General features: G+C 72.6%; 52 protein-coding genes (1 of these 52 cut by a window edge). 16 read left to right on the forward strand and 36 right to left on the reverse strand.

The genetic code is table 11. The features are described 5' to 3' along the window. Positions 1 to 118: 118 nt before the first annotated feature. On the reverse strand, positions 119 to 841 hold the full coding sequence (locus tag ABD347_RS04970; protein WP_344356814.1) for a M23 family metallopeptidase: 723 nt from the start codon (positions 839 to 841) through the stop codon (positions 119 to 121). Between the two features lie 472 nt (positions 842 to 1,313). Between ABD347_RS04970 and ABD347_RS04975 the strand changes: the two genes are divergently transcribed. Further along, on the forward strand, positions 1,314 to 4,358 hold the full coding sequence (locus tag ABD347_RS04975; RefSeq protein WP_344356816.1) for an NACHT domain-containing protein: 3,045 nt from the start codon (positions 1,314 to 1,316) through the stop codon (positions 4,356 to 4,358). A gap of 83 nt (positions 4,359 to 4,441) precedes the next feature. On the opposite strand, the gene ABD347_RS04980 is transcribed toward ABD347_RS04975, so the two are convergent. Then, on the reverse strand, positions 4,442 to 6,967 hold the full coding sequence (locus tag ABD347_RS04980) for an ATP-dependent Clp protease ATP-binding subunit (protein WP_064067384.1): 2,526 nt from the start codon (positions 6,965 to 6,967) through the stop codon (positions 4,442 to 4,444). Between the two features lie 429 nt (positions 6,968 to 7,396). Here ABD347_RS04980 and ABD347_RS04985 point away from each other — a divergent pair, with 429 nt between their 5' ends. Continuing rightward, the gene (locus ABD347_RS04985) at positions 7,397 to 7,975 is read left to right on the forward strand and encodes an SCO3374 family protein (protein ID WP_344357003.1); all 579 of its coding nucleotides are present in this window, start codon (positions 7,397 to 7,399) and stop codon (positions 7,973 to 7,975) included. On the opposite strand, the gene ABD347_RS04990 is transcribed toward ABD347_RS04985, so the two are convergent. From ABD347_RS04990 to ABD347_RS05040, 11 genes are all read right to left on the reverse strand, one after another. Then, the gene (locus tag ABD347_RS04990; RefSeq protein WP_344356820.1) at positions 7,954 to 8,289 is read right to left on the reverse strand and encodes a histone-like nucleoid-structuring protein Lsr2; all 336 of its coding nucleotides are present in this window, start codon (positions 8,287 to 8,289) and stop codon (positions 7,954 to 7,956) included. The two genes, ABD347_RS04985 and ABD347_RS04990, sit on opposite strands and share 22 nt — an antisense overlap. Before the next feature lie 178 nt (positions 8,290 to 8,467). Next, positions 8,468 to 9,022 (reverse strand): amino-acid N-acetyltransferase, encoded by a 555-nt coding sequence (locus tag ABD347_RS04995; RefSeq protein ID WP_344356822.1) that lies wholly within the window; start codon positions 9,020 to 9,022, stop codon positions 8,468 to 8,470. 9 nt (positions 9,023 to 9,031) lie between these two features. Then, complete coding sequence (locus ABD347_RS05000) at positions 9,032 to 9,475, reverse strand: BlaI/MecI/CopY family transcriptional regulator (protein WP_344356824.1); 444 nt, start codon at positions 9,473 to 9,475, stop codon at positions 9,032 to 9,034. Positions 9,476 to 9,578: 103 nt separating this feature from the next. Continuing rightward, the gene (locus tag ABD347_RS05005; protein ID WP_344356827.1) at positions 9,579 to 9,767 is read right to left on the reverse strand and encodes a hypothetical protein; all 189 of its coding nucleotides are present in this window, start codon (positions 9,765 to 9,767) and stop codon (positions 9,579 to 9,581) included. Between the two features lie 13 nt (positions 9,768 to 9,780). After that, entirely contained in the window at positions 9,781 to 10,365 is a 585-nt protein-coding gene (locus ABD347_RS05010; RefSeq protein ID WP_344357005.1) for a hypothetical protein, read from the reverse strand. A gap of 336 nt (positions 10,366 to 10,701) precedes the next feature. Further along, positions 10,702 to 11,508 (reverse strand): type III pantothenate kinase, encoded by an 807-nt coding sequence (locus tag ABD347_RS05015; protein WP_344356830.1) that lies wholly within the window; start codon positions 11,506 to 11,508, stop codon positions 10,702 to 10,704. Further along, a complete protein-coding gene (gene nadC, locus ABD347_RS05020; RefSeq protein ID WP_344356833.1) occupies positions 11,508 to 12,539 on the reverse strand; it encodes a carboxylating nicotinate-nucleotide diphosphorylase in 1,032 nt (343 codons plus the stop codon). Before nadC ends, ABD347_RS05015 begins: the two co-directional genes overlap by 1 nt. 2 nt (positions 12,540 to 12,541) lie before the next feature. Further along, complete coding sequence (locus ABD347_RS05025; RefSeq protein WP_344356836.1) at positions 12,542 to 14,236, reverse strand: L-aspartate oxidase; 1,695 nt, start codon at positions 14,234 to 14,236, stop codon at positions 12,542 to 12,544. Further along, the gene (gene panC, locus ABD347_RS05030; protein ID WP_344356838.1) at positions 14,233 to 15,246 is read right to left on the reverse strand and encodes a pantoate--beta-alanine ligase; all 1,014 of its coding nucleotides are present in this window, start codon (positions 15,244 to 15,246) and stop codon (positions 14,233 to 14,235) included. Before panC ends, ABD347_RS05025 begins: the two co-directional genes overlap by 4 nt. Continuing rightward, positions 15,243 to 16,199: a Rossmann-like and DUF2520 domain-containing protein gene (locus ABD347_RS05035; RefSeq protein ID WP_344356841.1), complete on the reverse strand. Its 957-nt coding sequence runs from the start codon at positions 16,197 to 16,199 to the stop codon at positions 15,243 to 15,245. The genes panC and ABD347_RS05035 overlap by 4 nt, the downstream gene beginning before the upstream one ends. Before the next feature lie 67 nt (positions 16,200 to 16,266). Then, a complete protein-coding gene (locus ABD347_RS05040; RefSeq protein WP_344356843.1) occupies positions 16,267 to 16,455 on the reverse strand; it encodes a hypothetical protein in 189 nt (62 codons plus the stop codon). Positions 16,456 to 16,560: 105 nt separating this feature from the next. On the opposite strand from ABD347_RS05040, the gene ABD347_RS05045 reads away from it, so the two are divergent. Next, positions 16,561 to 17,667 carry a DUF5937 family protein gene (locus tag ABD347_RS05045; RefSeq protein WP_344357008.1) on the forward strand — a complete coding sequence of 369 codons (1,107 nt, stop codon included), beginning with the start codon at positions 16,561 to 16,563 and terminating at the stop codon, positions 17,665 to 17,667. Between the two features lie 55 nt (positions 17,668 to 17,722). Here ABD347_RS05045 and ABD347_RS05050 read toward each other — a convergent pair whose 3' ends face one another. After that, positions 17,723 to 18,397 (reverse strand): response regulator, encoded by a 675-nt coding sequence (locus ABD347_RS05050; protein WP_344356845.1) that lies wholly within the window; start codon positions 18,395 to 18,397, stop codon positions 17,723 to 17,725. An 18-nt stretch (positions 18,398 to 18,415) separates the two neighbouring features. Continuing rightward, a complete protein-coding gene (locus ABD347_RS05055; RefSeq protein WP_344356847.1) occupies positions 18,416 to 19,618 on the reverse strand; it encodes a sensor histidine kinase in 1,203 nt (400 codons plus the stop codon). A 90-nt stretch (positions 19,619 to 19,708) separates the two neighbouring features. Here ABD347_RS05055 and ABD347_RS05060 point away from each other — a divergent pair, with 90 nt between their 5' ends. After that, entirely contained in the window at positions 19,709 to 21,025 is a 1,317-nt protein-coding gene (locus ABD347_RS05060) for an SAM-dependent methyltransferase (RefSeq protein WP_425575578.1), read from the forward strand. Then, positions 21,022 to 22,164, forward strand: coding sequence for an NADH-quinone oxidoreductase subunit D (locus ABD347_RS05065; RefSeq protein ID WP_344356849.1), 1,143 nt, complete (start codon positions 21,022 to 21,024; stop codon positions 22,162 to 22,164). Before ABD347_RS05060 ends, ABD347_RS05065 begins: the two co-directional genes overlap by 4 nt. 12 nt (positions 22,165 to 22,176) lie before the next feature. On the opposite strand, the gene ABD347_RS05070 is transcribed toward ABD347_RS05065, so the two are convergent. The 4 genes from ABD347_RS05070 to ABD347_RS05085 all read right to left on the reverse strand — a co-directional run bounded on the left by ABD347_RS05070 (position 22,177) and on the right by ABD347_RS05085 (position 25,823). Then, on the reverse strand, positions 22,177 to 23,190 hold the full coding sequence (locus ABD347_RS05070; RefSeq protein ID WP_344356852.1) for a coiled-coil domain-containing protein: 1,014 nt from the start codon (positions 23,188 to 23,190) through the stop codon (positions 22,177 to 22,179). A gap of 224 nt (positions 23,191 to 23,414) precedes the next feature. Continuing rightward, the gene (locus ABD347_RS05075; protein WP_344356856.1) at positions 23,415 to 24,395 is read right to left on the reverse strand and encodes an ABC transporter substrate-binding protein; all 981 of its coding nucleotides are present in this window, start codon (positions 24,393 to 24,395) and stop codon (positions 23,415 to 23,417) included. Positions 24,396 to 24,434: 39 nt separating this feature from the next. Then, entirely contained in the window at positions 24,435 to 25,112 is a 678-nt protein-coding gene (locus ABD347_RS05080; protein WP_344356859.1) for an ABC transporter permease, read from the reverse strand. 3 nt (positions 25,113 to 25,115) lie between these two features. Then, positions 25,116 to 25,823 carry an ABC transporter permease gene (locus ABD347_RS05085; protein ID WP_344357014.1) on the reverse strand — a complete coding sequence of 236 codons (708 nt, stop codon included), beginning with the start codon at positions 25,821 to 25,823 and terminating at the stop codon, positions 25,116 to 25,118. A gap of 214 nt (positions 25,824 to 26,037) precedes the next feature. Between ABD347_RS05085 and ABD347_RS05090 the strand changes: the two genes are divergently transcribed. Further along, the gene (locus ABD347_RS05090; RefSeq protein ID WP_344356860.1) at positions 26,038 to 27,180 is read left to right on the forward strand and encodes an ABC transporter ATP-binding protein; all 1,143 of its coding nucleotides are present in this window, start codon (positions 26,038 to 26,040) and stop codon (positions 27,178 to 27,180) included. Here ABD347_RS05090 and ABD347_RS05095 read toward each other — a convergent pair whose 3' ends face one another. Continuing rightward, positions 27,181 to 28,302 (reverse strand): alpha/beta hydrolase, encoded by a 1,122-nt coding sequence (locus ABD347_RS05095; protein ID WP_344356862.1) that lies wholly within the window; start codon positions 28,300 to 28,302, stop codon positions 27,181 to 27,183. A 148-nt stretch (positions 28,303 to 28,450) separates the two neighbouring features. Between ABD347_RS05095 and ABD347_RS05100 the strand changes: the two genes are divergently transcribed. From ABD347_RS05100 to ABD347_RS05125, 6 genes are all read left to right on the forward strand, one after another. Further along, the gene (locus tag ABD347_RS05100) at positions 28,451 to 30,292 is read left to right on the forward strand and encodes a phosphatidylglycerol lysyltransferase domain-containing protein (RefSeq protein ID WP_344356864.1); all 1,842 of its coding nucleotides are present in this window, start codon (positions 28,451 to 28,453) and stop codon (positions 30,290 to 30,292) included. Positions 30,293 to 30,497: 205 nt separating this feature from the next. Next, positions 30,498 to 31,358: a dihydropteroate synthase gene (folP, locus tag ABD347_RS05105; protein ID WP_344356866.1), complete on the forward strand. Its 861-nt coding sequence runs from the start codon at positions 30,498 to 30,500 to the stop codon at positions 31,356 to 31,358. Beyond that, on the forward strand, positions 31,355 to 31,819 hold the full coding sequence (locus tag ABD347_RS05110; RefSeq protein WP_344356870.1) for a nuclear transport factor 2 family protein: 465 nt from the start codon (positions 31,355 to 31,357) through the stop codon (positions 31,817 to 31,819). The genes folP and ABD347_RS05110 overlap by 4 nt, the downstream gene beginning before the upstream one ends. Positions 31,820 to 31,951: 132 nt before the next feature. Next, positions 31,952 to 32,311 (forward strand): dihydroneopterin aldolase, encoded by a 360-nt coding sequence (folB, locus tag ABD347_RS05115; protein WP_425575579.1) that lies wholly within the window; start codon positions 31,952 to 31,954, stop codon positions 32,309 to 32,311. Beyond that, on the forward strand, positions 32,308 to 32,907 hold the full coding sequence (gene folK / locus ABD347_RS05120) for a 2-amino-4-hydroxy-6-hydroxymethyldihydropteridine diphosphokinase (protein WP_344356875.1): 600 nt from the start codon (positions 32,308 to 32,310) through the stop codon (positions 32,905 to 32,907). The genes folB and folK overlap by 4 nt, the downstream gene beginning before the upstream one ends. Before the next feature lie 49 nt (positions 32,908 to 32,956). Then, positions 32,957 to 33,442 carry a DUF3180 domain-containing protein gene (locus ABD347_RS05125; RefSeq protein WP_344356878.1) on the forward strand — a complete coding sequence of 162 codons (486 nt, stop codon included), beginning with the start codon at positions 32,957 to 32,959 and terminating at the stop codon, positions 33,440 to 33,442. Between the two features lie 254 nt (positions 33,443 to 33,696). On the opposite strand, the gene folE is transcribed toward ABD347_RS05125, so the two are convergent. From folE to dacB, 6 genes are all read right to left on the reverse strand, one after another. Then, a complete protein-coding gene (gene folE, locus ABD347_RS05130; protein WP_344356881.1) occupies positions 33,697 to 34,302 on the reverse strand; it encodes a GTP cyclohydrolase I FolE in 606 nt (201 codons plus the stop codon). Positions 34,303 to 34,438: 136 nt separating this feature from the next. Further along, positions 34,439 to 36,478 (reverse strand): ATP-dependent zinc metalloprotease FtsH, encoded by a 2,040-nt coding sequence (gene ftsH, locus ABD347_RS05135; protein ID WP_344356884.1) that lies wholly within the window; start codon positions 36,476 to 36,478, stop codon positions 34,439 to 34,441. A gap of 171 nt (positions 36,479 to 36,649) precedes the next feature. Then, positions 36,650 to 37,189, reverse strand: coding sequence for a hypoxanthine phosphoribosyltransferase (gene hpt / locus ABD347_RS05140; protein WP_064067358.1), 540 nt, complete (start codon positions 37,187 to 37,189; stop codon positions 36,650 to 36,652). Between the two features lie 41 nt (positions 37,190 to 37,230). Continuing rightward, positions 37,231 to 38,280: a tRNA lysidine(34) synthetase TilS gene (tilS, locus tag ABD347_RS05145; RefSeq protein WP_344356886.1), complete on the reverse strand. Its 1,050-nt coding sequence runs from the start codon at positions 38,278 to 38,280 to the stop codon at positions 37,231 to 37,233. Between the two features lie 200 nt (positions 38,281 to 38,480). Then, positions 38,481 to 39,608, reverse strand: coding sequence for a zinc-dependent metalloprotease (locus ABD347_RS05150; RefSeq protein WP_344356889.1), 1,128 nt, complete (start codon positions 39,606 to 39,608; stop codon positions 38,481 to 38,483). Between the two features lie 55 nt (positions 39,609 to 39,663). Then, entirely contained in the window at positions 39,664 to 41,079 is a 1,416-nt protein-coding gene (gene dacB / locus ABD347_RS05155; protein ID WP_344356891.1) for a D-alanyl-D-alanine carboxypeptidase/D-alanyl-D-alanine endopeptidase, read from the reverse strand. 156 nt (positions 41,080 to 41,235) lie between these two features. Here dacB and ABD347_RS05160 point away from each other — a divergent pair, with 156 nt between their 5' ends. Together ABD347_RS05160 and ABD347_RS05165 are read left to right on the forward strand one after the other, a co-directional pair. Continuing rightward, complete coding sequence (locus ABD347_RS05160) at positions 41,236 to 41,730, forward strand: inorganic diphosphatase (RefSeq protein ID WP_073756976.1); 495 nt, start codon at positions 41,236 to 41,238, stop codon at positions 41,728 to 41,730. A gap of 108 nt (positions 41,731 to 41,838) precedes the next feature. Then, positions 41,839 to 43,509, forward strand: coding sequence for a threonine/serine exporter family protein (locus tag ABD347_RS05165; protein WP_344356896.1), 1,671 nt, complete (start codon positions 41,839 to 41,841; stop codon positions 43,507 to 43,509). A gap of 754 nt (positions 43,510 to 44,263) precedes the next feature. On the opposite strand, the gene ABD347_RS05170 is transcribed toward ABD347_RS05165, so the two are convergent. Continuing rightward, a complete protein-coding gene (locus ABD347_RS05170; protein ID WP_344356899.1) occupies positions 44,264 to 44,557 on the reverse strand; it encodes a hypothetical protein in 294 nt (97 codons plus the stop codon). A 104-nt stretch (positions 44,558 to 44,661) separates the two neighbouring features. On the opposite strand from ABD347_RS05170, the gene ABD347_RS05175 reads away from it, so the two are divergent. After that, the gene (locus ABD347_RS05175) at positions 44,662 to 49,149 is read left to right on the forward strand and encodes an HAD-IC family P-type ATPase (protein ID WP_344356900.1); all 4,488 of its coding nucleotides are present in this window, start codon (positions 44,662 to 44,664) and stop codon (positions 49,147 to 49,149) included. Between the two features lie 3 nt (positions 49,150 to 49,152). Here the strand turns inward: ABD347_RS05175 and ABD347_RS05180 are convergent, their stop codons facing one another. From ABD347_RS05180 to ABD347_RS05205, 6 genes are all read right to left on the reverse strand, one after another. Further along, positions 49,153 to 49,836, reverse strand: a complete 684-nt coding sequence (locus ABD347_RS05180) for a DedA family protein (protein WP_344356903.1) — start codon at positions 49,834 to 49,836, stop codon at positions 49,153 to 49,155. Between the two features lie 591 nt (positions 49,837 to 50,427). Then, positions 50,428 to 51,186, reverse strand: coding sequence for a MerR family transcriptional regulator (locus tag ABD347_RS05185; RefSeq protein ID WP_344356906.1), 759 nt, complete (start codon positions 51,184 to 51,186; stop codon positions 50,428 to 50,430). A 133-nt stretch (positions 51,187 to 51,319) separates the two neighbouring features. Beyond that, a complete protein-coding gene (locus tag ABD347_RS05190; protein ID WP_344357018.1) occupies positions 51,320 to 51,961 on the reverse strand; it encodes a PadR family transcriptional regulator in 642 nt (213 codons plus the stop codon). Between the two features lie 101 nt (positions 51,962 to 52,062). Beyond that, entirely contained in the window at positions 52,063 to 52,599 is a 537-nt protein-coding gene (locus ABD347_RS05195; RefSeq protein ID WP_344356909.1) for a DinB family protein, read from the reverse strand. A 93-nt stretch (positions 52,600 to 52,692) separates the two neighbouring features. Continuing rightward, positions 52,693 to 54,150 (reverse strand): aldehyde dehydrogenase family protein, encoded by a 1,458-nt coding sequence (locus ABD347_RS05200; RefSeq protein ID WP_344356912.1) that lies wholly within the window; start codon positions 54,148 to 54,150, stop codon positions 52,693 to 52,695. Positions 54,151 to 54,231: 81 nt separating this feature from the next. Beyond that, the gene (locus ABD347_RS05205) at positions 54,232 to 55,095 is read right to left on the reverse strand and encodes a helix-turn-helix domain-containing protein (RefSeq protein ID WP_425575580.1); all 864 of its coding nucleotides are present in this window, start codon (positions 55,093 to 55,095) and stop codon (positions 54,232 to 54,234) included. 328 nt (positions 55,096 to 55,423) lie between these two features. On the opposite strand from ABD347_RS05205, the gene ABD347_RS05210 reads away from it, so the two are divergent. Next, a complete protein-coding gene (locus tag ABD347_RS05210; RefSeq protein WP_344356918.1) occupies positions 55,424 to 55,942 on the forward strand; it encodes an ATP-binding protein in 519 nt (172 codons plus the stop codon). Between the two features lie 49 nt (positions 55,943 to 55,991). Here the strand turns inward: ABD347_RS05210 and ABD347_RS05215 are convergent, their stop codons facing one another. From ABD347_RS05215 to ABD347_RS05225, 3 genes are all read right to left on the reverse strand, one after another. Then, a complete protein-coding gene (locus ABD347_RS05215; RefSeq protein WP_344356921.1) occupies positions 55,992 to 56,231 on the reverse strand; it encodes a DUF397 domain-containing protein in 240 nt (79 codons plus the stop codon). A 246-nt stretch (positions 56,232 to 56,477) separates the two neighbouring features. Further along, the gene (gene rpsR, locus ABD347_RS05220) at positions 56,478 to 56,723 is read right to left on the reverse strand and encodes a 30S ribosomal protein S18 (RefSeq protein ID WP_344356924.1); all 246 of its coding nucleotides are present in this window, start codon (positions 56,721 to 56,723) and stop codon (positions 56,478 to 56,480) included. 3 nt (positions 56,724 to 56,726) lie between these two features. Then, positions 56,727 to 56,776: the final stretch of a CobW family GTP-binding protein gene (locus ABD347_RS05225; RefSeq protein WP_344356927.1), read on the reverse strand. Its footprint extends 1,078 nt past the window's final position; only the last 50 of its 1,128 coding nucleotides appear in the window; the start codon falls outside the window, past its right edge; its stop codon occupies positions 56,727 to 56,729.

Genomic DNA, 56,776 nt, shown 5'->3' on the forward strand with positions numbered 1-56,776 from the left:
CCGGCGGACCGTGGTCCGCGAGCCGGGTCCCGTGTGGTCCTCGTTCACGGGGAGGCTCGGATGTTCTTGGGTCGATCCGGTGATCCGGGCCCGCCGGTGGCCGGCGCGGGGGTGGGTGTCAGAGGATGACGCCCTCGGCGCGCAGGAACTTCGCCGGGTTGAGCGCGGAGCCGTAGTTCGGGGTCGTACGGATCTCGAAGTGCAGGTGGGGGCCGGAGGAGTTGCCGGTGTTGCCGGAGCGGGCGATGGTCTGGCCGGTCTTCACGGTCTGGCCGACATGCACGTTGATCTTCGACAGGTGCGCGTACTGGGTGTAGCGGCCGTTGGCGTGCTTCACCACGACGGCGTTGCCGTACGCGGGACCGTCGCCGCCACCGTTCGGGCCGGCCTTCACGACGACACCGGTGTGGGCGGCCTTGACGACAGTGCCGACCGGCACGGCGAAGTCCTGGCCGGAGTGCTTGTGGGACCACATGGCGCCGCCCTGGTTGTAGCTGGCGGTCAGGGTGTACCGGGCGACCGGCTTGACCCAGGACGTGGCCTTCTTGGCGGCGGCCTTCTTGGCGAGGGCGGCCTTCTTGGCGGCGTTGGCCGCCGCGGCCTTCTTGGCGGCCGCCTTCTTCGCGGCGGCGGCCTTGGCGGCCTTCACCTGGGCGGCCTTGGCCTGGGCCGCCTGCGTGTGGGCCTGGGCCGCGACGGCGGCGGCGGGACCCGCCGCGGGAACCGTCTTGCTGTCGGCGGCGACGGCGGCACCGCCTCCGAACACCATCGACGCTCCCATGCCGGCGGCGGCGAGGGCGACGACGGCGTTACGGGCGGGGTGCTTGACGCGCTTCGACATACGGGGAAGTCCTCCGGACAAGAGCGGACCCGACGCGAAGAGCGCGCCGGGTGGTTGGGCTCATCCTTGGTAACCCGCCCACCCATCCCACCTCAAACCGCCCATCTACGACATCTGGTCGTAGACGCCGGGGTGTGACGTGGACTCTTGACGAGACGCGCCACCCCAGGAAAGGCGCCCGATATGTCCTTGGAAAGTAAGGTTTATCCCCTTGACGGGCTCTGCCACCTGCCGCTTTCCGCCCTGCTCACCGCCCCCTCCTCCCACCCCGCCCTCGCGGCGCCTTCCGCCGGGCCGGGAAGCGGCGCCTCATACCCGGCGCGACGCACTATTCCACCTAGTACCGCTCAAAACGCCTGTGCGCCTTGTCACGGCCACCGGCCCCGAAGCACTCCCGTTCCGGGGCCCGGGACACCCCGACCCGGCTAGTCTCGACGCGTAGACGATCACGCCGTGGCTCCGGGGGACGCACGTGGATCCAGCACTCATCGGCACCCGCCTCGCATCGAGCGCGATCGCGCCGCTGATCAGAAAGCTCTTCGTCCAGGACGGCCCCGGCGCCGGGCTGACCGGTCAGCGTGTCCGCCTCTCCCGGCTGGTCTCCTTCCGGGGCGAGAAGCGGACGCTGACCGAACGGGACGTCCACCGGCTCGCCGCACGGCTCGTCGCCGACGCGTCGGCCGTTCCGGGCGAGTCGCCCTTCCCGCGCGACGAGGCCGAAGCCGTCACGCACGCCCTGGCCCGTACGCTGCTCGCCCTCGGCGACCTCGGCATGGACGACGTCCAGGCCGTCCGGCTCGGCCACCGCGAACTGGCGACCCGCCTGCGCGGTGCCGCGCCGGCCCCGGACGGCCTGTCGGCCGACGCGGCTCTCTTCCTGGAATCGGTCACCGCGTGGGCCTGCCTGCACATCCTGGACTTCTTCACCCAGCGCTCGACCTTCGTCGCCCGCACCCTGGTGGAGCAGAGCCGTACCCAGACGGAACTGATCGCCAAGATCGACGCGCTCATCGCGAGGACGCCCCGTCCCTTCGCGGCCGACGCCGCCTTCGAGCGCCGCTACCACGCGTACATCGCCAAGAGGCACGGCAGCCTGACGATCTACGGCGTCGACCTGCACAACTCGCCGGACGCCTGGCCGCTGGACGTGGCGTACCTGTCACTGGAGGCGAGCGCGCCGGAGGCCGCCGAACCCACCGCGGACACGCCCATCGGCCTCGCCCGCGAAGCGGTCGGCGCCGTCCTCGACCGCCGCGCCCCCCACGGCCCCCGACCCGCCGACCAGGCCCTGGCCCAGCAGGACCGGGTCCTGCTGCGCGGGGTCGCCGGCTCGGGCAAGACCACCCTGGTGCAATGGCTGGCCGTGGCCGCCACACGCGGCGCCCCCGACGACCGCATGGCCTACCTCGGCGACCGCGTCCCCTTCGTCCTCCCGCTGCGCACCCTCACCCGGCACGGGGAGCGGCTCCCCACCCCCGACCGCTTCCTGACGGCCGTCGGATGCCCGCTCTCCCCGCCCGACGGCTGGGCCGACCGCGTGCTGACCTCCGGGCGCGGCCTGGTCCTGGTCGACGGGGTCGACGAGATCCCCGAACCGGAGCGCGACCGCACCCGCCGCTGGCTCCGCGACCTGCTCGCCGCCTACGACAGCGGCAACCGCTGGCTCGTCACCGCCCGCCCCTCCGCCGTACGCGACGACTGGCTCGGTCCGGAGGGCTTCAGCGAGCTGACGCTGTCCCCGATGAGCCGCACGGAGGTGACCGCCTTCGTACGCCGCTGGCACGCCGCCGCGGGCCCGGACGCCGCCTCGTACGAGCAACCGCTCCTCGATGCCCTCCGCACCAAGCAGGACCTCGCCCGCCTGGCCACCAACCCCCTGATGTGCGGCCTGATCTGCGCCCTGCACCGCGATCGGCGCGGCTTCCTCCCGCGCGGCCGCAAAGGGCTGTACGACGCCGCCCTGGACATGCTGCTGGCCCGCCGCGACCGGGAACGTGACATGGGCGACCCCACGGGCGTCGACCTGGGCGAGGCCCCGCAGATCCGGCTGGTCCAACGGCTCGCGTACTGGCTGACGATCAACGGCCGTACGGAGATGGACCGGACCCGCGCCGAGACGATCGTGCTCGGCGCGATCCCGGCCGTCCCGGACGCCGCCGCGATCGGGAAGCCGGAAGCCGTTTTCCAGCACCTGCTCCAGCGCAGCGGCCTGCTCCGCGAGCCGGGACCGGACGCCGTGCACTTCGTCCACCGGACCTTCCAGGACTATCTCGCCGCCAAGGCCATCGTCGACGACTGGCACATAGGCGTCCTGACCGACCACGCCGGCGACGACCAGTGGGAGGACGTCATCCGCATGGCTGTCGCCCACGCCCGGCCGCGCGAATGCGCCGAGATCTTCACGGAACTGCTGAAGGCCGCCGACCGCGCGACCGACCGCCGCACCCGGCTGCGCATCGTCTTCGTCGCGACGGCCGCCCTCGAACACGCCACGGAACTCGCCCCGGACATCCGGCGCGAGCTGCTGGACCGCACGGCCCGGCTCATCCCGCCCCGCACCGCCGAAGAGGCCCGCGAACTGGCCACGGTCGGCCCCCTGGTGCTGGACCTGCTGCCCGGCCCTGCGGACCTGGACGACGAGCAGGCCCGGATGGCGGTCATCACAGCCACGCACGTCCCCTCCGACGCGGCCCTGCCCTACCTGGCGCGTTTCACCGCGCACTCCCACCTGGCGGTGCGGTCCCAGCTGGTCTGGGCCTGGTCCCGGTTCGATCCCACCGACTACGCCGAGGAGATCATCGCCCGGCTGTCCCGGGAGGGCCTCGACTTCACGGTCAGCACGGACCGGCAGGCCGAGGAGCTGCTCCGCCTCGGGTTGCGACCGGAGCGGCTGGACATCCGGGCGACGGTCTCCGAAGGACCGGTGCGGGAACTGCTCGTCCAGTGCGACCCGACCCGACTGGTGCTGGAGCGCCCCGGCCCGGTCCCGGACCTGAGCGCCCTGTCCTCACTCGGGAGGCTCGAGGAGCTGTCCGTCCAGTTCCACCGGAAAGCCCGGTGGAGCCTCTCCGACCTTCCCCGGAACGCGCCCCTGCGGCAGATCGGGATGGCGCCGGTCCCCGGCGCGGGACTCGGCGAGCTGCGTCGCTACCCGGCCCTCGACTGGGTCAGTCTGCTGAACGTCGGTGCCCTGCCCGCGGAACACTGGCACGTGCTCTCCACGCTGCCCGGCCTCCGGGTGTTCTACTGCGAGCCCCCCACGCTGGCCTCGTGCCCCGCGTCCGAGCAGCTGCGCCAGGTCAGGCACCTGTCCCTGGTGCTCCGCCACGGTGAGCCGCCGCTGGCCCACGTCACCGCCGTCTTCCCCGAGCTGGAGTACCTCTACCTGGTCGCCCTTGGTGGTAGCTCCGCGGACCTCACACCGCTGGCCGCGCTGCCGCGGCTGCGGGTCGTGGACGCCCAGGGCATGGTGCTCACCGGCGCGGGACACCTGCCGGAGGCGCGGGTCATCACCTGACCGCCGCCCCGCCCCGAAAAAAGGACCGCCCCGGCCCGTACGTCTCCGTACGGCCGGGGCAGCCCTTCAGCGGCGGTTACCGCTTACGCGTCCTTCGAGAGGTTGGGGCCGGCGCCGCCGGCGGCCTGCTCGATCGGGGGGACGTCCGGCAGAGCGGACTTCTCCTCGCCGCGGAAGGTGAACTTCTTCTCCGCACCCTCGCCCTCGGTGTCGACGACCACGATGTGACCGGGGCGCAGCTCGCCGAAGAGGATCTTCTCCGACAGGATGTCCTCGATCTCGCGCTGGATCGTCCGGCGCAGCGGACGGGCGCCCATCACCGGGTCGTAGCCGTGCTTGGCCAGGAGCTCCTTGGCGGAACCGCTGAGCTCGATGCCCATGTCGCGGTCCTTCAGGCGCTCGTCCACCTTGGCGATCATCAGGTCGACGATCTGGATGATGTCTTCCTGGCTGAGCTGGTGGAAGACGACCGTGTCGTCGACTCGGTTGAGGAACTCGGGCCGGAAGTGCTGCTTCAGCTCTTCGTTGACCTTCGCCTTCATCCGGTCGTAACCGGTCTTGACGTCGCCCTGTGCCGCGAAGCCCAGGTTGAAGCCCTTGGAGATGTCCCGGGTCCCGAGGTTGGTCGTCATGATGATGACCGTGTTCTTGAAGTCCACGACCCGGCCCTGGGAGTCGGTCAGGCGACCGTCCTCCAGGATCTGGAGAAGGGAATTGAAGATATCGGGGTGGGCCTTCTCGACCTCGTCGAAGAGGACGACGGAGAACGGCTTCCGGCGCACCTTCTCGGTGAGCTGGCCGCCCTCTTCGTAACCCACGTATCCGGGCGGGGAGCCGAAGAGGCGGGAAACCGTGTGCTTCTCGCTGAACTCCGACATGTCGAGGGAGATCATCGCGTCCTCGTCGCCGAAGAGGAATTCGGCGAGCGTCTTTGACAGCTCGGTCTTACCGACACCGGACGGGCCGGCGAAGATGAACGAGCCACCGGGGCGCTTCGGGTCCTTCAGGCCGGCACGCGTACGGCGAATCGCCTGCGAGAGGGCCTTGATGGCGTCCTTCTGCCCGATGACGCGCTTGTGGAGCTCGTCCTCCATGCGCAGGAGGCGGGAGGACTCCTCCTCCGTGAGCTTGAAGACCGGAATGCCGGTGGCGGTCGCCAGGACCTCGGCGATCAGCTCGCCGTCGACCTCGGCGACGACGTCCATGTCGCCGGCCTTCCACTCCTTCTCCCGCTTGGCCTTCGCCGCCAGCAGCTGCTTCTCCTTGTCGCGGAGAGACGCCGCCTTCTCGAAGTCCTGGGAGTCGATCGCCGACTCCTTGTCCCGGCGGACACCGGCGATCTTCTCGTCGAACTCGCGGAGGTCCGGCGGCGCGGTCATCCGGCGGATACGCATCCGGGAACCGGCCTCGTCGATCAGGTCGATCGCCTTGTCCGGCAGGAAGCGGTCCGAGATGTACCGGTCGGCCAGGGTGGCGGCCTGGACCAGCGCCTCGTCCGTGATGGAGACCCGGTGGTGCGCCTCGTAGCGGTCGCGCAGACCCTTGAGGATCTCGATGGTGTGCGGCAGCGACGGCTCCGCGACCTGGATGGGCTGGAAGCGGCGCTCCAGGGCCGCGTCCTTCTCCAGGTACTTGCGGTACTCGTCCAGCGTCGTGGCACCGATGGTCTGCAGCTCACCACGGGCGAGCATCGGCTTGAGGATGCTGGCCGCGTCGATCGCGCCCTCGGCGGCACCCGCACCCACCAGGGTGTGGAGCTCGTCGATGAACAGGATGATGTCGCCCCGGGTGCGGATCTCCTTGAGCACCTTCTTCAGGCGCTCCTCGAAGTCACCGCGGTAGCGGGAGCCGGCGACCAGCGCGCCCAGGTCCAGGGTGTAGAGGTGCTTGTCCTTGAGGGTCTCGGGCACCTCGCCCTTGACGATGGCCTGCGCCAGGCCCTCGACGACCGCCGTCTTGCCGACGCCGGGCTCGCCGATGAGGACCGGGTTGTTCTTGGTCCGGCGGGACAGCACCTGCATGACCCGCTCGATCTCCTTCTCGCGCCCGATGACCGGGTCGAGCTTGGACTCACGAGCGGCCTGGGTGAGGTTCCGGCCGAACTGGTCGAGGACCAGGGACGTGGAGGGGGTGCCCTCGGCAGGGCCACCGGCGGTGGCGGCTTCCTTGCCCTGGTAACCGGAGAGCAGCTGGATGACCTGCTGCCGCACCCGGTTGAGATCGGCGCCCAGCTTCACGAGGACCTGGGCGGCGACGCCCTCGCCCTCGCGGATCAGGCCGAGCAGGATGTGCTCGGTGCCGATGTAGTTGTGGCCGAGCTGAAGGGCCTCGCGGAGCGACAGCTCCAGGACCTTCTTGGCACGGGGCGTGAAGGGGATGTGCCCGGACGGGGCCTGCTGGCCCTGACCGATGATCTCCTCCACCTGCTGGCGGACCGCCTCGAGCGAAATCCCGAGGCTCTCCAGGGCCTTAGCGGCGACACCCTCACCCTCGTGGATAAGGCCCAGGAGGATGTGCTCGGTGCCGATGTAGTTGTGGTTGAGCATCCGGGCTTCTTCCTGAGCCAGGACGACAACCCGCCGCGCGCGGTCGGTGAACCTCTCGAACATCGTTAATCGCTCCTCAGAGCGGTCAGGCAGTAAGGGGTCGGTCCCCTCCCTGTCCTTCCGCAGCTTAGTCCCGCAAGCGGGGACCGCTCATTCCAACTGCCGACACCCGTCTCTGGCCTCCTGACCCGAACGCCGACAAATGCTCCAACCCAATGGTCCGAGACGATGTTCCCGCAGGCCAGGTACTTACCCTCACCGGCACTACGCCGATGGCGAACGCGAGACGTCCGATCCTGCGTGTCGCCCCTCCTCACTAGGAATGTCATACCCGTAACCACGGACACTCCATGCGGCGGACCCCGGTTCCCTCAGCTACGGGCGAACACCCTTGCGTGCCGGCCCGCCGCCGCACGGACGCGAAACGGACACGGAGGGTATTCGCCTCTGCACCATCCGTAACCCCGGGCCGTGGTGGCGAGTTCCCCGGGCATGGCCTTCACGCTCCCCATCCCGTCGCCCCGCTCACCGTCCGGCGGTGAGGACGTCGCGCGGTGGTACGAGGACGAGCTCGGCTGGGCCACCGCGGAGAAGGGTGCCGGCGGTCCGGTGGAGCTGCTCACCGGCCTGCGCTTCGACGCCCTGGAGCTCCCGGCCGCGGCCGGCTTCACCGTTCTGAGGCGGCTCGGGGGCCAGTGGCCGGTCGCCCTCGCGGGGCCCCGGATGCGGCTGCTGGTGGCCGCGGGGACCGCGGACGAGCTGCCGGGGCTGCTCGACTGGCTGGACTGGGGCGGAATCGCCCTGGACCTGGTCGCCCTGGGCGCCGGTGACCGGATGACCGCCCCTGTTCCCCCAGGATGGAGCGGATCCGGCTCGCCCGACGCCGTCTCGTGGCTGCGCCCCCCGGAACCCGGGCGCGAAGTGGAGCCGACGCTTCCGGCCCTGTCGGCCGTGGCGGCCGGCACCGGCGCCGCCCCCTGCCTCGTGCGGCTCGTGGACGCGGCGGCATCGGAATGTCACCGGGTCCGGCTGCTGGGCGCGTACCGCGCTCAGCGGTTGGCGTCCTCGTAAGCCTGCTTGATGTCGGCGGGCACACGACCGCGGTCGTTCACGTTGTAACCGTTCTCCTTGGCCCACGCGCGGATCTTCGCGGTGTCGGGGCTGCCACCCGCGGCGGCCCGGCCCTTGCCACGCCCGGTCGCGGAACGGCCACCGGTACGACGGCCGCTCTTGGTGTACGGCTCGAGCAGGCCGCGCAGCTTGTCCGCATTGGCGGTGGTGAGGTCGATCTCGTAGGTCTTGCCATCCAGAGCGAACGTCACCGTCTCGTCCGCCTCGCCGCCGTCGAGGTCGTCGACAAGAAGGACCTGAACCTTCTGTGCCACCGGATTTCCTTTCATCGAAAATGCAGTACGCGGAAAGGAAACCGCTTTTCTCTGCAAAACACAAACCCTTGGGAGAGGTTCAGATCCCCGAGAGAGCGGGAAACATGCGCGATTCGGACATAGGGGCCGGGATCGGGGATCGCGATGGTGGATCGGGATCGGGATGGGGATCGGCAGATCACAGGTGCAGAAGCATCCGGCTGTTGCCCAGGGTGTTCGGCTTCACTCGTTCGAGACCGAGGAACTCGGCGACGCCCTCGTCATAGGAACGGAGCAGCTCGGCGTAGACATCTCCGTCGATCGGGGTCTCACCGATCTCGACGAAGCCGTGCTTCGCGAAGAAGTGGACTTCGAAGGTCAGGCAGAAAACCCTGCGGACGCCGAGCCAGCGGGCGGTGTGCAACAACTTGTCGAGCACGTGATGACCGATGCCGGCGCCCGTGAAGTCGGGATCGACGGCGAGAGTACGCACCTCGGCGAGGTCTTCCCACATCACGTGCAGTGCGCCGCAACCCACGACGGTGCCGTCGTCGTCGCGTTCCGCGACCCAGAACTCCTGGATGTCCTCGTAAAGCGTCACGGGCGCTTTGTCGAGCAGGATGCCTTCGGTGACGTACGGGTCGACGAGCCGGCGGATCGCCTGCACATCACTGGTCCGCGCCCGGCGCACGGTGACGGCTTTCGCCGGTCCGGGGGACGGAAGCCCGGACGACGGGGAGGAGGAGGACGACATGGCTGGACGCTATCGCCCCGCCCCCGCTTCCCCCTCGGCGGCCCGGCCCTCTCCGGATTCTTCCCGCGCTTCTTCGCCGCCGTGTTCGGGAGTGTCCCGTTGCACGACGCGGACCGCGTCGCTGAGCGCCTCCCGTTGCTCCGCCGACATCATGCCGAAGAAGGCCACCAGTGCGGCGGCGGGGTTGTCGCTCTTCGACCAGGCCTCGTTCATCAGTGCGGCCGAGTAGGCGGCGCGGGTGGAGACCGCCGTATATCGATAGGCGCGGCCGGACACTTCCCGGCGCACCCAGCCCTTCTGATGGAGATTGTCCATTACGGTCATGACCGTGGTGTAGGCGATGGACCGTTCCTGCTGGAGATCCTCCAGGACTTCCCGGACGGTGACGGGCCGGTTCCATTGCCAGACGCGTGTCATGACGGCGTCTTCGAGCTCTCCCAATTGGCGGGGCACATCTTCACCATAGTGCGAGATGTCCGAATAACTGGCTATTGACAGAGCAAGAAGGGCGTACGACGGGTGGGTCGTACGCCCTCGGCGCGGGTTCGGGTGCCGGTCAGACCCGGCCGGGTCCGGCGCTTCCGTCCGCCTGGCGGGTGGCCTCGGCGCGGGCGAGCGCCGCGTCCACGACCGCGTCCTCCTTGGCCTTGTTGGGGCCGCCCTGGCTCTTGACGATCGTCACCACGAGGGCGATGAAGAAGGCGGCCATCACCACGGGGGGCAGGAGCGCGGATACGTATTCCATGGCTCCAGGGTAGCTAGCCGGCGGCGCGCTCCTCGGGTGGGGGCGCGGCGGGGCGCCGGCGGGGCGGGAACACCTCGGACGGCTTGGGCACCGGGCGGTCGGACGGCGGCGGGGTGGGCGCCGGGGCTGGGGAGGGCGTCGCGGGCCGGGGCTTCGGCTCGTCCGCCGCGGTGGCGCGGCCGCCAGGGAGGGCGAGCAGCCGGGTGCGCGGGGCGGGGGCGACGTGCCGGCCGGCCAGCCGGAGCCGCACGGAGTGCTCGGCCAGCGTCCGGCACCGCGCCAGGAGGGCGGCGCCGACGGGCGTACCGCTGAGGGTGCGCAGGGCCGCGAGGTCCTCGGGGCGGGGGTCGTAACCGGCGGCGAGGGCGTCCTGGAGCAGTTCCAGGTATCCGGTCGCCGAGCCGGGCAGCGCGTCGCGGTAGCGGGCGAGGTCGGCGAGGAGGAAGGCCCGCATCCGGCCGGCCTCGCGGACCGCCTCGTCCACGGAGCCGGCGAGTCGCAGGCAGTCCTGCACGTCTTCGTCGTCGAGGGGCGTGGGGTGGAGGGCATGGGCGAGGGCGCGTCGGAGCACACGCAGCTCGTCTGCGCCGAACGCCAGGCCGCCGCGGGATCCGTATGGCGTGGGCATGGACCGACAATACGGTCTAATCAGACATATTTCGTTTAATGGATGGCTTCGGGCGCGTTGCGGAGGTGGGTCCCCGACCGGCGTCGCCCCGGTCCTGTCGCGTCCGGGCGACGCGCCCACGCGTCGCGCCCCGGCGGGACGACCGCCCACGACGCGCGGTGGGCCCACCGCGTCCGGGCGGCGGGCCCCCGGACGGCGGGAGCGCCGCACGGCCGCGGGACGACCGCCCCGGGCAGGGGGCCGAGCGCCGCACGGCGGGAGGCGCGGCGGAGGCGGCCCGCCCGGGGGCGGTGGGCGGCGGTGCGGTCACATGCGGGAGATGTTGCGTTCGTAGACCATGCGCAGGCCGATCAGCGTCAGCCACGGCTCGTGCTCGTCGATCTCCGTGGCCTCGCCCAGGACCATCGGGGCCAGGCCGCCGGTGGCGATGACCCGCACGTCGGAGGGGTCCCCGTCGCGGCCGACGAGCTCGCGCTTCATCCGGCTGACGATGCCGTCGACCTGGCCCGCGAAGCCGTACACGATGCCCGCCTGCATGGCCTCGACCGTGTTCTTGCCGATCACGCTGCGCGGGCGGGCCAGTTCGATCTTGCGGAGCTGGGCGCCCTTGACGCCGAGCGCCTCGACGGAGATCTCGATGCCCGGGGCGATGACGCCGCCGATGTACTCGCCGCGCGCGCTGATCGGGTCGAACGTCGTCGCCGTACCGAAGTCGACGACGATCGCCGGACCGCCGTACAGCTCGTTCGCCGCGACCGCGTTGACGATGCGGTCGGCGCCGACCTCCTTGGGGTTGTCCGTGAGGATCGGTACGCCGGTCTTGATGCCCGGCTCGACGAGCACGGCCGGGACGTCGCCGTAGTACCGCCGCGTGACCTCGCGCAGCTCGTGGAGCACGGACGGGACCGTCGAGCAGATCGCGATGCCCTCGATGCCGTCGCCCAGCTCGTCGCCGAGCAGCGGGTGCATGCCCATCAGGCCCTGGAGGAGCACGGCGAGCTCGTCGGCGGTGCGGCGCGCGTCGGTGGAGATGCGCCAGTGCTCGACGATCTCCGCGCCGTCGAACAGGCCCAGGACCGTGTGGGTGTTGCCCGCGTCGATCGTGAGCAGCATCAGCCCTTATCCGCCTCTCGGAGGTCGAGGCCGATGTCGAGGATGGGGGACGAGTGGGTCAGGGCGCCCACCGCCAGGTAGTCGACGCCCGTCGCGGCGTAGGCGGCGGCGTTCTCCAGGGTGAGGCGCCCCGACGACTCCAGCACGGCCCGTCCCGCGACGAGCGTGACGGCCTCCTCCGTCTCGGCGGGCGTGAAGTTGTCCAGCAGGATCAGGTCGGCGCCCGCGTCCAGGACCTCGCGGACCTGGTGGAGGGTGTCCACCTCCACCTCGATCGGCACGTCGGGGAAGGCCTCCCGTACGGCCTTGAAGGCCTGGGCGACGCCGCCCGCGGCGACGACGTGGTTGTCCTTGACGAGGGCCGCGTCGGACAGCGACATGCGGTGGTTGACGCCGCCGCCGCAGCGCACGGCGTACTTCTCCAGGGCGCGGAGGCCCGGCGTGGTCTTGCGGGTGTCGCGGACCCGCGCCTTGTACCCCTCCAGGGCGTCCGCCCACGCGCGCGTGGCGGTGGCGATGCCGGAGAGGCGGCACATGATGTTCAGCGCGCTGCGCTCACCGGTGAGCAGGTCGCGGGTGCGGGTGGTGACCGACAGCAGCTTCTGGCCGGCCTCGACGCGGTCGCCGTCCGACGCGTGCCGCTCGACCGCGAACTCCTCGGTGCAGACGACCGACAGGACCGCCTCCGCGATGTGGATGCCGGCGACGACACCCGCCTCGCGGGCGGTGAAGTCACCGGTCGCGACGGCGCCCTCGGGGACGGTCGCGGCGGACGTCACGTCGACGCCGCCGTCCAGGTCCTCCTCGATGGCGCGGTACGCCACGTCCTCGACCAGTACGGGGTCGAGGCCGGCGTTCACGAGGAGCGCGGCGAGCGCCGGGTCGAGCCCGCACTCGTAGACCTCCTCGTCGAAGGCGGCACCGCCGCAGCCGCACCCGTCGCCGCAGCCGCCCCCGGCCTGCTCGGCCGGGGCGCTGATGTTGATCAGGGGTACGTCCACGGGCTGCGGGCGTTCTTCGGGCGTGCTCACGGTTACGGCTCCCTGGGGGCGTCGGCGTCGGTCGGGGGGAAGTCTTGGGTGTCGGTGGGGCGGACGTCCAGGGTCCGGTCCGGGCCGAGACGTACCACCAGGTGGCGGCGCCAGGCGGCGTCGTCCCGGTCGGGGCGGTCCTCCCGCCAGTGGCAGCCGCGGGTCTCCTCGCGCCGCCGCGCGGCGGTGACCAGCACACGGGCCACGCACAGGAGGTTGGTGGTCTCCCAGGACTCCACGCCCGGCTCGGCGGCCTTGTTCCCGTCCGGCCCGTCGCTCAGCGCCTCGGCGTGCACCGCGTCCAGGGCGTCCGCCGCCTCCGCGAGGCTGGCGGCGGAACGCAGCACCCCGGCGCCCGTGGTCATGACGTGCTGGATACGGGTGCGGGTCTCCGGGGCGAGGAGCGGCAGCAGGGTGGGCGCGGGGTGCGGTACGGGGGCACCCGCGCGGGCCGTGGAGGCGGCGATGTCGTCGGCGATGCGCTCGGCGAAGACCAGGCCCTCCAGGAGCGAGTTCGACGCCAGCCGGTTGGCGCCGTGGACACCCGTGCAGGCGACCTCGCCGCACGCGTACAGGCCCGGCACGGTGGTCCGGCCGTGCAGGTCGGTGCGGACACCGCCGGAGGCGTAGTGGGCCGCCGGGGCGACCGGGACCGGCCGCGTCACCGGGTCGATGCCGTGGGCGCGGCAGGCGGCGAGGATCGTGGGGAAGCGGGACTCCCACATCGCGGCCCCGAAGTGCCGGGCGTCGAGGTACATGTGCCGGGCGCCCTGCTCGCGCATGCGGCGCATGATGCCCTTGGCGACGATGTCGCGCGGGGCGAGCTCGGCCAGCTCGTGCTGCCCGACCATGAAGCGGACGCCGTCCGCGTCGACGAGGTGCGCCCCCTCCCCCCGTACCGCCTCGGAGACGAGGGGCTGCTGGCCCTCGGCGTCCGGGCCGAGGAAGAGGACCGTGGGGTGGAACTGGACGAACTCCAGGTCGCTCACCTCGGCACCCGCCCGCAGCGCGAGGGCGACGCCGTCACCGGTGGAGACGGCCGGGTTGGTGGTGGCGGAGAAGACCTGGCCCATGCCGCCGGTGGCGAGGACCACCGCGGGTGCGTGGACGGCGCCGACGCCGTCGTGCTGGCCCTCGCCCATGACGTGCAGGGTGACACCGGCGGTGCGGCCGTCGGCATCGGTGAGGAGGTCCAGGACGAGCGCGTTCTCGATGGTGCGTACGGCGCGGTCGCGTACCGCGTCGACGAGCGCGCGGGAGATCTCGGCGCCGGTCGCGTCACCGCCCGCGTGGGCGATGCGGCGGCGGTGGTGGCCGCCCTCGCGGGTGAGGGCGATGGTGCCGGTGGGGTCGGTGTCGAAGCGGGCGCCGGTGGCGATCAGGCGGCGTACCGCGTCCGGACCATCGGTGACCAGCAGGCGTACGGCTTCCTCGTCGCACAGACCCGCGCCCGCGACGAGCGTGTCGTCGAGGTGCTGCTCGGGGGTGTCGCCCTCGCCGAGGGCCGCCGCGATGCCGCCCTGCGCCCAGCGGGTGGAGCCGTCGTCCAGGCGCGCCTTGGTGACGACGACCGTACGCAGCCCGGCGGCCGTGCAGCGCAGTGCGGCGGTCAGGCCCGCGACCCCGGAGCCGACCACGACGACATCGGCGTCGATCGACCAGCCGGGGGCGGGGGCCTGGAGGCGTATGCCGGTCATGCGGGGGCTCCGAAGGTGAGGGGGAGGTTGTCGATCAGCCGGGTGGTGCCGACCTTCGCCGCGATGGCGAGGACCGCCTCGCCGGTGTGGTCGTCGGGGACGTCGGTGAAGTCGGCGGGGTCGACCAGAGCCGCGTAGTCCAGCCGCAGCGGCGGGTCGGCCTTCGCCGCCTCGTCGAGTACCGCGCGGGCCGCCGCCCGAACCGCGTGGGCGCCGCGGCCCGGGACCGCCGCCGCCACCGCGTGGGCGTCGGCCGCCGCCCGGGCCTCGCCGAGCCGGGACAGGGCCTCGGCACGGCTCTCGGAGGCGGGCAGCGTCTCGGCGCGGGCCAGCAGCGCCGTCTGGGCCGCGAGCCGGTCGCGGGCGGCGAACAGCGCGGCGGACAGCGCGAGGGCGGTACGGCGCTCGGCGGGCGACAGGTACCGGTTCCGGCTGGACAGGGCGAGGCCGTCGGGCTCGCGGACCGTCGGTACGCCGACGATCTCGACCGGGAAGTTCAGGTCCTCGGCCATGCGGCGGATCAGGGCGAGCTGCTGGGCGTCCTTCTGGCCGAAGAACGCCACGTCAGGGCGGGTGAGGTGCAGCAGCTTGGCGACGACGGTGAGCATGCCGTCGAAGTGGCCGGGGCGGGACGCGCCCTCCAGCCGTTCGCCCATGGGCCCGGCGGTGATCCGCACCTGGGGCTGCCCGCCCGGGTAGACCTCGTCGACGGACGGCGCGAACACGGCGTCCGCGCCCGCCTCCTCGGCGGCCTTGAGGTCGGCCTCCAGGGTGCGGGGGTAGCGGTCGAGGTCCTCGCCCGCGCCGAACTGCAGCGGATTGACGAACACGGTGACCAGCACGTAGCCCTTGCGGCCGACGTGCTCGCGGGCGGCGCGCACCAGGGTGGCGTGACCCTCGTGGAGGGCGCCCATGGTCATGACGACCGCGGTACGGCCCCGGGGCGCGAAGTGTTCGAGGGCGTAGTCGAGGTCGTCCCGCGTCGGGATCAGTTCGAAGTCGCGGGTCATCGGCCGCTGTCTCCTTCCGCTCCGGCGGAGCCGTCCCCTCCGTTGGCGCTGTCCGCCCCGGTGGCGCCGTCCGCGAGGACGCCGAGCAGATCCTCCGCGAGCTCGGGCTTGAGCAGGCCATGGGCGAGGGCGCGGTCCGCGGTGGTCCGGGCCATGGCGAGGTACCCGGCGACGGTGGCGGGCGCGTGCTTGCGCAGCTCCGCCACGTGCGCGGCGACCGTGCCCGCGTCGCCGCGCGCGACGGGGCCGGTGAGGGCGGCGTCGCCGGAGCGCAGGGCGTTGTCCAGGGCGGCGCCCAGGAGCGGCCCGAGCATCCGGGCCGGGGCGGCGACCCCGGCCTGCCGGAGCAGCTCCATGGACTGGGCCACGAGGGTGACCAGGTGGTTCGCGCCCAGGGCGAGCGCGGCGTGGTACAGCGGGCGGGCCGCCTCCTCGACCCACTCGGGCTCGCCGCCCATCTCGATGACCAGGGCCTCGGCGGCCAGCCGCAGCTCGTCCGGGGCCGTGACGCCGAACGAACACCCGGCCAGCCGGTCGACGTCGACGCTCGTGCCGGTGAACGTCATCGCGGGGTGCAGGGCGAGCGGCAGGGCGCCGGCCCGGCGGGCGGGGTCGAGCACCGCGGTGCCGTACCGCCCGGAGGTGTGGACCAGGAGCTGGCCGGCACGTACGGCGCCGGTTTCGGCAAGCCCCTGGACCAGGCCCGGCAGCGCGTCGTCCGGGACGGTGAGCAGGACCAGGTCGGCGTGCTCCAGGACCTGGGCGGGCGGTACGAGCGGCACGTCGGGCAGCAGCTCGGCGGCGCGGCGGCGGGAGGCGTCCGACACTCCGGAGACGGCCACCGGGCGGTGTCCGGCGAGCCGCAGCGCGGCGGCGAGGGCGGGTCCTACCCGGCCGGCGCCGACGACGCCGACGGTGAGCCGGGCGGGGCGGGGTTGTGCGGGTGCGTTCACGCGTCGACGGCCTTCCGTTCCAGTCCGCGGGGGGTACCGGACGATTTCTCGTCATGCTACGCCAGCGTTACCCGCGGCTACCCCCCTGTCCACAGCCTGTGGACCCGCCCTCGGCGCGGGCGCGGGCGCGGCCGAGGCGGTGGTCGCGGGCCGCGCGGAGGACGGCCAGGTCGTCGCGGCCCGGTGGCGGCGGGGGCGCCTCGCCGCGCCGGACGGCCCGATAGACGTCGATCATGTGCTGGTGCAGGGCGTTCATGTACGCCACCCTCCACCGGCCCCCTCCGTGCCCGCCCGTGGATTGACGGGCCCCGTCAATCGGCGCGAGGTCCACTGCCCGACCCCTCACCATGGGGGCGTGAGCGTGATCATCGACATCACGGGCCTGCCGCCCGAACGCATCGTCTTCCAGCCGTCGCCCCTCGCCGAGCTGGGCGTGGCGCTGCACGCGCTGGCCGAGCCCGGCCACCACCCGGGCCTGCACGGCTGGGCGACCGCCACCACCGCAGCGCTCAAGCCGGACCTGGCCGACCGGCTGCACGAGGCGAACTTCCTCTGGACGACCACCTTCTCGGACATCTTCATGCCGTACGCCGGTATCCGCGGCGGCGACGGCAGCCCCGGCGCCACGCTGGGCGAGGAGCTGGACATGCTGGACCGGCTGGACGAGGACCGGTTCGTCACCGCCGCGCTGGAGTTCACCTGCTCCGCGCAGTACGCGCTGGGCGGTCCGGTGCGCCCCGACCGGGCCCTGGAGCTGGCCGCCAACCGCGGTCCCAAGCAGCTGGACTTCACCCGCCGGATGCTCGCCGACCCCGCCGGCGTACGCGCCTGGCTGCGCAGGCTCTTCGAGGACTGCGACCAGGCATTCTTCGCGGACACCTGGCGCCGGGTCGTGCCCGGCCTCGCCGCCGACGCCCGGCACAAGACGGAGCTGCTGCGCCGCAAGGGGCTGTCCGAGACCCTCCGGGCGGTGTCGCCCGCCGTGACGCTGGGGCTCTCCGAGGACGGCACCCAGCGGCGCGTCGAGGTGGACAAGCTCGCCGGCGGCCGGACGACCGCCGCCGACCCCGCCGTCGGGGCGGGCGTGACGTTCGTGCCGTCCAGCTTCGGCTGGCCCCACCTGATGGTGCTGCACGCCCCCGGCTGGCGTCCGGTCGTCCACTACCCGGTCGGCGCCCCCGAGCTGCCGAGCCCGGCCTCCGTGGAGCTGATCCAGCTGCGCATGGACGCCCTGGCCCACCCGATGCGGATGCGGATGTGCCGGCAGCTGGCGCGCGCCGCGTACACGACGGGCGAGCTGGCCGAGACGTACGGCATCACCCCGCCGGAGGTCTCCCGCCACCTGGCCGTGCTGAAGAAGGCCTCCCTGGTGACGACCCGGCGCCGCGGCCGCTACGTCCTGCACCAGCTGGACGTGGCCGCGGTGGCCCGTATCGGCAGCGACTTCCTGGAGACGGTGCTGCGCTAGCCGTGCGGCGCCGCGCCGAGCCGGGCGGCGCCCCGGCGCCCCGCGGCGCGCCCGGTCAGAGGCCCCCGCCGCCGGCCCGGACGAGGCCCGTCTCGTACGCCAGGACCACGACCTGGACGCGGTCCCGGAGCGCCAGCTTGGTGAGGATGCGGCCCACATGGGTCTTGACCGTGGCCTCCGACAGGACGAGCCGGGCGGCGATCTCGCCGTTCGACAGGCCCTGGGCGACCAGCATCATGACCTCGCGCTCCCGCTCGGTCAGCCTCTCCAGCGTCTTGTCGCGCGGTTCCTTGCCGGTGACCGGGAGCATCGGCGAGAAGCGGTCCAGGAGGCGCCGGGTCGTGGACGGCGCGACGACCGCGTCCCCGCTGTGCACGGAGCGGATCGCGCTGAGCAGTTCGCCCGGCGGCACGTCCTTGAGCATGAAGCCGCTGGCGCCCGCCTTCAGCCCCGAGAACGCGTACTCGTCGAGGTCGAAGGTCGTGAGGATCAGCACCTTCGGGGCGTCGGGCGCGGCACAGACGCGGCGGGTCGCCTCGACGCCGTCGAGCCTCGGCATGCGGACGTCCATCAGGACCACGTCCACGGCGGTGGAGCGGAGGATCTCGATGGCCTCCGCGCCGTCGCCCGCCTCCGCGACGACCTCCATGTCCGGCTGGGCGGCGAGCACCATGCGGAAGCCGGTGCGCAGCAGCACCTGGTCGTCGACGAGCATCACGCGGATGGACATGCGGTTCCTTAACGGGGGTCAGTGGGCGGACTTGAGGGGGAGCAGGGCGCTGATCCGGAAGCCGCCGCCCGGCCGGGGCCCGGCGTCCAGGGTGCCGCCGACCATACCGACCCGCTCCCGCATGCCGATCAGACCGTGGCCCCGGCCGTCGGCGCCGCCGTCCTCGTACAGCTCCTGCGCCGCGCCGCGGCCGTCGTCCTCGACCAGCAGGCCGAGCCCGTCGTCGAAGTACACCAGCCGCACGCTCGCCCCGACGTCCGGACCGCCGTGCTTGCGGGTGTTGGTCAGCGCCTCCTGGACGATGCGGTACGCGGTGAGCTCGACGCCGCTGGGCAGGGGGCGCGCGGTGCCCTCGACCCTGAAGTCGACGGTGAGGCCCGCGGCGCGGACCTGCTCGACCAGGTGCTCGATCTGCTGGACGTCGGGCTGGGGCACGTAGTCCTCGGAGTCCTGCGGCTCTCCGGTGCGCAGGATGCCGAGCAGCCGGCGCATCTCCGCGAGGGCCTGGCGGCCGGTGCCGGAGATGGTCTCCAGGGCCTGCTTCGCCTGCTCGGGCGAGGCGTCCAGGACGTAGGCGGCACCGTCGGCCTGGACGACCATGACGGAGACGTTGTGGGCCACGACGTCGTGCAGCTCACGGGCGATACGGGCGCGCTCGGCGGCGACGGCGACCTTGGCCTGCGCCTCGCGCTCCCGCTCCAGCCGGGACGCCCGCTCCTCCAGCTGGTCGAAGTAGGCGCGGCGGGTGCGCATGGAGTCGCCGAGCACCCAGGCGAGGACGAACGGCACGGTCATCACGACGGTGAAGAAGACCTTGCCGGCGGTGGAGATGTTCCCCTCCGGCCAGCGCAGCTGGGCGAGCGGCGCCGCGCACACCCCTCCGACGAGCGCGAGGCGGGAGGCCCAGCGCGGGCCGTCGCCCTGCGCCGCGACGGTGTAGATCACGACGAGCATGGCGAAGTCGGCGGGGTTGATGTGGATGTCGAGCGCGAGCTGGGCGACCCCGACGGCCGCGACGAGGAGCAGCGTCTTCTCGGGTGCCAGGCGGCGCAGCGCGAGCGCGAGGCAGAGCAGCAGGACGATGCCGGCCGCCACGGGGCGGGGATCCGCTCCGACGGGCTCCTGGACCACCCACAGCATGGAGAACCCCAGGAGCATCACAGCCCAGAAACTGTCGACGCCCGTCGGGTGTCTGCGGAGGAAGTCGTAAAGGCGCTGCACGTAACCCAGCGTAGGGAAACCGGATAGGTGCATGGGTCAACCGGAGGGCCGATCCGGGCGGCGGAGGCGTACTCCGCAAGGTGGAGACTGATGCGCGTGATTGATGAGACGTGTCAACCCGGTCCGTGGCGCGGCTGGCGGGCGGCCATGGAGGCGGCCCTGTACGGCCCCGACGGCTTCTACCTGCGGCCGGAGGGGCCGGCGGGGCACTTCCGCACGTCCGTGCACGCCTCGCCGCTGTTCGCGGGGGCGGTGGCCCGGCTCCTGGTCCGGGTCGCCGGGGAGCTGGGCTCGGACGACATCGCCGTGGTCGACATGGGCGCGGGGCGGGGCGAGCTGCTGACGGGCGTGCTGGCGGCCGTGCCCCCGGGACTTCGCGTACGGGCGTACGCCGTCGAGCGCGCCGCCCCGCCCGAGGCGCTCGACCCGCGCGTCACCTGGTCGGCGGAGCCGCCGTCCGGGGTGCGCGGGCTGCTGTTCGCCAACGAGTGGCTGGACAACGTCCCGATGGACGTGGCGGAGCGGGACGGGTCGGGTACGCCCCGCTACGTGGAGGTGGCGCCCGACGGCACCGAGCGGCTGGGCGCGCCCGTGACGGGCGCGGACGCCGAGTGGCTGGCCCGCTGGTGGCCGTTGCGGGAGCAGGGCGAGCGTGCCGAGATCGGCCGTCCCCGCGACGAGGCGTGGGCCCGGGCGGTCGGCACCCTGGCGGCGGGCCTGGCGGTGGCGGTCGACTACGCCCACGTGGCGGGCGCCCGGCCCCCGTTCGGCACGCTCACCGGATTCCGCGCCGGCCGCGAGGTGCCCCCGGTGCCGGACGGGTCGTGCGACATCACGGCCCATGTGGCGCTGGACGCCTGCGCGGCGGCGGGCGCGGCGGCGGGGGGCGAGGCGGCGGGGGGCGGCGCCCGGACCGGCAGCCGGGCGGCCACCGGCACGGGCACCGGCGCCGGTACCGGCCGGGAGGCCGGCGGTTCCGCGCGTACCGGCCCCGGCGGGGCGGACGGGGAGCCTGCGGGGCCCGGAGGCGCGGGACCTGCGGGGCAGGCGGGGCAGGCGGGGCAGGCGGGCGGCGCGGGACCTGCGGCCGGAGGATCCGCCTGGCCTGCGGGCGCGGGGTACGTGGGCGGCGCGCCCGGCTCCGGCGGGGCGGAGGCCCGGCGTCCGCGGGAGGCCGGGTACCTCCTCCCGTACGGCACCGAGCTCCTCAGCCAGCGGGAGGCGCTGCGGCGGCTCGGGGTGAGCGGGGGCCGGCCGCCGATCGAGACGGCCCGGACGGACCCCGCCGGATACGTACGGGCGCTCGCGCGCGCCGGGGAGGCCGCCGAGCTCACCGCGCGGGGCGGGCTCGGGGACTTCACCTGGCTGCTCCAGCGCGTGCCCGGGGAGGGATACTGTCCGGCATGACGGAGACCACGGTCGGCATCGGCGGTGCCGCGGAAAGCACCGACATGGTGCTGAACATCGGACCCCAGCACCCCTCCACGCACGGCGTGCTGCGCCTCCGCCTCGTCCTGGACGGCGAGGTGATCCGGCACGCCGAACCGGTCGTCGGCTACATGCACCGCGGCGCCGAGAAGCTCTTCGAGGCGCGGGACTACCGCCAGATCATCATGCTGGCCAACCGCCACGACTGGCTGTCCGCGTTCTCCAACGAGCTCGGTGTCGTCATGGCCGTCGAGCGGATGCTCGGCATGGAGGTCCCGGAGCGGGCCGTGTGGACCCGCACCCTCCTCGCCGAGCTGAACCGGGTCCTCAACCACCTGATGTTCCTCGGCTCGTACCCCCTCGAACTGGGCGGTATCACGCCGATCTTCCACGCCTTCCGGGAGAGGGAGGACCTCCAGCACGTCATGGAGGAGGTCTCCGGCGGCCGGATGCACTACATGTTCAACCGGGTCGGCGGGCTCAAGGAGGACCTGCCGGCCGGCTGGCTCGGCCGGGTCCGCGACGTGGTGGCCGAGGTCCGCTCCCGCATGGACGTGTACGACCGGCTCGTCCTCGGCAACGAGATCTTCCGCGGCCGTACCCGGGGTGTCGGCGTCCTGTCCCCGGAGATCGTGCACGCGTACGGGGTCAGCGGCCCGATCGCCCGCGCCTCGGGCGTCGACTTCGATCTGCGCCGCGACGAGCCGTACCTGGCGTACGGCGAGCTCCAGGACGCGCTGGAGGTCGTCACCCGCACCGAGGGCGACTGCCTGGCCCGCTTCGAATGCCTGCTGGGGCAGACCCACAACTCGCTGGACCTCGCCGACGCCTGCCTGGACCGGCTCGCCGAGCTGCCGCCCGGCCCGATCAACCAGCGGCTGCCGAAGGTCCTCAAGGCGCCCGAGGGCCACACGTACGCCTGGACCGAGAACCCGCTCGGCCTCAACGGCTACTACCTGGTCTCCAAGGGCGAGAAGACCCCGTACCGCCTCAAGCTCCGCTCGGCGTCCTACAACAACATCCAGGCGCTGGTCGAGCTGCTCCCCGGCACCCTGGTCGCCGACATGGTGGCGATCCTGGGGTCGTTCTTCTTCGTCGTCGGCGACGTCGACAAGTAGAGCGGCGGGCGGTCAGGACACCGCGCCGCGCCGCAGTTCCACCACGTCGAGCTGTTCCGTCTCGTCGTGCGCGGTCAGGTCGATGACCTTGCCGACCGCGCGGTCCTCGCCGCGCCGTACGGCGAGTGCCTCTTCGCCCACGACGTCGGCGAGGTCCTCGTGCTGCACGGACTCGATGGCCGCGGTGTTCCTCGCGCCCGCGCCCGAGCCCGAGCCCGAGCCGAAGAAGTCGAAGCCGCCCTGGAGGCACGGCACCGGGCGGCGCTGCTCGGGGTACGGCACCATCGCGCCGGCCGGCCGGACCGGGCGCATGGCGGAGGCGCCGTGGACGGAGGGGGCGGCGGCCGACGGGCGGTCGTGCTGCCGCTCGGCGACCGCCGCGTGCTTCCCCTGCGGTTCGTCCGCCTCCCGGCCCCGCGGGGCCGGGTCACCGCGCCGGGCCGCCCCGGTGGTGCGCCCGGTCTCCTGCCCGGCGGCGTTGCGCGTGAGGTTCTCCAGCGCCTTGGCGGCCTGGAGGTAGGCGCCGGGTGTGGGCGCCGAACCGCCGGCGGGCAGCGCCCGGGCGGGGGCGGCGGCCTCCAGGGCCAGCTGTCGGCGGCCCTCCAGCGCGCTGGCGCGCTCGGTCTCGGCGGTGGCGTACCGGCGCAGCAGCTCGGCGTGCTCGTTGCGCAGCGCGGCCAGTTCGACCCGCTTGGCGCGCAGTCTGGCGTCGAGCCTGGCGCGCAGCTCCCGGGACTCCTCGAGGTCGGACTCCAGCTCGGCCAGGCGCTCCTCGGTGCGCCACTGGTCGCCGGCCCGGGCCCGGGTCAGCTCGGCGACACGGCGGCCGGCCGCGCGGTCCCAGTTGCGCATCAGGACCGAGCCGGTGACGGCCGCGGCCGCCGCGGCGGCGGTCAGGAGGCGCAGGACGAACGGATCGGCGAGGAACCAGGCGCCGCCGGCGCAGACAACGGCCGCTCCCGCCACCGCGGAAGGGGGCAGAAGCCGGTGCAGGGGTGGGGAATGGCGGTGGCGTCCACGTGGCATGGCCTGAAATTTACCGTGCGTAGATGTCGTATGGGGGATCGGCCCGGCAATGTTTCGACCCTGTGATCCGAAACGCGATCGCAAGGACTTCCCGACCGACTTCCGGGCCCGGTCGCCGACCACTTCCGGGCCCACTTCCGGGCCAACTTCCGGAGCCCGGTCGCCGCTCCTTACGGCCTGTCTTCCGGCCGACTCGGCAACCGGGCCCACCGCCCTTCACGGCGTCACTTCCGGACCAGGCCCTCCGACTCCAGGTAAGCCCTCGCCACGTCCGCCGGCTTTGCCCGCTCGGCGTCCACCTTCCTGTTCAACTCCACCAGATCCTCGGTGGTGAGCGCCTTGGTGATCTTGTTCAGGGCCTCGGCTATCTCCGCCGAACCCGCGTCCTTCGCATTGACCACGGGCAGCACGTTGTCGGCGTTCTGCAGCTTCTTGTCGTCCTCCAGCAGCACCAGTCCGAAGGCGTCCAGCGTGGCGTCGGTCGTGGTGGTCAGGACGAGCTGGTCGACGCCGTCCTTCACGGCCTGCTTGGCCTGCGGCGTGCCCACACCCTTGGGGTCGATGCCCGTCACATCGATTCCGTACGTCTTCTTCAACCCGGGCGCGCAGAACGGCCGTATCTCGCACTCGTCACCGGCCGCGATCTTGACCTTCAGCCCGGAAGCGCCGAGATCCGAAAGCGTCCTGAGCTTGTTCTTCTCGGCGAATTCCCTGGTCACGGCGAAGGCGTTCTGATCGACCGCTTCACCGGCCGGGAGCACCTTCAGACCACGCGGTCCGGCGAGCTTCTCCAACGCCGTCACGGTGGCGGCCACATCGCTGGACGCGACCGGCTTCTCCTCGACCGCCTTCGCTCCGTTCACCTTGGCGTTCAGGAATTCCGCAAGCGTAGCCGCGTATTCCGGTACGACGTCGATCTCGCCCTTCTCCAGGGACGGTTCGTAGAGTTCCCGGTTCTCCACGGTCTTGACGGACGTGGAGTAACCGGCGTCCTTCAGCACCTGGGCGTACAGCTCCGCCAGGACATTGGACTCGGTGAAACCGGCCGACCCGACGACCAGCGTTTCCGTGCCGGCGCCACCCGACGAGGAGGTCCCCGGTCCACCCCGCTCCTCCAGGCTCTTGCCTTCGCCGCACGCGGCCAGCCCACCGGTGAGCGCCACCACACCCAGTACCGCACCCGCCATCGCCGAGGTCCTGCTCATCGCGTTCTCCATCCCGTCCCGTTCCTTGCCGTTCATCGGTCAGTGCGCCCGCCGGCTGGTCCGCATGGGATCGAACGCCCGGCCCGCCACCACCAGCAGGCCCTCGGCCAGCAGGGCGAGCGCGCCGACCACCAGCGCCCCGGCGACCACCTGCGCGGTGTCGTTCCTGTTGAACCCGGCGGTGATGATCCGGCCGAGCCCGCCCGCCCCCGCCATGGCGGCGAGCGTCGCGGTGGCGATCACCTGCACGGTCGCCGTCCGCAGGCCCGTCATCACCATCGGGTACGCGAGGGGCAGTTCCACCCGGCGGAACACCTGGCCGCCCGACATCCCCATTCCCCGGGCCGCCTCGACCACCGACCGGTCCACCTCGCGCATGCCGACGTACGCGTTGGTGAGCAGCGGCGGCACGGCGAACAGCACGAGCGCGATGATCGTCGGCAGGTCACCCCGTCTCCCGAGCGGCGTGAGCGTCAGCAGGACCAGCACCGCCAGCGTGGGCACCGCGCGCCCCACGTTGGAGATGTTGACGGCCAGCGCGCCGCCCCGGCCGATGTGCCCGAGCCACAGCGCGAGCGGCAGGGCGATCAGGCAGGAGACCGCCAGGCACACGCCGCTGAACCACAGATGCTCGGCCAGCCGGTGCCACACCCCGCTCTCCCCCTGCCAGTTGGCCCCGGTCGTCAGCCAGGCCCACGCGTCGGTCACCGCGCCCATCGCTCACCCCGCCTTACGTACGCGTATGCCTGTGCCCGGGGTGCGGGCCGGACGGGTCCATGGCGTGAGCAGCCGCTGAAGCCCGAGGAGCAGCAGGTCGGCGGTGACCGCGAGCAGGACGCACAGCACGGACGCGGTGAGCACCTGCGCCTTGAAGAAGCTCTTCAGCCCGGTCGTGATGAGGGTGCCCAGGCCGCCGTAGTCCACCAGCGCGCCGACCGTCGTCAGCGCGACCGTCGACACCGTCGCCATCCGCACGCCCGCCATCACCGCGGGCAGCGCCAGCGGCAGTTCGACCTCCCACAGCAGCCGGCGCGGCCCGTACCCCATCCCGCGCGCCGCCTCCCGCGCCTCCTCGGGCACCGCTGCCAGCCCGGCCAGGATGTTCCGGACGAGGACGGTCAGCGAATACAGCACGAGCCCGGTCACCACCAGGGCGGCGGACAGGCCGAACAGCGGCAGCAGCAGCGAGAACAGGGCCAGCGACGGGATCGCGTACAGCACGGTGGTCAGCCCGAGGACGGGCCCCGCGAGCCGTGGACGGGCGCGGACCAGCAGCGCCAGCGGGAAGGCCACGGCCAGCCCGATCGACACCGACACGGCCGTGATCCACACGTGCTGGACGGTGGCCTCGGTCAGTTCCCGGGCGCGGGAGCCGACGTACTCACCGCAGATCCAGTCGTTGGCCGCCAGACAACCGGCAGCGCTCACCACGGAACTCACCCGCCCCCTCCTCCCCGGCCGCGCCCGCCCGCCGGGCACGCGTACCCGGCGCCCGGCCCGGCCACGTACCGCCCACAGCACTCGGCCCGGTGTTCGATCCGACAACGACCCTAACCCCGCCCACTGACAACCACCGCTCGTCGGCACGGCCCGGCGACACGGCCTTCACAACCGGACGGCCGTGGCGGCCACAATGGGGCGCATGATCCGATTCGAGCGCGTCACCAAGCGGTACGCGGACGGCACGACCGCCGTCGACGACCTGTCGTTCGAGGTGGCCGAGGGAGAACTGGTCACGCTCGTCGGACCGTCCGGCTGCGGCAAGACCACCACGATGAAGATGGTCAACCGGCTGATCGAGCCGACCGGGGGCCGGATTTTCGTCGACGGCCAGGACATAGCCGAGGTCGACCCGGTCCGGCTGCGCCGCCGGATCGGCTACGTCATCCAGCAGGTCGGCCTGTTCCCCCACAAGACCGTCCTGGAGAACACCGCGACCGTCCCCCACCTGCTCGGCGTCAAACGCTCCGCGGCACGCGCCCGTGCCGCCGAACTCCTCGCCCTCGTGGGCCTCGACCCGTCCGTCCACGGCGACCGCTACCCCGAGCAGCTCTCCGGCGGCCAGCGCCAGCGCGTCGGAGTGGCCCGCGCCCTCGCCGCCGATCCGCCCGTCCTGCTGATGGACGAGCCGTTCGGAGCGGTCGACCCGGTCGTGCGCGAGCACCTGCAGAGCGAGTTCCTCAAACTCCAGTCGGAGGTGCGCAAGACGGTCCTGTTCGTCACGCACGACATCGAGGAGGCCGTCCGGCTCGGTGACCGCATCGCCGTCTACGGGCAGGGCAGGATCGAGCAGTTCGACGCCCCGGCCACCGTGCTGGGCGCCCCGGCGACCCCGTACGTCGCCGACTTCGTCGGCGCGGACCGCGGCCTCAAGCGGCTGTCCGTGACGCCCGTCGAGCCGGGTGACCTCGAACAGCCGCCGATCGTCCACCTCGACGACGCGCTGCCCCGCGAGCTCGGGTCGCGCTGGGCCGTCGTCCTCGACCGCGACGACAACCTGCACGGCTGGATCTCCGCCGGACAGGCCGCCGGCGGCACGGGGACGGTGGGCGACCACGCCCGGCGCATGGAGGCGTGGCTGCCCGTCGGTGCCTCGCTCAAGCAGGCCTTCGCGACGATGCTCCAGCACGACGCGGGCTGGATCGCCGTCATCGACCGCGAAGAGCGGGGACGTTTCCTCGGCGTCCTGACGCCGGCCCGGCTCCACGAGGCCCTGCGCCGCTCGATCGACGCGGACGCGCGGGACGTCCCCCGTACGGACGTCGACCTGGAGACGGTCGGCTAGTCAGGCCGCGCTGAGCCGGCCGCTCAGCCACACCAGCGCCGGGGGGATCTCCCGGTTCCAGGTGGTGAAGTTGTGCCCGCCGCTGTCGAGGGTGATCGACGAGACGCGTGCGGGCGCCTTCACCTTCTTGATGAAGGAGCGGGTGGCCGCGAGGTTCCCCTCGCCCTTCGCGGAGGTGGTGACGAGGAACGACGACGTGCCCTGCGGCAGGTGGTCCAGGCTCCACAGCAGGTTCGCCCGGTCGCGCAGGCGCTGGTCGCCGTGGAAGAGGTCACCGGTCGTCAGGTCCTCGGCGGCCTCGTAGTAGGCGGAGAGGCCGGCGCCGGCCGCGTACCGCCCGGGGTGGTGCAGGGCGATCTTGAGAGCGCAGTAACCGCCGGTCGAGTTGCCGATGAACCCCCAGTTCCGGGGGGCGGTGCCCACGCGGTACGTCTCGGAGACGGCCTTCGGCAGGTCCTCGGCGAAGAAGGTCTCCGTCTGCGGGCCGCCGGGGACGTCGACGCACTCCGTGTCGCGCGGCGGGGCCACGGTGGGCCGTGCCATCACCAGGATCATCGGCTGCATCTTCTTCTCCCTGGCCTGCTCGTAGGCCGTACGCGGGTACTTCAGGCCCTTGAGCAGGTTCTCGGCCGTGCCCGGATAACCGGTCAGGACGACCGCGGCGGGGAAGGTCTTCCCCGCGTACGCCGGCTGGAAGTACTCCGGGGGCAGGTAGACGTACGCCGGGCTGTCGATCCTCGAGGTCTCTCCCGAGATGACGACCTTCTGCACCTGCCCGCCCACCGCCGGGCGGCCACCGCCGGGGACGCCCTCGATCTTCTGCCTGCCGAGGATCCTGATGTCCTTCCCGCCCGCACCCGCCGAGTGGTCGACGACCACCCCCATCTCCTGCTCCTGCCCGAACAGGTCGGCCCAGGAGCCGTAGAAGAGGAAGTAGTTGTTGGCCGCGAGGCCCACGGTGGCGAACAGCGCCACCTGGGTCGCCAGCAGCAGACCGATCCGGCCGAGCACCACCCGCAGGCCGTCGCGCGCCAGCCGCGGCCACAGCAGGACCGTGACGGCGAACAGCCCCACGGCCAGCAGGGCGGCCAGCGCCAGGACTTTGTTGCTGGTGAGACCCATGAGTCCTTCAAGCCTTCTTCGTCGAATATTTCCGGGGAGGGAATGAACCCGCCCCCCACGAGCCCCGTCCTAGAGAGCGCGAATCGTCCGGCCGGGCCCCGTTCCGGCCGGCGGGACACCACGAATCTTTGCGGAGCCTTGGGAAGCGATGTCTGTCACGGTAGATGGGGATAAGTCGGAACCGGTTCCGAGCCGGATAGGCCGTCTCCTGCGCGGTCCACGCGCCGAGAAGGTGCCCGCCCTGGTCGGCACGGCATGTACGTTCATCGGTCTGATCGACATCGCCGCCGGGGTCTTCCCGCGCTTCCGCGCCAGCCGGATGCACGCCATCGCCGAGGTACTGCCCGGCACCCTGGGCCCCCTCTCGGCGGCCCTCTCCCTGGGCGTCGGCGTACTGCTGCTGCTCCTCGCCCACGGCCTCAAGCGCCACAAGCGCCGCGCCTGGCGGGCTGCCGTGGTCCTCCTGCCGGTGGGGGCGGTGGCGCAGTTCGTCTACCGCCACTCCGTCATCGGTGTGCTGTTCTCCCTGCTGCTCCTGGCGCTGCTGCTGCGCCACCGCGGGGAGTTCGCGGCCCTGCCCGACCCGCGCAGCCGCTGGAAGGCGCTCGCCAACTTCGTCCTCATGGGCGCCGGTTCCATCGCCCTCGGCCTGATCATCGTCAGCGCCCACCCGGGGAAGGTCGTCGGCAACCCGGGCCTGAGCGACCGCCTGGAGCACGTGCTGTACGGCCTGTTCGGCGTGGAGGGCCCCGTCGGCTACCGCGGCGGCGTCGACTGGACGGTCGGCTACTCGCTCGGCGCCCTCGGCCTGCTGACCGCCATCACCACCATCTACCTGGCCTTCCGCCCCGAGCACCCGGTCGCCCGGCTCACCGAGGACGACGAGACCCGGCTGCGCGCCCTGCTGGACAAGCACGGCGGCCGTGACTCCCTCGGCCACTTCGCGCTCCGCCGCGACAAGGGCGTCGTCTTCTCCCCCAGCGGCAAGGCCGCCGTCTGCTACCGCGTCGTCTCCGGTGTGATGCTCGCCAGCGGCGACCCGATCGGCGACGTCGAGGCCTGGCCCGGCGCCATCGAGCGGTTCATGGACGAGGCCAAGGCCCACTCGTGGACGCCCGCCGTCATGGGCTGCTCCGAGACCGGCGGTGAGGTCTGGACCCGCGAGACCGGCCTGGACGCGCTGGAGCTGGGCGACGAGGCGGTGGTGGACGTCGCGGATTTCTCCCTGGCCGGGCGCGCCATGCGCAATGTGCGCCAGATGGTGAAGCGCATCGAGCGCAATGGCTACGAGACCCGGGTACGGCGCGCCCGTGACCTGTCGGACGGCGAGCTGGAGCGGATCAGACGCGCCGCCGCCGACTGGCGGGGCACCGACACCGAGCGGGGGTTCTCCATGGCGCTGGGCCGGATCGGCGACCCGGCCGACGGTGACGCGGTGATCGCCACCGCGCACAAGGCGGACGCCGGGTCCGACGCCTCCCCGTACGGCGACCTGAAGGCGATCATCCACTTCGTGCCGTGGGGTACGGACGGGATGTCGCTGGAGCTGATGCGCCGCGACCGCTCGGCCGACCCGGGCATGAACGAGCTGCTGATCGTCGCCGCCCTCCAGGCCTCGCCCAGGCTGGGCATCGAGCGGGTGTCGCTGAACTTCGCGATGTTCCGCTCCGCCCTGGCACGCGGCGAGAAGCTCGGCGCGGGCCCGGTCCTCCGGGTCTGGCGCGGCCTGCTGGTGTTCCTCTCGCGCTGGTTCCAGATCGAGTCCCTGTACAAATTCAACGCCAAGTTCCAGCCGCGCTGGGAGCCCCGTTTCGTGGTCTACCGCAACGCCCGCGACCTGCCGCGCATCGGTTTCGCCGCGATGCAGGCGGAAGGCTTCGTGAACCTGGTCCCGCCCCCGCCCTTCCGCCGCCGCGCCGCGAACGCCACGGCCCGCCCGTGCGCGCACCTGACCCCGGCGCACGGCGAACACGGCGTCCGCGCCGCCTGACCGGCCCGCCGCCCGGAGCACCGCCGCCCGAGCGCCCACACCGCCGGACGCGGCCCACCCGCCGGGCCGGTCACACCGCCCGACCGCCCACACCGCCGGCCGGTCACGCCGCCCGAGGGGGCCGCTCCGCCGGAGGGAGGCCACCCGCGCCGGGGCGGGCCGCTCCCGTCCGTCAGGCCCTCAGGACACCCCCTAGGCTGGACGCATGAGTACCTTGCGCGGACGGGGCACGGCCCGCGGCCTGCCCACGTTCGACCGCTGCGCGGTCATGGGGGTCGTCAACGTGACGCCCGACTCCTTCTCCGACGGCGGCCGCTGGTTCGACACCACGGCCGCCATCAAGCACGGCCTGGACCTGGTCGCCCAGGGCGCGGACCTGGTGGACGTCGGTGGCGAGTCGACCCGCCCCGGCGCCACCCGGGTGGACGAGGACGAGGAACTGCGCCGGGTCGTCCCCGTCGTACGGGGCCTGTCGGCCGAAGGGGTCGCCGTGTCCGTCGACACCATGCGCGCCTCCGTCGCCCGCCTGGCCGTCGAGGCCGGCGCGATCCTCGTCAACGACGTCAGCGGCGGCCTCGCCGACCCCGCCATGGTTCCCTCCGTCGCCGCCGCCGAGGTGCCGTTCGTCGTCATGCACTGGCGCGGCTTCAGCAAGGACATGAACGGCCTCGCCGTGTACGACGACGTGGTCGCCGAGGTGGTCGCCGAGCTGCGCACCCGCATGGAGGCGGTCGTGGAGGGCGGCGTCGACCCGGAGCGGATCGTCGTCGACCCGGGCCTGGGCTTCGCCAAGAAGGCCCCGCACGACCTGGCCCTGGTCGCACACCTGGCCGACCTGCGGGCGCTCGGCCGCCCGCTCCTGGTGGCCGCGTCCCGCAAGCGGTTCCTGGGCCACGTCCTGGCCGGGGAGGGCTCCGCCCCGCCGCCCGCCCGGGAGCGGGACGCCGCCACCGCGGCGGTCTCGGCCATCGCGGCGTACGAGGGCGCCTGGGCCGTACGGGTCCACGAGGTACGCGCGACGGCCGACGCGGTTCGCGTGGCCCGCGCCGTCGAGGCCGCCCGGTGAGCGACGCCGCACGCACCGACATCGAGGCAGTGGAGCTCGCGAACACCGCGTTCTACGAGGCGATGGAGCGCGGGGACTTCGAGGAGATCTCCGACCTCTGGCTGGACGACTCGCAGGGCGGGATCTCCTGCGTCCACCCCGGCTGGCCGGTGCTCACCGGACGCGGCGAGGTCCTCCGCTCGTACGCCCTGATCATGGCGAACACGGAGTACATCCAGTTCTTCCTGACCGATGTGCGGGTCTCCGTGGCCGCCGACACGGCCCTGGTGACCTGCACGGAGAACATTCTCAGCGGGGGCCCCGCCGAGGACGGCGCCGATCTGGGGCCGCTCGTCGGGCAGCTGGTGGTCGCCACGAACGTGTTCCGTCGCACACCGGACGGCTGGCGGATCTGGGCCCACCACGGCTCGCCCGTTCTGGCCGAAACCGGTGAGGAAGAGCCCGACGAGAACCCCTCCTGAGTGGGTAGGCGAGCCGGAGAGGAGCCCGTGGGCAGGTCCTGTCACTGCTCGCAGGTAGATTCGACTGGTGGCACCGAGCCGTCCGCACCCGGTCGCGTGCCCACCGGACCAACGACAGCAGGAGTGATTCGCGTGGATCGTGTCGCGCTGCGCGGCCTCAAGGCCCGCGGGCACCATGGCGTCTTCCCCCGGGAGCGCGAGGAAGGCCAGACGTTCATCGTGGACCTGGTGCTCGGCCTCGACACCCGCCCCGCGGCGGCCGACGACGACCTGGCGAAGACCGTGCACTACGGCGTCGTGGCGGAAGAGGTCGTGGAGGTCGTACAGGGCGAGCCGGTCGACCTGATCGAGACGCTCGCCGAGCGCATCGCCCAGCAGTGCCTCAAGCACGACGGCGTCCATGAGGTCGAGGTGGTGGTCCACAAGCCGGACGCCCCGATCACCGTGCCCTTCGACGACGTGACCATCACCATCACCCGGAGCCGCGCATGAACAAGACGCACAGCGACCCGACGGTACAGCCGGTGCCCGCCTCCGTGACGGAGCAGGTCGACGCCGCCGACATCACCCTGTCCAACCCCCAGCGCGCCGTGCTCTCCCTCGGCGCCAACCTGGGCAACCGCCTGGAGACCCTTCAGGGCGCCATCGACGCGCTGGAGGACACTCCCGGCGTCCGGGTGAAGGCGGTGTCGCCCGTGTACGAGACGGAGCCCTGGGGCGTCGACCCCGGCTCCCAGCCGTCGTACTTCAACGCTGTCGTACTCCTCAAGACCACCCTGCCCCCCGCGTCCCTGCTGGAGCGGGCGCACGCGGTGGAGGAGGCCTTCCACCGCGTCCGTGACGAGCGCTGGGGCGCGCGGACGATCGACGTCGACATCGTGGCGTACGCGGACGTCGTCTCGGACGACCCCGTCCTCGTCCTCCCGCACCCCCGCGCCCACGAGCGGGCCTTCGTGCTGGCGCCGTGGCACGACGTGGATCCGGAGGCGCAGCTGCCGGGCGTCGGAGCGGTCGCGGAGCTGCTCGGCGGCGTCGGCCGCGAAGGCGTCCTGCCGCGTGCGGACCTGGAACTGCGCCTGCCCGAGTAGCGTTGGGTGATCAGCAGGCACGGCACGGCGACGAGATGAAAGGCCCCCGGTGAAACAACTGCGGCTCAAGGTACTGGCCGGACTGTTCGTCGTCGCCGGCGTCCTCTCCTGGGGCGGCGCCCGGCTGTGGGAGTCGTTCGGCACCCTGCCGAGCGTCCCCCTGGCCGCGCCGATCGTCCTCGCCGTCATCGCGGTCGTCCTGACCGCGACGGCGCTCTCGCTGCGCTCCCGGCTGCGCGCCCAGCGCGAGCGCCGCCCCGACGCCAAGGGCGTCGAGCCGATGATGGCCGCCCGCGCGGTCGTCTTCGGCCAGGCGAGTGCCCTGGTCGCGGCGCTGGTGAGCGGCATGTACGGCGGCACGGCCGTCTTCCTGCTCGGCTCGCTCGACATCCCGGCCCGCCGCGACCAGGCCATCTACGCCGGCTTCTCGGTGCTGGCGGGGATCGGGGTGATCGCCGCGGCGATCTTCCTGGAGCGCGTGTGCAAGCTCCCCGAGGACGACGGCCCGGAAGGCGGCGGGGCACCCGCCGTCTGACCGGGGCACCCGCCGTCTGACCGGGGCACCCGCCGTCCGGTCGGGGCACCCGCCGTCCGGTCGGCCCCGACCGGGAGCGCACCGGGCGTGCGGCCGGGCCGCTGCACCGGTTCCCGGACCGGCTCACCGCCCCTCCGGGACCGGACACCCGCCCGACGCCGGGCCCGCTGGGCAGGCCGTACGCCGCCCGGCCGTCCTCACCCGGTGACCGGCCACTGGGCACGGACGCCGTCGGACACTCCCGGCAGGCGGAGCTATCGAGCCATGATCAGGCTCATCGCCTCATTGCGGGTGGCACCGTCGCGGAGCTGACCCCGCACCGCCGAGGTGATGGTCTTGGCTCCCGGCTTGCGGATACCGCGCATCGACATGCACATGTGCTCGCACTCGATGACCACGATCACGCCACGCGGCTCCAGGATCTTCATCAGCGAGTCCGCGACCTGCGTGGTCAGCCGCTCCTGCACCTGAGGCCGACGGGCGAAGACATCCACGAGCCGGGCGAGCTTCGACAGGCCGGTGATCTTGCCTGTGACCGACGGAATGTACCCGACATGGGCCACACCCCTGAACGGGACCAGGTGATGCTCGCAGCAGGATGTGACCTCGATGTCCTTCACCAGGACCATCTCGTCGTGCCCCAGGTCGAATGTCGTCGTCAGGACGTCCTCGGGCTCCTGCCACAGGCCGGCGAATATCTCCCGGTACGCGCGGGCCACCCGCGCCGGCGTCTCCCGCAGCCCTTCGCGGTCCGGGTCCTCACCGACCGCGAGAAGCAGTTCGCGCACGGCGGCCTCAGCTCGCTTCTCGTCGAACACGCCGATCGTGCCGTCGACGTCCAACGTCACCGGGTCCGTCATCTGTGCCTCGTTCCATGGTGCCTGTGGTGCGCGCGCGACCGCGCACGCGAAAGCCGCGCCCCCCAGGCTAGAACCTGGGGGGCGCGGCTTTCATTCCGGGGGCACGGGTGCGGCCGGACAAGCCCGGCCGGACCCGTCAGCTCTCCGGTCGTTCCTCGGGGACCGCCTCCGTCGCCGGAGCCGACGGGCTGGCCTTGGTGACGTCCGTCGGCGTGACGCCGTTGGCACCCACCGCGCCATTGGTCAGCGCCAGCTCCTTGGGAGACAGCACCGGCGGCCGCGTCGACGGGGTACGCCGCGAGGAGCCGGTCCACGCCGGACGGGCCGGGCGCTTGACGATCGGGGCGAAGATCTCGGCGATCTCCTCCTTGTTGAGCGTCTCCTTCTCCAGCAGCCGGAGGACCAGGTTGTCGAGGACGTCACGGTTCTCGACGAGGATCTCCCAGGCCTCGTTGTGCGCGGTCTCGATGAGCTTCTTGACCTCTTCGTCGACGAGCGCGGCGACCTCTTCCGAGTAGTCGCGCTGGTGCGTCATCTCCCGGCCCAGGAAGGGCTCGGTGTTGTCGCCGCCGAACTTGATCGCGCCGAGCCGCTCGGTCATGCCGTACTGCGTGACCATGGCCCGCGCGGTCGCGGTCGCCTTCTCGATGTCGTTGGCCGCACCCGTGGTCGGGTCGTGGAAGACCAGCTCCTCCGCCGCGCGCCCGCCCAGCATGTAGGCGAGCTGATCGAGCATCTCGTTGCGCGTGGTGGAGTACTTGTCCTCGTCGGGGAGGACCATGGTGTAGCCCAGGGCCCGGCCACGGGACAGGATGGTGATCTTGTGCACCGGGTCGGAGTTCGGGGAAGCCGCCGCGACCAGGGCGTGACCGCCCTCGTGGTACGCGGTGATCTTCTTCTCCTTGTCCGACATGATCCGGGTCCGCTTCTGCGGGCCCGCGACCACCCGGTCGATCGCCTCGTCCAGCATGTGGTTGTCGATGAGCTTCTTGTCGCTGCGCGCGGTGAGCAGCGCGGCTTCGTTCAGCACGTTCGACAGGTCGGCGCCGGTGAAGCCCGGCGTACGACGCGCCACGGCGGACAGGTCGACGTCCGGGGCGACCGGCTTGCCCTTCTGGTGGACCTTGAGGATCTCCAGACGGCCCTGCATGTCCGGACGGTCGACGGCGATCTGCCGGTCGAAACGGCCCGGGCGGAGCAGCGCCGGGTCGAGGATGTCCGGCCGGTTCGTGGCGGCGATCAGGATGACGCCGCCCTTCACGTCGAAGCCGTCCATCTCGACCAGCAGCTGGTTGAGGGTCTGCTCGCGCTCGTCGTGGCCACCGCCGAGACCCGCGCCGCGGTGCCGGCCGACGGCGTCGATCTCGTCGACGAAGACGATCGCCGGGGCGTTCGCCTTGGCCTGCTCGAAGAGGTCACGGACACGGGAGGCGCCCACACCGACGAACATCTCGACGAAGTCCGAGCCGGAGATCGAGTAGAACGGCACTCCCGCCTCGCCCGCGACGGCGCGTGCGAGCAGGGTCTTGCCCGTTCCGGGCGGGCCGTACAGCAGCACGCCCTTGGGGATCTTGGCGCCGACGGCCTGGAACTTCGCCGGCTCCTGGAGGAACTCCTTGATCTCGTGGAGCTCCTCGACGGCCTCGTCGGACCCCGCCACGTCGGCGAAGGTCGTCTTCGGGGTGTCCTTGGTGATCAGCTTGGCCTTGGACTTCCCGAAGTTCATCACCCGGGAGCCGCCGCCCTGCATCTGATTCATCAGGAACAGGAAGACCACGACGATCAGCACGAAGGGCAGCAGCGAGAGCAGCACCGAGACGATGGCGCTCTGCTTGGTCGGCGAGACGGTGTAGCCCTTGTCGATGTCGCCGGCTTCGTACTTCTTCTGCAGCGTGGCGGCGAGGTCGGATCCCTGCGTGCCGATGTAGCTCGCCTGGATCTTGTCGCTGCCCTTGATCTTCTGGCCGTCCTTGAGGTCGACCTTGATCATCTGTTCGTCGCCGGTGGTCAGCTTGACCTGGTCGACCTGGTTCTTGTCGATCGCCTGGACGACCTCGCCGGTGTCCACCGTCTTGTAGCCACCGGACGAGCCGACGACCTGCATCAACACGACCACGGCGAGGACGGCCAGCACGATCCACATGACCGGCCCACGGAAGTATCGCTTCACGTCCATCCATACGGAGCGATGACGCCCCGTCCCTCCTGCCCGTAGGTAAATGCTGCTATGAGAAAAGACTGCTCTTCGGACGGTACCCCAGCATTGTCACCCGCGACCGCCTTCCCATGCTCCAACGGCGGGAGGGCGTTCCAGGTTCCCGGGGCCCGGCGGGTGCCCCGGGGCGGTTCAGCCTCCGTAGACGTGCGGAGCGAGCGTGCCGACGAACGGGAGGTTGCGGTACTTCTCCGCATAGTCCAGGCCGTAGCCGACGACGAACTCGTTCGGGATGTCGAAGCCGATCCACTTCACGTCGATCGCCACCTTCGCCGCCTCCGGCTTGCGCAGCAGCGTGCAGACCTCCAGGGAGGCCGGCTCGCGCGAGCCGAGGTTCGACAGAAGCCAGGACAGCGTCAGACCGGAGTCGATGATGTCCTCGACGATCAGGACGTGCTTGCCCTTGATGTCGGTGTCCAGGTCCTTGAGGATCCGGACCACACCGGAGGACTGGGTGCCCGCGCCGTACGACGAGACGGCCATCCAGTCCATCGTGACGGGGGTGGACAGCGCGCGCGCCAGGTCGGCCATCACCATGACGGCGCCCTTGAGGACCCCCACGATGAGCAGGTCCTTGCCCGCGTACTCCGCGTCGATCTTCGCGGCGAGCTCCGCCAGCTTCGCGTCGATCTCTTCCTTGGTGATGAGCACCGACTTGAGGTCGGTGCCCATGTCTTTCTCGTTCACCCGGGTCACTTTCGTTGCAGCCTGCGTCAGCCTTGCCGAATGACCAGTCTGCCACCCTGGCGGCGCGCCACGACGCGGCCGGGCAGATTGATGGCTCCCTGCCCCCGCCAGCCGGTGATCAGGCGGTCCAGTTCCTCGACGTGCCGGGCGAACAGGGAGCCGGCGGGGGCGCCCTCGGCGATGGCCGCGCGGCGCAGTACGCGGCGGCGGACGGCGGGCGGCAGGGCGTACAGCTTGGCGCACTCCAGCAGACCCGCCTCGTCCCGTACGGCCGGATCGGCGTCGGCCGCCCAGGAGTCCAGGGCGTCGGCGTCGTCGCGGCAGAGCTGGGCCGTCCGGGCGAGGGCCTCCACGACACCCTTGCCGAGGGACTTCTCCAGGGCGGGCAGGCCCTCCTGGCGCAGCCGGGACCGGGTGTAGGCCGGGTCGGCGTTCATCGGGTCGTCCCAGACCGGCAGGGACTGGACCATGCACGCCTTGCGGGCGGTCTGCCGGTCGAGCTGGAGGAACGGGCGCCGGTAGCGGTCGCGGGTGCCGGTGACGGCGGCCATGCCGGACAGGGAGCGGATACCGGAACCGCGGGCGAGGCCGAGGAGCACCGTCTCGGCCTGGTCGTCGCGGGTGTGGCCGAGCAGCACGGCGGCGGCGCCCAGGCGCTCGGCGGCCTCGTCGAGCGCGGCGTACCGGGCGTCGCGGGCGGCGGCCTCGGGCCCGCCGTCACGCCCGACGGTCACGGCGACGGCCTCGACCGGGTCGAGGTTCATCGCGCCGAGGCGGGCCGCGACCTCGGCGGCTCGGAGGTCGGAACCGGCCTGAAGGCCGTGGTCGACGGTGATGCCACCGGCGCGGACGGAGAGCTTGCGGGCCTCGAAGGCGAGGGCGGAGGCGAGCGCCATGGAGTCGGCGCCGCCCGAGCAGGCCACCAGGACGAGCGGGGGCCGGCGGAGCCCGTCGGCGGCGGGGTCTTCGGTTGTCCCGGCGGCGGGGAGCGCGGGGGTGGAGTGTTCGGTGAGGACGTCGTGGAGTACGCGGCGGACCGCCAGGCGTATCGCCGCGACCGCAGGATGGGGACCCATGTCCGGTGCCCTTCGTGTGAAGTTGGGGGGTGCCTCGGTCGGAGTCTTAACGGCCGGAGCGGGGGGTTCGGTCACTCAGAGTGCGTCGATGGTGACAGAACTCGGCCGTTACCCGAGCATCGCACGCCTATCCACTGCCCACGGTCCCTCGGATGGGTGATTAGGGAGGCGTTCCCCTGCCGTCGGCCGGATCGGGCTCCTCACTCCGCTTTGCGGTGCACCCTCGCGACCCAGTCCGCCGGTTTGGCGATCTCCGCCTTGGTGGGCAGGGTGTTGGGAGAGGTCCACACCCGGTTGAACCCGTCCATCCCGACCTCGTCGACGACCGCGCGGACGAACCGCTCCCCGTCCCGGTACTGGCGCAGCTTGGCGTCCAGCCCCAGCAGCCGGCGCAGCGCCTGGTCCAGCCGGGAGGCGCCCTTGGCCCTGCGCTGCTGGAACTTCTCGCGGATCTCCGCCACCGACGGCACGACCTGCGGACCGACGCCGTCCATCACGTAGTCGGCGTGGCCTTCGAGCAGCGACATCACGGCGGTGAGGCGGCCGAGGATCTCGCGCTGCTCGGGCGTCTGGACCAGCTCGACGAGCGAGCGGCCGCCCTCGTCCTCCTCGCCCTCGGGGCGGGCGCCGGTCAGGGCCTGGGCCGCCTCGCGCAGCCGCTCCAGGACCGTCATCGGATCCATGTCGGTCGCGCTGAGGAATGACTGGATCTCGCCCCGGAGGTGGTCGCGCAGCCACGGCACGGCCGTGAACTGGGTGCGGTGCGTCTCCTCGTGGAGGCTCACCCAGAGGCGGAAGTCGTGCGGGTCGACGTCCAGCTCCCGCTCGACGTGGACGATGTTCGGCGCCACCAGCAGCAGCCGGCCGCCGCCCTCCTCGCCGGCCGGGAGATCACGGGTCGCGGGGGCGAACGTCTCGTACTGCCCGAGGACCCGGGAGGCCAGGAACGACAGCAGCATGCCCAGCTCCACGCCGGTCACCTTGCCGCCGACCGCGCCGAACACGGCGCCGCCGGGGCTGCTGGAGCGGCGCTCCTGCATCTTCTCCAGCAGCGGTTTGAGCAGCTCCCGGAAGCCGGCGACGTTCGCCCTGATCCAGCCGGCCCGGTCGACGACCAGGACGGGGGTGTCCTCCGGTTCGTGTCCCTCGGGGATCATCCGGGTGAACGCCCGGACGTGCTCCTCGGACGCCTTGGCGTGCCGCCGCAGCTCGGCGACGACCGCGCGGGCCTCGTCGCGGCTCACCTCGGGCCCGGGGCGTACCAGTCGGGTCGCGGTCGCGACCGCGAGGTTCCAGTCGACCATCTCGGCACCACCGATGCTCGTCATGCGTCAACCGTACGTGCTCGGCGCCGGATCGGGTCAGGGTGGGGAGCCGACCGGCTCACGGGACGAGCGCGGAGGCGAGCCTGTCCAGGGCGGGCTGGGCGGCGGCGGCGGACGGGGTGCGCCCGGCGAGGAACGCGAAGGCCAGCAGCCGGCCGTCGGCGGTCACCACCGTGCCGGCCAGGGTGTTGACGCCGGTCAGGGTGCCCGTCTTGGCCCGCACCAGCCCGGCGCCCACCGCGCCCGGGGAGCCGTCGGTGTAGCGGTCCGCCAGGGTGCCGCTGAAGCCGCCGACCGGCAGGCCGGTGAGGACGGGGCGGAGCTGGGGCCGGGCGGGGTCGGCCGCTCGGGCGAGCAGCGCGGTGAGGAGTGCGGCGGAGGCCCGGTCGCGGCGGTCCAGGCCGCTGCCGTCGGCGAACCTGGCTCCGGCGAGCGGTACGCCCAGCTCACGCAGCCGCTCGGCGACGGCGCGGCCGGCGCCGTCGAAGCTCGCGGGGTGGCCGGAGGCGATCGCGGTCTGGCGGGCGAGGGCCTCGGCGAGGTCGTTGTCGCTGTGGGTCAGGGCGCGCTCGACGAGGGCGGACAGGGGCACGGACCAGGTCTTGGCGAGCGGGACGGCTTTTTGGGGCGCACGCGCGCGTGCCGGGGCCTTGCCGGTGGTGACGCCGTGTCGGGTGAGCAGGGCGGCGAAGGCGCGGGCGGTGTCGCCGGCGGGGTCGGCGGAGCGCGGGGCGGGGCCGCTGGCCGACCCGTCGAGACGGCCCTCGTCGGTCATCAGGGCGGTGACCGGGGCGATGTTGCCGTTGACGCCGATCGGGTGCCGCTCGGGGCCGGTGTACCGGGAGGTGTCGTACGCCAGGGTGACGGTGGTGACACCGCGGGAGCGAAGGGCGCGGGCGGTGTCGGCGGCCAGGGCGCCGAGCCGGGCCCGGTCGAGGGTGGGGTCGCCGCCGCCGACGAGGGTGACGCGCCTGGCGTCGGGGCCGGTGACGGTCGTGGTGGGGATGCGGTGGTCGGGGCCGAGGGCGGTGAGGGCCGCGGCCGAGGTGGCGATCTTGATGGTCGAGGCGGGTGTCATCGCGGTGCCCGCCCCACTCCCGTACAGCTGCTTGCCCGTCGTGACGTCGATGACGGATGCCGTGCGCAGCGGGCCGAGGCCCGGGTCGGCGAGCAGCGGGCCGAGGGTGGCCGCCAGGGGTGCGGGCGGCGGCGCGGCCGGCTCGGGGGCGGCCTCCGTGGCGGTGAGGGCGGTGAGGACGCCGGGGGCGCTGGGGGCCGGGGCGGGCGCGGGCCGTTCGGGGCCGGCCGCGTCGTGATCTGCGCCACCTGTACGGGCCTGGGCGCCGGCCCGGACGCGCTCGGCCGTACGCTGACCCGAGTCCCAGGGCCCGGTCAGGGTCACCGCCCCGGCCGCCAGGACGAGGCCGAGCACGGCGGAACCCGCGGTGAGCTGCACCAGCTTCGGCTCCAGCACGGCTGACCAGCCCCTTTCGCGAGCACACAGTTGCGTGAGGGACACTTAACCACTGAGCTGTGCCGTGAGCACGGCACCCCCGGTGAGCACGGCGGTCCGGTCCTGCTGGGGGAGCAGTATCACCCGACATTTGTGTTGATCTTGGAGGAGCCACCCGTGGAGTTCGACGTCACCATCGAGATCCCGAAGGGGTCGCGGAACAAGTACGAGGTGGACCACGAGACCGGTCGTATCCGGCTGGACCGCCACCTCTTCACGTCGACCGTCTACCCGGCCGACTACGGCTTCGTCGAGGGCACCCTGGGCGAGGACGGCGACCCGCTGGACGCGCTGGTCATCCTGGACGAGCCGACCTTCCCGGGTGTCCTGGTCAAGTGCCGCGCCATCGGCATGTTCCGGATGACGGACGAGGCGGGCGGCGACGACAAGCTGCTGTGCGTGCCGGCCTCGGACCCGCGTATGGAGCACCTGCGCGACATCCACCACGTGTCGGAGTTCGACCGCCTGGAGATCCAGCACTTCTTCGAGGTCTACAAGGACCTCGAGCCCGGCAAGTCCGTCGAGGGCGCCGACTGGGTCGGCCGCGCCGAGGCCGAGGCCGAGATCGAGGCCTCCATCAAGCGCCTGGAGGCGCAGGGCGGCGCTCACTGAGGCCCCCGTTCCCGTACGACGGGCGGCGCACCCCCGGGGTGTGCCGCCCGTCGTCGTGTGCGGGCCCTTGGCCGTGCCCATACTGGGCAGGCGGATCGGATGGGTCGGATGGGAGCGAGGACGAGCACAGTGGCGCCGGAGACGGACGGTCCCGAGGACCGTAAGCCTCAGTCCGATGAGGCACACAGCGCCTTCGCGCCCCCGCCGGGCGTGGAGCAGCCCTCCGGTAACGAGGAGGACCAGCAGACGACTTCGGAGTTCGCCCTCCCTCGGGGGCTGGCGCCCGAGGCGCCCGCCGGGCCGGAGGGGTCGGCGTTCGCCCCGCCCTCCACGTACTCGGCGAAGGAGTCCCCGCCGGCCTTCACGCCCGCCGAGGGGTTCCCCGCGATACGGCTGTCCAAGGACGCGCCGTGGCAGGACCGGATGCGCACCATGCTCCGGATGCCGGTCAGCGAGCGTCCGGTGCCGGAGTCGGTGCAGAAGCAGGACGACGCCGGGCCCGCCGTGCCGCGCGTGCTCGACCTGACGCTGCGTATCGGCGAACTGCTGCTGGCGGGCGGCGAGGGTGCGGAGGACGTCGAGGCGGCGATGTTCGCGATCTGCCGCTCGTACGGGCTCGACCGCTGCGAGCCGACGGTCACCTTCACGCTGCTTGGCGTCACCTACCAGCCGTCGCTGGTCGACGACCCGGTCACGGTGAGCCGGACCGTGCGGCGGCGCGGCACCGACTACAACCGGCTGTCGGCGGTCTACACGCTGGTCGCCGACATCAACTCCGACGACTACGAGGTCTCGCTGGAGGAGGCGTACCGGCGCCTCGCGGAGATCCGCCGTAACCGGCACCCCTACCCCGGGTGGGTGCTCACCGTGGCGGCGGGCGGGCTCGCGGGCAGCGCGTCCATGCTGCTGGGCGGCGGTATGGCGGTGTTCCTGATCGCGGCGGCCGGCGCGATGCTGGGCGACCGGCTGGCGTGGCTCTGCGCGGGGCGCGGGCTGCCGGAGTTCTACCAGTTCGCGGTGGCCGCGGTGCCCCCGGCCGCGCTGGGCGTGATGGTCAGCCTGCTGCACGCCGGACTCCGGCCGAACGCCGTGATCACCGGTGGGCTGTTCGCGCTGATCCCGGGACGGGCTCTGGTGGCCGCCGTGCAGGACGGGCTGACCGGCTTCTACATCACCGCCTCGGCCCGCCTGCTGGAGGTGGGGTACTTCTTCGTCGCCATCGTGGTGGGCGTGCTCTCCGTCCTGTACGGAGGCGTCCAGCTCGGCGCCAAGCTCAACCCCGAGGGCCTGCTCAACACGGTCGAGCGGCCGGTGATCCAGATCCTGGCGGCGGTGCTGCTGTCGGTGACGTTCGCCGTCCTGCTCCAGCAGGAGCGTTCCACGGTGCTGTTCGTGGCGCTGAACGGGGGCGCGGCGTGGGTGATCTACGCGGCGATAGCGGTGACGGCGGGTGGCTCGGCGGTGATGGCGACGGCGGTCGCGGCGGGGCTGGTCGGCCTGTTCGGGCAGCTGATGGCCCGGTACGAGCACACCTCGTCGCTGCCGTACGTGACGGCGGCGATCGGGCCCCTGCTGCCGGGTAGCGCCACGTACCTCGGGGTGCTGAACATCGCGCAGAACAACATGGACGCCGGCTTCACCTCGCTGGCACGCGCGGCCGCGCTGGCGCTGGCCATCGCGATCGGCGTGAACCTGGGCGGCGAGATGGCCCGGCTGTTCATCCGGGCGCCGGGCTCGGCCTCGCTGCGCCGCGCGGCGAAGCGCACCCGAGGCTTCTAGCCCGAGCGGGCGCCCCGCTCTCGCGGGCGTCCCGGAGCGGCTCCGCCGGTCGTCGGCGGCAGCGGGGCTTCCGACCCCGTACCCCCGCCGCCCTCAAGGACTGAGGGCCACCACCGCTCGCCCCTCCCCCAGGGGAAGCCCCACCGATCCGCACCCGGACGGGTCGTCCCCGCAGAGGTATGGCGGAACCAGGCGGGCTCCCGATCCCGTACCCGAAGGCCACCCACCGGGTGGTGGCAACCGGCGGGGCGTCGCGGGACAGCGACCGCCATCTCACCACCGCTCGCCCCTCGCCCCACCGATCCGCACCCGGCGTGCCGGGCGGGGCGGGGCCGTGCAGGGTCGTCCCCGCAGAGGTCGGCGGCAGCGGGCCGGCTTCCGATCCCGTACCCGAAGGCCGCCGACCTCGAGGAGACGAGCCCGGAGGGGCCACGCCCCCCACCCACCGGCTGCGCCGCGCGGCGACGCGGCCCCGGGCCACACGGGGCCCACCGCGGAGGACCGCACGGAACGCGGCCCGGGACCGCGCACCGGGACGGGCCGCACGGGGATCTGCGGGCGCCGACGGCGAGCCGCAGCCCGGGCGGCGCGGGACCCGCCGGACGCGAGGCCGCCTGGCGCCTGGCGGGTCGGGGCTCGGGACCGGACCGGCCGGGGCATGAGGCCCGCCAGGGCGCGACGCCCGCCAGGCGCCGGACCCGCCAGGGCGCGCCGCCCGCCGCGGCGCGAGGCCCGCCGGGGTGCGGGGGCTCCTTCAGGCGGTGGCGCGGGGGCGGGCGGAGCCCGCGGACATCAGGCCTCCGCGGCGGAGGACCGCGTAGCCGAGGCCGACGCCGATGGCGACGGGCCACTCGATGACGTCCGCGGCGCCCAGCGCCCCGAGGCCCAGGTAGAGCGGCAGGCCGCCCTTCGCGGGGAGCACCTGCCGCGCGACCGCCACCGGCAGCAGCGCGGTGTTGGCCGCGGCGTGCGCGACCCGGTCGAGGGACGGGACGGTGAAAGTGACCGTGCGCTTGTCTGATGCGGAGGGGGAGGGAGAGGTGGCCACAGATCTCACATCCAAGGATGCGGTACAGGCTGTTTGTCCATATTTCAGGGTATCCATTCCGGGACGGCTGAATCGGACGGGGCCACGGACCGGAGGGACCGCCCATGTCACCGCTGCAACTGCTCGGGCCGATAGCGTCCGGCGTGACGTACGGAGTCGCCGCCGGCGTGCGTGGGGCCGCCGATGTGGCCGCCCACCTCATGGGGCTTCCGCCGCGCGGCGTGTGGCGGCGGCCCGGCCGGTGCTACATCGAGGTGCACGGCGTGCACGGCGCGGGCGGCGCGCGGGTCGCCCGGCGGGTGGAGCGCGCCGTGGAGGAGCACCCGGGCGTGCTGTGGGCCCGGGTGAACGCGCCGTCCGAGCGCGTGGTGGTGGCCGTGTCCGAACCGTCGCCTTCCGACCGCGAGCTGGTCGCCCTCGTCGCGCGGGCCGAGGGGGAGCTCGCCGCGCACGCCGACGAGGGCGACGACTGGTGCCCGGAGCCGCACCACCCCTGCGAGGGGCCCAAGACCCGCCAGTCGGTGCCCGTGCTGGCCGCCGACGCGGTGGGGCTGGCCATCGCCTCCGCGCGGCAACTGGCGCCGTGGTTCCGGCTGCCGCCCGAGGTCGCGGCCCTCGCAGGCGCCGTCCAGCACCACCCGCGGCTGCGGCACCTGGTCGCCGAGCTCAGCAGCACGGAGCGGGCCGAGTCCGTACTGCCGGTGGTCAGCGCCCTCGCCCAGGGCGTCGCCACCCGCGGCGGAGGCCTCGTGCTGGACGTCCTCGAAAGGGTCGCCCAGTGGCGGGAGGCCACCGCCGAACGCGCCGCGTGGGACGAGGCCGAACCGCGGCTCGTCACCGGGCCCGACGACGCCTCCGCCGAGCCGATCGTCGTCGACCGCGCCGGTTCGCCGCCCAAGGACTCGACCGACCGCTACGCCGAGCGCGCCGCCGCCGCGGGGCTGGCGGCCGGCGCCCTCACGGTCCCGTTCGCGGGGCCCCGCAAGGGACTGGCCGTCGCCCTGTCCGCCGTACCGAAGGCCCCGGACGCGGGCCGTGAGGGCTTCGCGACCCGCCTGGGCCGGGCCCTGGCGCTGCGGGGCGTCGTCACCATGGACCGCGGCGCGCTGCGGCGCCTGGGGCAGGTGGACACCGTCGTCCTGGAGGAGGACGCGCTGCGCGGCGACCGCTACGAACCGGTGGACCTGGAGCTGCTCGGCGGCGCCGACCCCGAACGGACCGCGGACCGGCTCTTCGCGCTGTTCGACTCCGACGCGCCCCTGCGCACCGCCCGTGACGACGACGGCTGGGTCCTCGGACCGCTGGACGAGCTGGAGCTGACCGGCCGCACCGGGCGGCAGGCCGAGGGGCGGCTGCGCCGGCGCGGCAGCGAGCGGACCCTCGGCCTGGCGCGCGGCCACCGGCTGCAGGCCGTGGCCGGGCTCGCCACGCAGACCGCCCCGGGCGCCGACGCCGTCGCGGCCGCGGCCCGGCGGGCGGGGGCGCGGGTGGTGCTGGCCACCGACCGGGAGGCGCCGGCGTTCACGTTCGCCGACGCGGTGGTCCCGGCGGGCGGGCGCCTGGTCGCCTCCGTACGCGGCCTCCAGGCCGACGGCGCGGTGGTCCTGCTGGTGTCCGGCAACCGGCGGGCACTGGGGGCGGCCGACTGCGGCGTCGGCGTGCACCGGGAGGGCGAGCCGCCCGCCTGGGGCGCGCACCTCATCGTCGGCGCCGACCTCGAATCGGCGGGCATCATCGTCGACGCCGTCGGCATGGCGGCGCGGGTCGACCGGGACAGCGCGGTGCTCGCGGGCGGCGGCAGCGCCATCGGAGCCGTGGCCGCGCTCCAGGCGCCGCCCGCGCAGGCGACCGCCCACGGGATGGCGGCCACGACCACCGCGGCGGGTGTCGCGTTCTGCATGGGCGCCTGGCGTGCCCGGCAGCTCCTGGCCCGCCCGCTCGCCCCGCCCGTGACGACGGTGCCCTGGCACCTGATGCCGCCCGACCGGGTCCTGGAGCGGCTCCGCGCCACCCCCGACGGCCTGTCCGCCGACGAGGCCGCCGCCCGCGCCGGGGGCCGGGGCGGCGGCAACGAGCCGGCCCGCCTCACCCTGCCGTCCGCCTTCGCCGAGGAGCTGGCCAACCCCCTGACGCCGATCCTGGCGGGCGGCGCGGCCCTCGCCACCGCCGTGGGTTCACGCACCGACGCCGGACTGGTCGCCGCCATCACCGGCACCTCGGCGCTGATCGGCGGCTTCCAGCGGGTACGGACCGAACGGGCCCTGGAGGAGCTGTTCCGCCGCTCGGCCATCGGCGCGCGGGTACGCCGGGGAGGACGCGAGCGGCTGGTGACGGCCGGCGACCTGGTGGAGGGCGACATCGTCCTGCTGCGGCCCGAGGACGTCGTACCGGCGGACTGCCGGCTGCTGGAGGCCGAGGGTCTGGAGGTCGACGAGTCGTCGCTGACCGGCGAGTCCCTGGCCGTCCACAAGGACCCGGCACCGGTGGTCGCCACCGACCTCACCGGCCGCCGCTCGATGGTCTACGAGGGCACCACCGTCTCCTCCGGGCGGGGCGTGGCCGTGGTCGTGGCGACCGGTTCGAGCACCGAGGTGGGGCGCAGCCTCGCCACGGCCCGGCAGGCCGCGCCGGAGACCGGTGTGGAGGCCCGGCTCGCCTCGCTCACCCGGTCCAGCCTGCCCGTCGCGCTCGGCTCGGCCGGCGCGGTCGCCGCGGCGGGCCTGCTGCACGGGCGGCCCCTCACCGAGAACCTCGCCTCGGCGGTGAACCTGGCCGTCGCCTCCGTACCCGAAGGGCTGCCCTTCCTGGTCAACGCCGCCCAACTGGCGGCGGCCAGGCGCCTGGCAGACGTCGGCGCGCTCGTCCGCAACCCGCGCACCATCGAGGCGCTCGGCCGCGCCGACGTGCTGTGCTTCGACAAGACCGGGACACTCACGGAGGGCAAGCTGCGGCTGGCGGCCGTCAGCGACGGCGAGGGCGCCGTACCGCTGGACCGGCTGGACGGCCCGCGCAAGGACGTCCTCGCCGCCGCGCTGCGGGCCACCCCGCCCGCCCGGCAGTCCGAACCCATGGCGCACCAGACGGACCGCGCGGTGACGGACGGGGCGGCCGGCGCCAAGGTGTCCGTACGGCAGGGCGCGGCCCGCTGGCGGAGGCTGGACACGCTGCCCTTCGAGCCGTCCCGCGCCTACCACGCGACGTCCGGGCAGACGGCGCACGGTCTGCTGCTGAGCGTGAAGGGCGCGCCGGAGAACGTCCTGGGCCGCTGTGCCCGGCGCCGTACCACCGACGGCCGGGCCGAGGCGCTCGACGACGGGGGAATCGCCCGGCTGAACGCCGGGGCGGAGGAACTGGCGGGCGCCGGGCGGCGGGTGCTCGCGGTGGCGGAGCGCCGGATGGCCCCGGAGGAGGAGCTCACCGACGACAGCGTGCGGGACCTGACGTTCCTCGGGTTCGTCACCCTGGCCGACCCGGTCCGGGCGGGCGCCGCCCCGGCGACGGCGCGGCTGCGGGAGGCGGGTGTGCACACCGTGATGCTCACCGGTGACCACCCGGCCACCGCCGACGCCATCGCGTCCACCATCAGCGACGTCACCGACCCGAAGGTCTGCACGGGCGCCGAACTGGACGAACTCGGCGACGAGGAGCTGGACGAGCTGCTGCCGGGGGTGGACGTCATCGCCCGGTGCAGCCCGCACCACAAGGTCCGTATCGTCCAGGCGTACCAGCGCGTCGGCCGGGTCGTCGCGATGACCGGGGACGGCGCCAACGACGCGCCCGCCATCCGGCTCGCCGACATCGGCATCGCGCTCGGGCGGCGCGGCACGCCGTCCGCGACGGCCGCCGCCGACCTGGTGGTGGGCGACGACCGGCTGGAGACGATCGTCTCGGCGCTGATGGAGGGCCGCTCCATGTGGACCTCGGTCCGGGCCGCGCTGGGCATCCTCATCGGCGGCAACCTCGGCGAGGTCACCTTCAGCGTGCTGGTCTCCACGCTGACCGGCACCACGCCGCTGAACGCCCGTCAGATCATGCTGGTCAACCTGCTGACCGACCTGGCGCCCTCGCTGGCCATCGCCGTGCGGGAGCCGGCCGGGCAGGCCGCGGAACGGCTCCTGGAGGAGGGCCCGAGCCGGTCGCTCGGCAGCGCGCTCACCAACGAGATGCTGCTGCGCGGCGCCATCACGGCCACCGGCGCGGGGCTGGCGTGGACCGGTGCCCGCCTGACGGGCCGCAGCAGGCGGGCGGGCACGGTGGCCCTGGCGGCGGTCGTCGGTACGCAACTGGCCCAGACCCTCGCGACCGGCGGCCTCGACCGGAACGTCCTCGCGGCGAGCCTGGGCTCGGCTGCGGTGCTGGCCGCCGTGATCCAGACCCCGGGCGTCAGCCAGTTCTTCGGCTGCACCCCGCTCGGGCCGGTCGGCTGGGGCATCGCCCTGAGCTCGATCGTCACGGCGACCCTGCTGGGTACGGTCCTGTCGCCGCTGATCCGCTCCATGACGGCGGCGGAGGAGGAGCAACAGGAGCACCAGACAGTGCAGGAGCACCAGGCACAGCAGGAGGCGCGGCAGGAGCAGGGGACCTCGCTGTAACGGTCAGCGCTTGGCGTGCCGCCCGCGCTGGACCTGCGGCGCCCCGTCCTCGATGACCGGCTGCTTCTTGCTGTGGGAACGGGCGCGCAGGTACTCGACCACGATCGGGACGATCGAGAGGAGCACGATGAGGATGAGGATGGCCTCGATGTTCTTGTGGACGAAGTCGATCTTGCCCAGCGACGCCCCGAGCAGCGTCACGCCGGCGCCCCAGAGGACACCGCCGATGATGTTGAAGGTGATGAACGAGCGGTAGTTCATCCGGCTCACACCGGCGATGATCGGCGTGAACGTCCGGACGATCGGTACGAACCGGGCGAGGATCAGCGACTTGGGGCCGTGCTTCTCGAAGAACACATGGGCCTTCTCCACGTTCTCCTGCTTGAAGAGGCGGGAGTCCGGGCGCTTGAAGAGGGCCGGTCCGACCTTGCGGCCGAAGAGGTAACCCACCTGGTCACCGATGATCGCCGACAGCACGATCAAGGTGCAGACCAGCCACAGCGGGGTGTCGAGCACGCCGGTGGTGACCAGCAGGCCCGTGGTGAACAGCAACGAGTCACCGGGGAGGAAGAAACCGATCAGCAGTCCGGACTCGGCGAAGACGATGACCAGGACGCCGATGAGGCCGAAGGTCTCGATGAGGTAGTCCGGGTCCAGCCAGCTCGGTCCGAGCGCAAGCGTATTCACGGGTTCCGGGGCTCCTGGGTCAGTGGGCGGGGGACGGCTGCCCAAAGCTATCAACGCATCCGCCCCACTCCCGGTTCCACGTCCCCTCCCGCCCGCCGCCCGGCCCCGGCCCGCCCCCGGCCCGGCCCGGCCCCCGGAGCCGACACCGCACCCGGTGGCCCGGCCGCCCCGCGCGGCGTCGGCACGCGGCACGACCGCATCCGGCAACGGGTGGGAAAGACCAGTGCGCGGAGGCCCCCGGCCCCCGGGTTCACCGAACCGGCCACCCGGCCCACGGAGCCGGCAGACAGGGGCGGACCACCGGGCGTACGCCGCCCACCCGGGGCTCGCCCCCTGGCCGGGCCCCGACCCCGCGAACCAACCGGCCCGGACCGGCCCCGGCGGCGCCCCGACCCGACCGGCACCCCGGCCCCACCGGCGCCCGTCGGCGTCCCACCGGCACCCCGACCCGACCGACGCCCGATCGGCATCCCCGCCGACCGGCGCCCCGACCCGCCGGGCACCCCACCGGCGCCCGTCGGCGCCCGCCCGGCGCCCCACCGGCGCCCCGAGCCGCCGGGCGGTTCCGCTGCGACGCGGGGCCCCCGGAGGTCAGGCGTGACGGGCGGCGTTGGCGTGGATCGCGGCGCTGAGGTGCTCGGCGAGGCCGGGCCGCATGGCGTCGTAGTACGCCGTGAAGCGCTCGTCCTCGACGTACATGTCCGCGAGGCACCCGTGGATCTCGTAGGTGCATGTGTAGTACCACCGGTCGATCTGCAGGCGGTGTTCCTCCGCCAGGTCCATCGCCCGCTCGCCCGTCGGCGGCTCGCCCTCCGCCATCAGGGCCTGGTAGCGGGCGCCCCAGTCGGCCGACTCCTCCTTCATCCGCAGCCAGTCCGCCTTGGTGTAGCGCGCCGTCCGGCGGGCCGACTCCCGGTAGGCGTCGGTGCCGCCCCAGCGCCGCTCGACCTCCTCGTTGTACTGGTCGGGGTCGTGGTCCCCGAACACCTCGAACTTCTCCTCGGGCGTGAGATTGATGCCCATCTTCCTGGCCTCCATGGCGTGTTCGACGGCCTCGGCCATCCTCTGCAGCTCGGCGATCCGCGTGGACAGCAGCTCGTGCTGGCGCCGCAGGTGTTCCCGCGGGTCCACGTCGGGGTCGTCGATCAGGACCGCGACCTGGTCGAGCGGGAAGCCCAGCTCCCGGTAGAACAGGATCTGCTGCAGCCGGTCGAGGTCGGCGTCGTCGTAACGCCGGTGGCCCGCGTGGCTGCGGCCGCTCGGGGAGAGCAGCCCGATCTCGTCGTAGTGGTGCAGGGTCCGCACCGTGACGTGGGCGAAAGCAGCGACCTGTCCCACGGAGTAGCTCATGGCCCTCCGCTCCCTTCTTGCTTCTCGGTACGCGGCCAGCCTGGGCCCTCACGCCACGTGAGGTGCAAGCCCTCCGGTTCTCGCGGACCGGCCGGGGTCAACCCACCGGAAGGTACGGACGCCGTCGGTGCCGCTACCGGACGTCGCCGGGGTGCGCGATCCCCGTGGCGTACGGGTTCTCCTCGCCCTCCGCCAGCACGCCCACGAAGGGCTCGCCCTCACCGGCGAACGTGTACGCGCCGCCCTCGATGCGCTCGATCAGCCCGCGCGTCCACGCGGCGCCCGCGTCGGCCGAGTGCACCCACATGTTCATGATCTCGCCGATGTGGCCGAGCGACTCCGGGCCGTCCGCGGGCGTGTAGTACTCCGTGACGCCCGCCCGCCACCGCTCCAGCCCCTCGATCCGCCGCTTGAGCAGCGCGACGGCCTCCTCGCGCGGCAGGTCGACGATGAAGCCGACCCCCGCCGACAGGACGTCCGTCCTCTGGTCGTACGCCGTCAGCGACTCGCGCAGCAGCGTGAAGTACTCCTCGGTGCCCCGGGCGGTGACCTCGTACTCGGTGCGCGGCGGACCACCGGCCGTGCTCGGCGCGGTCTCGTAGGCGTGCAGCAGACCCTGCTTCGCCATCTGCTTCAGCGCGTGGTAGATCGATCCCGGCTTGGCGTTGGACCACTCGTGCGCGCCCCAGAACTCCAGGTCGTTGCGGATCTGGTAGCCGTGCGCCCGCCCGTGCCGGCGCACGGCTCCCAGGACCAGCAGCCGGATCGCCGACATCTCCTCACGCACCCTTCCCGTCCACCCCGACCAGGGTACGCAGGGGGCACCGGAGCCCGGCGGGTGCCGCGTCAGCCCCGCTCGAACGCGGGTGCCGCGCGTCAGCCCCGCTCGAGCGCGATCAGGTCGAAGGCGCCCTTCCCGTCCAGCGACTCCCGGATGATGTCGGCGTGGCCGGCGTGCCGGGCGATCTCCTCGACCAGGTGCATGCCCAGCCACCGCATGGAGACCCGGGCGTCCTTGGGGTACCAGGGCGCCTCGGGCAGCGGGAAGGTGTCGTCCAGGCTCGGGACCGTCCGCAGCAGTTCCTCGGTCTCCTTGGCGACACCGTCCCAGAACGCCAGCACGCCGGGGATGGTCTCGTCCTCCGTCAGCCGGAAGCCGTCCGCCCACGTCTCCTGGTTCCGCTGCTTCTCGTTCGGCTGCTGCTGCGCCATCCGCACCCAGGCGAGTTCCGTCTCGGCGACGTGCTTGAGCAGCCCCGAGAGCGACAGCTCGCTGGCGCTGGGACGGGACGCGGCCTGCTCCTCGGTCAGCCCGAGCACCGTACGGCGGACCGCGCCGCGCTGCGCCTCGATGAAGTTCAGCAGCGCGCCGCGCTCGTCGCCGTGGGCCTCTGAAGGAACGTGGGTGACCATGACCTGTCCGCCTTTCCGGTTGGTGCTTTACGACCACCAACCTACGGACCCTCGCGGTCAGGTTCTGTCCTCAACTTGCGGGCGGAAGTGGCCTCAGAAGGGGAAGCGGCTCCGGCCGTGCTGGATCGAGATCCACTTGTAGGTGGTGAAGGCATCCACCGTGGAATCGCCGTTCAGCCGCCCGACACCTGAGTGTTTCTCGCCCCCGAACGGCACGATCGGCTCGTCGTGGACGGTGCCGTCATTGATGTGGATCATGCCGGTGTCGATGCGCTGGGCGACCCGTACGCCGCGCTCGACGTCACCCGTATGGACGGCGCCGCTGAGCCCGTACGGGGTGTCGTTGGCGATCCGTACCGCCTCGTCCTCCCCGTCGAAGGGGATGAGCATCACCACGGGCCCGAAGATCTCCTGGTTCAGGACCGGGGAGCCGGCCGGCAGGTCGGTCAGCACGGTCGGCGACACCACGTTGCCCTCGGCCCCGCCGCGTACGAGGGCCGTCGCGCCGGCGGTGACGGTCTGGTCGACCAGCGTGGTCACGGCCTCGGCCTGGGAGGAGTTGATCAGGGGGCCGATGTGGGTGGCGGGGTCGGCCGGGTCGCCGGCCCGGAGGGTGCGGACCTTGGCCACGAACTTGTCGGTGAACTCCTGCCGCACCGACCGGTCCACCAGCACCCGGTTGGCGGCCATGCACACCTGTCCCTGGTGCACGAACCGGCTGAAGACGGCCGCGTCGACGGCGTAGTCGATGTCCGCGTCGTCGAGCACGATGAGGGCGCTGTTGCCGCCCAGCTCCAGTACGGAGCGCTTGAAGTTGGCGGCGCAGACGGTGGCGACGTGCCTGCCGACGCGGTCGGATCCGGTGAAGGAGATGACCTTGGGGACCGGGTGCTCGATCAGCGCGTCGCCGATCTCGGCGATGTCGGTGATCACGACGTTGAGCACTCCGGGCGGGAGTCCGGCGTCCTCGAAGATCTTCGCGACCAGGGCACCGCCGAGGATCGGGGTGTTCTGGTGGGGCTTGAGGACGACCGCGTTGCCGAGGGCGAGCGCCGGGGCCACGGACTTGATCGAGAGCAGGAAGGGGAAGTTGAACGGGCTGATCACGCCGACGACACCGACGGGCACCCGGTAGAGGCGGTTCTCCTTGCCGTCGACCGGCGAGGGGAGGATGCGGCCCTCGGGGCGCAGCGCCAGGCCGACCGCCTCGCGCAGGAACTCCTTGGCCAGGTGCAGCTCGAAGGCCGCCTTGGTGCGCGTACCGCCGAGCTCGGTGATGATCGCCTCGGTGATCTCCTCCTCGCGCTCCTCGATGAGCCGCAGGGCTCGCTCGAAGACGGCGCGGCGCTTGTACGGGTTGGTGTCCGCCCATGCGCGCTGGGCCCGCTCGGCCGCCCGGTAGGCCCGGTCCACCTCCTCGACCGTGGCCACGGTGATGGAGGCGAGTTTCTCCTCGTTGTACGGGTTGAAGTCGATGATGTCCCACGAGCCGCCGCCGGCCCGCCACTCACCGTCTATGTACTGCAGGGCCAGGTCTGTGAAGTAGGACATGCCATCCCTTCCCGAGGGCGCGCACCTGTGCATGACACGCTCATGACGACGCGTTTGATGGAACGTCATCCTACTGGCGGGTCAGGTGAGTTGGAGGAGACCTCGGAGAAGGTCGCGGCTCTCCTCGGGGCCCGGGCTGTCCTGGTGCAGCCTGGCCATCACCCGCTCGTAGTGGGCCACCTCCTCGCGCTTGTCGAGGTACAGCGCGCTCGTCAGCTGCTCCAGGTAGACGATGTCCGACAGGTCGGACTCGGGGAACCGCAGCATGGTGAACGCGCCGCTCTCGCCCGCGTGGCCGCCGAAGCTGAAGGGCATGACCTGGAGGGTGACGTTGGGCTGCTCGGAGACCTCGATCAGGTGCTTGAGCTGGTCGCGCATCACCTTCCGGTCGCCGTACGGGCGGCGCAGGGCCGCCTCGTCGAGAACGGCGTGAAAGCGCGGCCCGCGCTCGGAGACGAGCACCTTCTGGCGCTCCAGCCGCAGCGCCACGCGCCGGTCGATCTCGGCCTCCGAGGCGCCCGGCATGCCGCGGGCGACGACGGCGTGCGCGTACGCCTCCGTCTGCAACAGGCCGTGCACGAACTGCACTTCGTAGATGCGGATGACCGAGGCGGCACCCTCCAGACCGATGTAGGTCTGGAACCAGCCGGGCAGCACGTCGCCGTAACTGTGCCACCAGCCGGCGACGTTGGCCTCGCGGGCGAGACCGAGCAGGGACTCGCGCTCGGCGTCGTCGGTGACGCCGTACAGCGTGAGCAGGTCCTCGATGTCCCTCGCCTTGAAGCTCACCCTGCCCAACTCCATGCGGCTGATCTTGGATTCGGACGCCCTGATCGAATAGCCGGCGGCCTCGCGCGTGATGCCGCGCGACTCGCGCAGCCGCCGCAGTTGGGATCCCAGCAGGATGCGCCGCACCACGGAACCGCTCGACTCACTTGCGGTCACGTCTCCAACCCTCCCCATCGCTGATGTGTACGACGGAGCACCCCCGAACTCCGAGACGCCGGATTCTGCCACCAAAACGCTTCACCGCGTACTCGCCCGGTTACGCAAAGACGAAGGCTTGACCGAGTCCAGGCCGCGCGGGCGTCCCGCCGGTGAAAATCGGGGGCGGAAGATATGGCCCGCAACCGGCACGGGGAGGGGCACGTCGGGCACGTGCACGTGCATCTGCCCTTGCATCAGGTGGTCGCATTGGGAACCATGGACCCCGCGCACCTGCGTAGTCGTTCGTGTTGTCGCACCACAGCCGCGAATCGGGGGAGTGCCTCGCATGGGGACGAATGGATCGACCATGCTCGAGCCTTTAAGGCAGGGGCTTCCACCGATCGACGCCGCTTCCGTCTCCAGCTCCGCCTCGTGCGCGCTGCCCGCCCGCTATGAGGCGGTGCGCGGGGCGCGGAAGTTCACCAGCACGACCCTGGCCCAGTGGGACCTCACCGACCGGTTCGACGACGTCGCGCTGGTGGTGTCCGAACTCGTCACCAACGCGCTCCGGCACGCCCTGCCCGCCGACACGCCCCGCGAGGCCCCGCACGACCCACCGGTGCGGCTGCACCTGATGCGCTGGGCGAGCCGGCTGGTGTGCGCGGTGCGTGACCCCAGCCCGGACAGCCCCATGGCGCGCGAGTCGGACGAGGACTTCTCGGCCGAGTCCGGCCGGGGGCTCTTCCTGGTCGAGTCCTTCAGTGACAGCTGGGGCTGGCATCCGCTGGCGGGCACGCTCCACGGCAAGGTGGTCTGGGCCCTGTTCCGCCTGCCGGACACGCCCGGCACGCGGCAGACGCCGTAGAACGACACGGGGCGCCCCCAGGGGCGCCCCCACCGGCGAGCCGGTGGCCTCAGCCGGCCGCCAGGTGGTCGAACTCGCCGTCCTTGACGCCCAGCAGCAGGGCCTCTATCTCCGCCGGGGTGTACACCAGCGCCGGGCCGTCGGGGTGCCGGGAATTGCGTACGGCCACATCCCCGCCGGGCAGTTTGGCGAACTCGACGCACGAGCCCTGCGAGTTGCTGTGTCTGCTCTTCTGCCATACGACGCCGTGAAGCTCCGTGGCCGCCATGCCGTTGTACACGTGGTCCACAGGACACTCCCCGAGATACATGATGCAGGTGTCAACTATCCGGATCATAGCGAGGTTCACGTGCGCATCGCATGTGCAGATGCACGTGCACGGGGGGTGGTCCCACGGTTACAGGCGCTCCGCCACTCCCCCGTACGCCCATAGAGACGCACGAGGCGCTCCCATGGCTCCCTTCTTCGTGCACGACATACGAAAAGGCCCTCCCGGAAGGAGGGCCTTTCACCGGAGGCGCGTACGCGCGGGGCGTCAGCGCGCCGACGAGGAGTACGGCAGCAGGGCCATCTCCCGTGCGTTCTTGATCGCGCGGGCCAGCTGCCGCTGCTGCTGCGCCGACACACGCGTCACCCGCCGGCTGCGGATCTTGCCTCGGTCGGAGATGAACTTCCGCAGCAGGTCGGTGTCCTTGTAGTCGATGTACGTGATGCCGTCGCGGTCCAGGGGGTTGGGCCGGGACTTGGCGGGCTTGCGGTCGGCCGGGCGGCGCGGGGACATGGGTCAGACCTCCAGGAGGGCGTCGAAGGCGGGCGGGAGCCGCTTCCAGGCCT

It is taken from the genome of Streptomyces gobitricini (assembly GCF_039532985.1).
Lineage (GTDB): Bacteria > Actinomycetota > Actinomycetes > Streptomycetales > Streptomycetaceae > Streptomyces > Streptomyces gobitricini.

What these genes read in the sequence shown, in the direction of transcription:
- ABD347_RS05040 (WP_344356843.1), bottom strand. Translation starts at nt 16,455, where the DNA reads ATGAACGCCCTGCACCAGCACATGATCGACGTCTATCGGGCCGTCCGG.
- ABD347_RS05070 (WP_344356852.1), bottom strand. Translation starts at nt 23,190, where the DNA reads ATGCCACGTGGACGCCACCGCCATTCCCCACCCCTGCACCGGCTTCTG.
- ABD347_RS05080 (WP_344356859.1), bottom strand. Translation starts at nt 25,112, where the DNA reads ATGGGCGCGGTGACCGACGCGTGGGCCTGGCTGACGACCGGGGCCAAC.
- ABD347_RS05165 (WP_344356896.1), top strand. Translation starts at nt 41,839, where the DNA reads ATGGGAGCGAGGACGAGCACAGTGGCGCCGGAGACGGACGGTCCCGAG.
- ABD347_RS05065 (WP_344356849.1), top strand. Translation starts at nt 21,022, where the DNA reads ATGACGGAGACCACGGTCGGCATCGGCGGTGCCGCGGAAAGCACCGAC.
- ABD347_RS05200 (WP_344356912.1), bottom strand. Translation starts at nt 54,150, where the DNA reads ATGTCCTACTTCACAGACCTGGCCCTGCAGTACATAGACGGTGAGTGG.
- ABD347_RS05095 (WP_344356862.1), bottom strand. Translation starts at nt 28,302, where the DNA reads ATGGGTCTCACCAGCAACAAAGTCCTGGCGCTGGCCGCCCTGCTGGCC.
- hpt (WP_064067358.1), bottom strand. Translation starts at nt 37,189, where the DNA reads ATGGGCACCGACCTCAAGTCGGTGCTCATCACCAAGGAAGAGATCGAC.
- ABD347_RS05050 (WP_344356845.1), bottom strand. Translation starts at nt 18,397, where the DNA reads ATGTCCATCCGCGTGATGCTCGTCGACGACCAGGTGCTGCTGCGCACC.
- folP (WP_344356866.1), top strand. Translation starts at nt 30,498, where the DNA reads ATGAGTACCTTGCGCGGACGGGGCACGGCCCGCGGCCTGCCCACGTTC.
- ABD347_RS05005 (WP_344356827.1), bottom strand. Translation starts at nt 9,767, where the DNA reads ATGGAATACGTATCCGCGCTCCTGCCCCCCGTGGTGATGGCCGCCTTC.
- ABD347_RS05015 (WP_344356830.1), bottom strand. Translation starts at nt 11,508, where the DNA reads ATGCTGCTCACGATCGACGCGGGCAACACCCACACGGTCCTGGGCCTG.
- ABD347_RS05185 (WP_344356906.1), bottom strand. Translation starts at nt 51,186, where the DNA reads ATGAGCTACTCCGTGGGACAGGTCGCTGCTTTCGCCCACGTCACGGTG.
- ABD347_RS05175 (WP_344356900.1), top strand. Translation starts at nt 44,662, where the DNA reads ATGTCACCGCTGCAACTGCTCGGGCCGATAGCGTCCGGCGTGACGTAC.
- folE (WP_344356881.1), bottom strand. Translation starts at nt 34,302, where the DNA reads ATGACGGACCCGGTGACGTTGGACGTCGACGGCACGATCGGCGTGTTC.
- ABD347_RS04995 (WP_344356822.1), bottom strand. Translation starts at nt 9,022, where the DNA reads ATGTCGTCCTCCTCCTCCCCGTCGTCCGGGCTTCCGTCCCCCGGACCG.
- ABD347_RS05075 (WP_344356856.1), bottom strand. Translation starts at nt 24,395, where the DNA reads ATGAGCAGGACCTCGGCGATGGCGGGTGCGGTACTGGGTGTGGTGGCG.
- ABD347_RS05025 (WP_344356836.1), bottom strand. Translation starts at nt 14,236, where the DNA reads ATGACCGGCATACGCCTCCAGGCCCCCGCCCCCGGCTGGTCGATCGAC.
- folK (WP_344356875.1), top strand. Translation starts at nt 32,308, where the DNA reads ATGAACAAGACGCACAGCGACCCGACGGTACAGCCGGTGCCCGCCTCC.
- ABD347_RS04980 (WP_064067384.1), bottom strand. Translation starts at nt 6,967, where the DNA reads ATGTTCGAGAGGTTCACCGACCGCGCGCGGCGGGTTGTCGTCCTGGCT.
- ABD347_RS05210 (WP_344356918.1), top strand. Translation starts at nt 55,424, where the DNA reads ATGGGGACGAATGGATCGACCATGCTCGAGCCTTTAAGGCAGGGGCTT.
- ABD347_RS05100 (WP_344356864.1), top strand. Translation starts at nt 28,451, where the DNA reads ATGTCTGTCACGGTAGATGGGGATAAGTCGGAACCGGTTCCGAGCCGG.
- ABD347_RS05195 (WP_344356909.1), bottom strand. Translation starts at nt 52,599, where the DNA reads ATGGTCACCCACGTTCCTTCAGAGGCCCACGGCGACGAGCGCGGCGCG.
- ABD347_RS04985 (WP_344357003.1), top strand. Translation starts at nt 7,397, where the DNA reads ATGGCCTTCACGCTCCCCATCCCGTCGCCCCGCTCACCGTCCGGCGGT.
- ABD347_RS04970 (WP_344356814.1), bottom strand. Translation starts at nt 841, where the DNA reads ATGTCGAAGCGCGTCAAGCACCCCGCCCGTAACGCCGTCGTCGCCCTC.
- tilS (WP_344356886.1), bottom strand. Translation starts at nt 38,280, where the DNA reads ATGGGTCCCCATCCTGCGGTCGCGGCGATACGCCTGGCGGTCCGCCGC.
- ABD347_RS05060 (WP_425575578.1), top strand. Translation starts at nt 19,709, where the DNA reads ATGCGCGTGATTGATGAGACGTGTCAACCCGGTCCGTGGCGCGGCTGG.
- ABD347_RS05190 (WP_344357018.1), bottom strand. Translation starts at nt 51,961, where the DNA reads ATGTCGGCGATCCGGCTGCTGGTCCTGGGAGCCGTGCGCCGGCACGGG.
- ABD347_RS05150 (WP_344356889.1), bottom strand. Translation starts at nt 39,608, where the DNA reads ATGACGAGCATCGGTGGTGCCGAGATGGTCGACTGGAACCTCGCGGTC.
- panC (WP_344356838.1), bottom strand. Translation starts at nt 15,246, where the DNA reads ATGACCCGCGACTTCGAACTGATCCCGACGCGGGACGACCTCGACTAC.
- ABD347_RS05090 (WP_344356860.1), top strand. Translation starts at nt 26,038, where the DNA reads ATGATCCGATTCGAGCGCGTCACCAAGCGGTACGCGGACGGCACGACC.
- ftsH (WP_344356884.1), bottom strand. Translation starts at nt 36,478, where the DNA reads ATGGACGTGAAGCGATACTTCCGTGGGCCGGTCATGTGGATCGTGCTG.
- rpsR (WP_344356924.1), bottom strand. Translation starts at nt 56,723, where the DNA reads ATGTCCCCGCGCCGCCCGGCCGACCGCAAGCCCGCCAAGTCCCGGCCC.